The sequence below is a fragment of the Streptomyces sp. NBC_01017 genome, assembly GCF_045162795.1.
Lineage (GTDB): Bacteria > Actinomycetota > Actinomycetes > Streptomycetales > Streptomycetaceae > Streptomyces > Streptomyces machairae.
In genome coordinates this window covers 9,271,602-9,329,272 of the sequence record NZ_CP108683.1, presented here as the reverse complement: position 1 = coordinate 9,329,272, position 57,671 = coordinate 9,271,602, and the positions used below count along the sequence as shown (strand labels likewise).

The following is a 57,671-nucleotide window of genomic DNA, read 5'->3' as shown; positions in this document are numbered from 1 at the left end:
CTTCTGCGCCACCCGACTGGGCGGCGACTGGGGCCACGCTTTCGGCACACTGCCGGACACGGCGGACGTGGACGGGATTCTGGGGCGGGCGCTGCCGGGTGTTGTGGGATGAGGGCTGAAGGCTGAGGGCCGAGTACTGAGGTGCGGCCCGGGGGGCGGGCGGTGGCGCCGCAGGAGCGGCTGGGAGAGCGCGGGACTGACCGGCTGGGACGCCGGGCTCCGGGCTCCGGGCTCCGGGCTCCGGGAGTCTGACGGACGTGGGCCGACGGACAGGCGTGAGCCGCCCGGGCCTGTCGCCGGGCCGCCTCCTGCGCCGCCGCCGATGCAGCCATGGGCCGGGCTCCCCTACGGCCGTCACCCGGTCGTCCGTCCACCCCACAGTGGCCCGAAGCGTGCCCACTCATAGCCCCAGTTGTCGATGCGGTTGCACTCCAGGCGGCTGCGGAGGGCCCGGCCTGCGACGAAGGGGACGGACGCGGCGCAGAGGCCTGCGAGGCCGCCGACCAGGGTGGCTCGGGTGCGGGCCTCGGAGGGGGTGGCGGGCCGGGTGACCAGGCGGCCCTGTGGGTCCGTCCAGACGGTGACCGGCGTGCCGACACCGCTGCCGGGGCGGACGCGGGCCTGGCCGGTGTGCGGGGAACCGTCCCGCGCGCTCCAGCGGACCTGCGCCCACACGTACTCGCTGGTCGACGACGTGCCGGAGCGCGGGTCGGCCGTGCCCGGCGCCTGCTCGCTGAGCAGGGCCACGGCGGGCCGCCACTCGACGCGCTCCCGGGCCATTCCCTGCTCCACCGTGCGGGCCGTCGCCAGGCCGGCGAGCACTCCGCACAGGACAGTCAGTACCCAGGCGGCGAGGAGCACCCAGGACTCCACCGCGTCGGCCCGGCGTTTGAGCGGATTGCGCCGCCAGCGCCACAGCCACACCTTCGGACCACGGAACGCCATCGAGGGCTTCCTCCTCATGAGGGCACGAACGTGCCTGCCGGACCGGCCTCCATCCCATACGGGAGACGGGAGGCGGATGCTCACTGCACGTACCGGGATCGACCGTGGCACGGGTCACGCGGCCCCCGCGGGCGTCTTCCCGAAAGTGCCCGCAGCGCCCGTCGGAGGGCTATCATCGCCGCGCTGACCTGCGGCGTCACCCTTTCCAGAGGTGACTGTCAGTGCCGGGGTGCAGACTGGCCGGTACCTGAGACAAAGACGTCGCGGAGGTGGTCGGCATGACCGAGACAATGCTCGCCGTGGGCACGCGCAAGGGGCTGTTCATCGGGCGGAGGCGAGGTGGCGCCTGGGAGTTCGACGAGAGTCCCTACTTCAACGCCCAGGCCGTGTACTCGGTCGCCATCGACACCCGCGGCGAGCGTCCGCGACTTCTGGCGGGCGGCGACAGCGCCCACTGGGGCCCGTCGGTGTTCCACTCCGACGACCTGGGCCGCACCTGGACCGAACCGGCCCGGCCGGCCGTCAAGTTCCCCAAGGACACGGACGCCTCCCTGGAGCGCGTGTGGCAGCTGCACCCGGCGGCAGCGGAGCCCGACGTGGTGTACGCGGGCACGGAACCGGCGGCGCTGTACCGCTCGGAGGACCGCGGCGAGACCTTCGAGCTGGTCCGCCCGCTGTGGGAGCACCCGACCCGGTCGAAGTGGGTGCCGGGCGGCGGCGGTGAGGGCCTGCACACCGTGATCACCGACAAGCGCGATCCCCGGGCCGTGACGGTCGCCGTCTCGACGGCGGGGGTGTTCAAGACCGCCGACGGCGGTGCGAGCTGGGCGCCGTCCAACTCCGGTGTCTCCGCGGTGTTCCTGCCGGACCCGAACCCGGAGTTCGGCCAGTGCGTCCACAAGATCGCGCAGGACGCGGCGACGCCGGACCGGCTGTATCTGCAGAACCACTGGGGCGTCTACCGCAGCGACGACGCGGGCGCGAACTGGACGGACATCGGCGAGGGCCTGCCGTCCACGTTCGGCTTCTCCGTGGCCGCGCACCCCCACCGCGGCGACACGGCGTTCGTCTTCCCGATCAACGCCGACTCGGACCGCGTCCCGGCCGACCACCGCTGTCGCGTCTTCCGTACGGCGGACGCGGGCAAGACCTGGGAGCCGCTGTCGGCGGGACTGCCGCAGGACGACCACTACGGCACGGTGCTGCGCGACGCGATGTGCACGGACGACGCGGACCCGGCGGGCGTGTACTTCGGCAATCGCAACGGCGAGGTGTTCGCGTCGGCCGACGACGGCGACAGCTGGCAGCAGTTGGCTTCGCATCTGCCGGACGTGCTGTGCGTCCGGGCCGCGGTGGTCGGATGAGCCGTCGGGGCTTAGTGGCCGGCCTTGGCCACTGGTTGATCACCGCCGCCCGTGCGGCAGTAGGGTGACGCCCGTGGCACCACGACCCTTGCATGAAATCGTCGAAGCGGGCTGGGCGAAAGCCCTGGAACCCGTTGCCGAACGGATCGCCGGGATGGGCGACTTCCTGCGCGCGGAGATCGCCGCGGGACGCACCTATCTACCGGCCGGGCCGAACGTCCTGAGGGCCTTCCAGCAGCCCTTCGACGACGTACGGGTCCTGATCGTCGGGCAGGACCCGTATCCGACCCCAGGACATGCCGTGGGACATTCGTTCTCGGTGGCGCCCGACGTACGTCCGCTGCCCGGCAGCCTCCTCAACATCTACCGGGAGCTCAACACCGACCTGGGGCTGCCGCAGCCGTCGAACGGCGATCTGACGCCGTGGACCGAGCAGGGCGTACTGCTGCTCAACAGGGCGCTCACCACGGCCCCGCGCAAACCGGCCGCGCACCGCGGCAAGGGCTGGGAGGAGGTCACCGAGCAGGCCATCCGTGCGCTCGCCGGACGCGGCAAGCCGCTGGTCTCCATCCTCTGGGGCCGCGACGCCCGCAACCTCCGTCCCCTCCTCGGCAGACTCCCGTCACTGGAGTCCGCGCACCCCTCCCCCATGTCCGCCGACCGCGGCTTCTTCGGCTCGCGCCCGTTCAGCCGCGCCAACGGCCTGCTGATCGAACAGGGCGGACAGCCGGTGGACTGGCGCCTGCCGTGACCGGCCCGTCCGGGTTCCTCGCCGTCGACTCAGGAGGGTCCGGCCTGCGGGTCGTCGTGGGCACCGTCGGCCGTGGGGCGACGGCCCGGCGGGAGTCCCGCGAACCGGTTCGTACCGGGGACCGGGGCATCGACCCCGGGCACTTCCTGGAGCAACTCGTGCCCATGGTGCGGGCGCTGACGGCCGAGGCCGGTGTGGACCGGCTGGACGCGGCCGCCGTCGGCGCTGCCGGGATGGCCAGCCTGGGCGACGCCCTGCGTGCCGAACTGCCGGACGCGCTGGGACGGGAGTTCGGCATCGGGCGGGTCGCGCTCGCCGCGGACGCCGTCACCGCGTACGTCGGCGCCCTCGGGCCGCGGCCCGGTGCCGTCGTCGCCGCCGGTACGGGACTCATCGCGATCGGCACCGACCTGACGAACTGGCACCGTGCGGACGGCTGGGGGCATCTGCTCGGCGACTGCGGCAGCGGCGCCTGGATCGGACGGGCCGGGCTCGAGGCGGCGTTGCGCGCGTACGACGGGCGGCCCGGCGGGTCGGCCGGACTGCTGGCCCGCGCCGAGGAACTGTTCGGCCCGGTGCGGAACCTGCCCGGGAACCTGTATCCACGGCCGGACCGCCCTGCCGTCCTGGCCTCCTTCGCTCCCCAAGTGGCCGCCTGCGCCGACGGCGACCCGGTGGCCGCCGACATCCTGCGGGCCGCCGCACGGCACATGGCCGACTCCGCGGCCGCCGTCTGCCCCACGACGGGGGAGCCTCAAGTCGCACTCACCGGCGGTCTGTTCAAGATGGGCGCCCCTCTCGTCGTACCCCTGCAAGAGGAGTTGGCGAAGCGGCTGCCGACCGCGCGGACGGTGCCGGCCGCCGGGGATCCGCTCGACGGGTCCGTGCGCATCGCGACCGATCTCGCGACGGACGCGCTCACTCTGCCGAGTGACGAGGCGATGCTCTGCGTGGTGAACGGAAAGGGGGACTGATCCACCTAGGCCGCCCGGTTCCACTCTGCACGTCACTCAATCAGACAAAAGCGGACGGATACCGCTCACCTGCACCCTCCCCGAACAGGGGAGCCCAAGAAGCCAGTAACATGCGTCGCCATGAGCTCCCCCACTGGGCCCGCGTCCGGCCTGCCAGTACGAATGCCGCGACCTCGTCAGCCCGGGCGGCACCGCCGACCCGAGCCCTTGGCGGCTCCCGAGGGCGCGCCCGCGCTCGTCCTCGCGGTGCCGGGCACGCCTAGCGCCGCGACCCGCGGTCTCGCCGAGGAGGTCGTGAGCATCGCCCGCTCCGAGCTCCCCGGCCTCGACGCCCGGATCGGGTACGTCGACGGCGATGACGTGGAGTTCCCCACTCTCCAGTCCGTGCTCGTGCACGCGGCCGAGGAGCGCGCCGCCCGTTATGAGCAGGCGATCGCCGCAGGGGTGGAGGCCAAGGAGCCGGAGGGCCCCGTCGCCGTCGTAGTGCCGCTGCTCGCCGGCCCGGACAGCGCGCTGCTGCGCGTCATCCGCCAGGCCGTGATGGACAGCCGCGTCGCGGCCGACCTGACCGATGTGCTGGGCCCGCACCCGCTGCTCGCCGAGGCGCTGCACGTGCGCCTGTCCGAGGCCGGTCTGGCCCGCGCCGACCGTGCCCGCCTGTTCACCGTGGCCACGGCCGCGGACGGCATCATCCTCGCCTCCGTCGGCGGCGAGGAGGCCGTGCAGGCGGCCGGGATCACCGGCATGCTGCTTGCCGCGCGCCTGGCCGTGCCGGTGATGGCAGCGGCCCTGGACCAGGAGGGCTCGATCTCGGCGATCGCCGAGCAGCTGCGTTCCTCGGGCTCCCAGCAGCTGGCGCTGGCGCCGTACCTGATAGGGCCGGAGATCGACCCGAGCGTGGTCGCGGAGGCCGCCCATGAGGCGGGCTGCTCCGCCGCCGAGGCGCTCGGCCCGTACCCGGCGATCGGCAAGCTCGCCCTGTCGAAGTACACGTCGGCGCTGGGCATCGCCCCGCAGGCTGCGCAGGGCACGCCGGTCCGCTGACGCCGCCCGATGTGCAGGTGACCGCGCGTCTCGTGGGCGTCGCAGTCGTCATGCCGAAGGGCCCGCTCCACGTCCGGAGCGGGCCCTTCGGCATGCGGTCACACCCTGCCGACGTCCGGGCCGATGACCACGCAGGACGCCGCGGGCACCTCGATCGAGCCCTCGTAGCGCGGGAGCCCGCTGTCGGGGTCCAGGGCGAACCAGGTGACGTCACCGGAGCGCTCGTTCGCGACGTACAGGAACCCGTCCGCCTCGGTGAGCGCGCGCGGCCAGTGGCCGGCGCAGATCACCGTCCCGACGAGCCGTAGTTCCTCGCCCTCGACGGCGAACGTGGACAGCACGTCCTCGCCGCGGGTCGCGGTCCATACGAAGCGGCCGTCGGGCGAGGCGACGATGCCGGACGGATAGGCGTCGCCGGCCGGGCCGCCCGGCAGGACCGGCGTCTCCGTCATCGGCTTGAGCGTGCCGTCGTCGGCGTCCCAGTGGCAGACGGTGACGGTGGGGGTGAGTTCATTGACGACGTACGCGTACGGGCCGTGCGGGTGGAAGGCCAGGTGGCGCGGGCCCGAGCCCGGCCGCAGAGCGATCTCACGGTGCACGTCGAGCGCGCCGCCGGCCAGCGTGCACACCCGCACCGAGTCGGTTCCGAGGTCCACGCTGACGGCCCAGCGGCCGCTCGGGTCGGGTTGCACGTGGTGGGCGTGCGGGCCCTGCTGGCGTGGCGTGTGCGGGCCGGAGCCGGTGTGCTGGAGGACGGCGGACGGGGCGCCCGCGAGGGTGCCGTCGACGCGGACGGGCACGGCGGTGACGCTGCCGGAGCCGTAGTTGGCGGTCAGGACGTGGCCGGCGAAGAGGCTGAGGTGGGTGGGTCCGCCGGCGCCGACCGGGACCGGTGATCCGATGAGCTCCGGCTTGTCCCCGGTCACGCGGTACGCGGCCACCGCGCCCTCGGCCGTCTCGCTGACCGCGTAGAGCGTGTCGCCGCCCGGCGACAGGGCCAGGTACGCCGGGTCGGGCACGTCGTCCGCGCCTCCCAGGACGGTGAGCGCGCCGCTGCCCGCGGCCACGGACGCCGTCACGATCCCGGGGCCGCCGGCCGCCGTGAACGACCCGATGTAGGCCCGCCGTGCCCGCCTGCCACCCTCTGCCACCGCTGTCCCCTTCCGGTCGGGTGCCGTCCGGGCTGACGGTAGCAGCGGATCATCATCGGTCTAGACCAAGAGCCCGTTCAAAACGTCGGCGCGAGCGGTCGTCCCTCGCCCCTGGCCCCGGCTCTGGCCTCGGGGTGTTGCGGGTGGGCGGGCTGCCGCTGCACCGCCTCGCAGGTCCGGTGGCAGACGGGCGTGGCGTGGCGCTCCCCTGGAGGGCATGCAGGGGTACACCCCAGGAGGCTCACCCGCGGGCCGCTCCCGCGCGGCTCGCGGGCTCCTTGCGTCCGATGGCGCGGGGGTACCCGGAGGATCTCCTGATCCACCCTCCGGGTGGCCGACAAAGCGACTTTGCGGAGCGGGCGCGGCTCGCGCGGCCGGCGTGTGGATCGCGGAGGATCTCCCGCACGCCCGGCGTTCTCACGCTCCGACGAGCCGGGACCCGGACGGCGTGCGCAGGGGCTGGGACAGTTCGGCCAGGGCTCGTTCCAGGCCGTGCAGATGGGTCAGTGCGGGATCCGCCTCCGTCGGGTGCGTGAGGGGGGCGGTGACATCCGCACCGCCGGTCAGCGCCTCGACCGCGACCTCGACGCGCCAGCACGCCGCGGCCAGGCGGGCGTCGTGCGAGGCCTCGGGGTCGGCGGCGACGGCGGCAAGGCCGCGGATCTCGCGGGCGCAGTCGTCGAGCAGGGCCAGGACGTGGCGGGCGCGGCGCTTGCGGGCCGACATCGGGTTCAGCGGATGCACCAGCGGTGCGAGGGCAAGGCGTACCCGGCCGAGCAGCTGCTCCAGCTCGGCGAGCCGCGAGGACGGGTCGGCGCTTTCGTCCCCGGCCAGGCGTGCGGCGGCCTCGGCGGTGGCGGCGTGGACGCAGCGCAGGGCGCGCTGGATCCAGGCGTCATTGACGGCATGCGTGGTCACGGGCAGGACGAACAGCACGGCCAGCACGGCGCCGAGTGCCCCGACGCCGGTCTCGGCGAGCCGCAGCGCCAGCAGGGCGGGATCGAGGACGCCCAGCAGGCCGTAGAGCAGCTCGGCGAGCACCGTGACGCAGAGCATCATCCAGGTGTAGGAGACGGCGGCCGTGTAGAAGATGCCGAAGACGCAGACGGCTAGGAGCGCGGCCGTCGGGATCGTCTCGCCGTGCAGTGGGACGGCGACGAGCAGGCCGAGGCCGATGCCGATCACCGTGCCGAGGACCCGGCGGAAGCCGCGGACCATGGTCTCGCCGCGCGAGGTGGTGTTGACGAAGATCCACCAGGTGGCGCCCACGGCCCAGTACCAGCGGTGCCCGGACACCAGCTGGCCCACGACGAGCGCGAAGCCCGCGCCCGCGGTGGCCTGGATCGCCTGCCGTGTGGTCACGCGGGCCAGGCCGGTGCCGCCCGGAGGTGCGGGTACCGGCGCCGGGGGCAGACGGCGTTCGTAGCACCACAGCCCGAAGCGCACTGCGGACGCGGTGAGCAGGGAGAGCAGTACGGCGGCGTAGAGCTCGGGCAGCCGGTCCGGGGTCGCCTGCAGGAACTGCGCCACGAAGAAGGTCATGAACGCGAACACACCGAGGCTGTGCCCGCGCGGCCCCCAGCGGCGCGCGTACACGCCGGCGCCGACGACGGCGAGGAAGGTGAGGTCGCGGGCGACCGGCTGGTCGTGGAGCTCGGCAGCCGCCGCTAGGACGGGCAGGCCGACGAACGGCAGCAGAGCGGTGGTGACCGCCTGTCCGCGGACCGTGGCGTCGGTGACGGTGAACAGCGCGAGCAGCGCGGCGAGCCCGCCGGTGACGGCACCGACGAGGGAGTGACCGGCCAGTCCGCAGACGACGACCGCGAGCCCGATGCCGAGCACGGCCCGCACGGCGAAGCGCAGCCGCGCCCGCCCCGGGTCCGGCGCCACGAACACCCTCTTCAGCACTACGTCCCGCCCCTTTGCTCGGTGTACTCCGGCATGAAAAAGGCGCCGCGGGATCCGCAGCGCCATCGACGGGCCCATTGCAGCATCAAGGGGCAGTCTGGCTCAAGCGGCGCCTAGAATGCTGAGCCATTGGTACAGGTATTACGGTCCCCGTACGTCCATCGGCGAGCCAACGGACCAGGACGGACCAGGACGGTCCGTGGCGGACGCGGATGCGGACACGGGGCGAAGGAGGCAGGACGGCATGGCCGTGGACGAGCTCGACACCCGCATCCTGCGGCTGCTGCTGGAGCAGCCCCGCACCAGCGTGCGCGAGTACGCCCGCATCCTCGGCGTCGCGCGGGGCACGTTGCAGGCACGCCTCGACCGGCTGGAGCGGGACGGCGTGATCACCGGCACGGGGCCGGCGCTCTCTGCTGCCGCGCTCGGTCATCCGGTGCTGGCGTTCGTGCACATCGAGGTCACCCAGGGCCACCTCGACGACGTGGGCGACGAGCTCGCCGCCGTGCCGGAGATCGTCGAGGCGTTCTCGATCACGGGTGGGGGCGATCTGCTGACCCGGGTGGTGGCCCGCGACAACGCGCACCTGGAGGACGTGATCCAGAAGCTGATCAGCCTGCCCGGCGTGGTCCGCACCCGCAGCGAGGTCGCCCTGCGTGAGCGCGTCCCGCACCGGTTGCTGCCGCTGGTGGAGTCGATCGGGCGGGCGGCGGCCCGGAAATGACCTTTGACATCCTGGGTCCATGAGCGGTCTCGGCAGCACTTCGGTCATCTTCGATCTCGACGGAACACTCGTGGACAGCGAGCCCAATTACTACGAGGCGGGGCGGCAGGTTCTCGCCGAGCACGGGGTCACCGACTTCACGTGGTCGGATCACGAGCGTTACGTCGGTATCAGCACGCTGGAGACAGTCACGCTCTGGAAGCGGGAGTACGGCCTGCGGGCGTCCGTCGACGAGCTGCTCGCAGCCAAGAACCGCCGCTACCTGGATCTCGCCCGCACGTCCACGCGCGCATACCCCGAGATGCGCAAGTTCGTGGAGCTCCTGGCGACCGAGGGCGTCCCGCTGGCCGTCGCCTCGGGTTCGTCCCTGGAGGCCATCACGGCGATCCTGTCGGGCACGGGCCTGGACGCCCATCTGCGCACCGTCGTCTCCGCCGACGAGGTCGACCGCGGCAAGCCCGCCCCCGACGTCTTCCTGGAGGCGGCCCGCCGGCTCGGCGCGACACCGGCCGACTGCGTGGTCGTCGAGGACGCCGCCCCGGGCGCGGCCTCCGCTCACGCGGCCGGCATGCGCTGCATCGCCATCCCGTACGTGGCCACCCAGGCGGACGCCCCGGAGTTCGCGACGGCAGGTCTGCTGCTGCGGGGCGGGCAGGAGGAGTTCACGGCGCGGACGGCGTACGACTGGCTGCGCCGCACGAGGTAGGGCCCCGCCGACCGACGAGCCGAACGGCCGGAACCGCGACCGGAATTAAACCGCTCCAGACCCGTTGACCCTCGCCCGCCTCCTCCCTATCGTCTGGTCGACTGTTCGTACGACGTTCGCAATATCGAACACCCCATATCCTCACCCGCTGTCCCCACCCGGCGCCCCCACCCCCCTCATGGAGGAGCACACATGGCCCAGCCCCTCTCCAGACGATCCCTCCTCCAGGCCGCGGCCCTCGCCGCTGCGGTTCCCGCGATCAGCCACTCGGCAACCGGCCGGGCCTCCGCCGCTTCGGCCGCCCCGGCCGTCGTTCAGGAGGCGCAGTCCGTGGCCGTCACACCTTCCACCTGGACCGTCCAGCCCTTCGCCCTCGACGACGTGGCCCTCAGGCCCGGACTCTTCGCCGACAAGCGGCAGTTGATGCTGGACCACGCCCGCGGCTACGACGTGAACCGGCTGCTGCAGGTCTTCCGTGCCAACGCCGGCCTCTCCACCGGCGGTGCGGTGGCGCCCGGGGGCTGGGAGGGGCTCGACGGCGAGGCGAACGGCAATCTGCGCGGGCACTACACCGGGCACTTCCTGACCATGCTGTCGCAGGCGTACGCCGGCACCGGCGAGCAGGTGTTCGTCGAGAAGATCCGCACCATGGTCGGCGCGCTGACCGACGTGCGCGCGGCGCTGCGCAAGGACCCCGCGGTGCTGAGCGTGAGCGGGAGGTTCGGCACCGCCGCCGAGCACGTCCGCGGCTCCTACCAGTACGTCGATCTGCCCGCCGCCGTCCTCGGGGGTGCCTCCGCGATCACCCTGTCGGCCTGGGTGAAGCCCACCCACGACGCCAACTGGACGCGGGTGTTCGACTTCGGGAACAACAACACCCGGTACCTGTACCTGGCCGCCCGCAACGCCGCCGGCGTCCCGCGCTTCGCCATCACGACCAACGGGCCGGGCGGCGAGCAGGGCCTCGACGGGACCGCCGCGCTGCCCCTCGACCGGTGGAGCCACCTCGCGGTCACGATCGCGGGCGGCACCGGGACGCTGTACGTCAACGGCACCGCCGTGGCCCGCAACTCGGCGATGTCCCTCACCCCGGCCGCCCTCGGCACCCTCACCAACCACTGGCTGGGCCGCTCCAACTTCGCCACCGACCCGGTCTTCGCGGGCGCCTACGACGAGTTCAACATCTGGTCGCGCGCGCTCACCGCCGCCGAGATCACGCAGTTGCAGAGCAGCGGGGCCGCCGACGCCTCCGCCGGCCGCGGCAACCTGGCGTCGTACGCCTTCGACGAGACCTCCGGCGGGACGTTCGCCGATGCCTCCGGCCGCGGCCTCACCGCCACCCTGCGCCGCACCTGGGGCGGGCCCAGCCACCCCGGGTTCCTGGCGGCGTACCCGGAGACGCAGTTCATCGACCTGGAGACAAGGACCGCCAGCGACTACACGAAGGTGTGGGCGCCGTACTACACCGCGCACAAGATCCTCAGGGGTGTCCTGGACGCCTACCTCACCACCGACGACGCCCGGGCCCTCGACCTCGCGTCCGGCATGTGCGACTGGATGTACTCCCGGCTGTCCAATCTGCCCGAGGCCACCCTGCAGCGTATGTGGGGGCTGTTCTCCAGCGGCGAGTTCGGCGGCATCGTGGAGGCGATCTGCGACCTGCACGCGATCACCGGAAAGGCCGAACACCTCGCGCTGGCCCAGCTGTTCGACCTGGACCGGCTCATCGACAACTCCGCCGCGAACACCGACATCCTCGACGGGCTGCACGCCAACCAGCACATACCCATCTTCACCGGGTACCTGCGGCTGTACGACGCGACGGGCGAGGCCCGTTATCTCGACGCCGCCCGCAACTTCTGGGGCATGGTCGTCCCCCACCGTATGTACGGCATCGGCGGCACCAGCACCGCCGAGTTCTGGAAGGCACGCGACGTGATCGCGGGCACGATCAGCGACACGACCGCCGAGACGTGCTGTGCCTACAACATGCTGAAGCTGAGCCGGACGCTGTTCTTCCACGAGCAGCAGCCGAAGTACATGGACTACTACGAGCGTGCGCTCTACAACCAGGTCCTCGGCTCCAAGCAGGACACGGCAGACGCCGAGAAGCCGCTGGTCACGTACTTCATCGGACTGACGCCTGGACATGTGCGGGACTACACGCCCAAGCAGGGCACGACCTGCTGCGAGGGCTCCGGCATGGAGAGCGCCACCAAGTACCAGGACTCGGTGTACTTCAAGGCCGCCGACGGCAGCGCGCTGTACGTGAACCTCTACAGCCCGTCCCAACTGAACTGGTCCGAAAAGGGAGTGACGGTCACTCAGGCGACCGAGTTCCCGCGGGAGCAGGGCACCACGCTCACCATCGGCGGCGGCAGCGCGGCCTTCGCGCTGCGGCTGCGGGTGCCGTCGTGGGCGACCGCCGGCTTCCGGGTGACGGTCAACGGCAGCGCGGTGAGCGGCACTCCGGCACCGGGGAGCTACTTCACCGTGTCGCGGACGTGGCGCACCGGGGACACCGTGCGGATCTCGATGCCCTTCCGGCTCCGGGTGGAGAAGGCGCTCGACGACCCTGCGTTGCAGACGCTGTTCCACGGCCCCGTCAATCTCGTCGGCCGCAACTCCTCCACGAGCCATCTGCAGTTGGGCCTGTACCACAACGCGGGTCTGTCGGGCGATCTGCTGCCGTCGCTCGCGCCCGTGTCGGGCAAGCCGCTCCACCACACCCTCGCCGGAACCGAGTTCGCCCCCTTCTTCGAAGGCACCGAGGACCCGACCCACGCCTACTTCCGGCGCTCGGAACCCCGGGTGATCTTCGGCAACTCCGACTCCGGCGTCGCCAACCCCGCGAAGTCCGACGGCACCACGCTGCTGGACGAGATCTGGGCCGGGGCCCCGTTCGGCAGCAAGGGTGCGCTGGTCTCGCGCGTGCGCTCCACCGTGAACGCCTGGGTCAGCGCCGGTCTGCTGAGCCAGGCAGGCGGGCAGACGGTCGTCCGTACGGCCGAACAGGCGACGTACGCTTCCTGACCCGGCGGCCTGGTCCCCGCGCCGAGCGCTCGACTCCCGGCGCGGGGATGCTGGAGCCATGACGATCGACGTGTCGGCGGAGCGGGTGATCCCCTTCCCTCCCGAGCGGGTTGCCGCGTATGCCATGGACTGGCGCCACGACACCGACTGGACCCAGGGCATCCGCAGGGCGGAGCTGACCCGCGAGGCCGACGACGGCGGCTTCGGGGTCGGCGCCGAGGTCGAACGGACGGTTCACTTCCTCGGCCGGCACATCGACTACGTGCTGCGCGTGGCGTCGTACGACTTCCCCCGGCTGCTCGACATGGTGTCCGTGGCCGGCCCGGTGCCGATGCACGTCACCTATGCCTTCGAACCGCACGCGGACGGCACCCGCGCGCGTATCCGCGTCCGGGGCGGCCCGGGCGGCGTCTACCGGCCGGCGGCGCCGATCATGGCCCGCCATGTCCGCTCCAACATCGGCAAAGACCTGCGCGACCTGGAACGCAGGCTCACGGAACACACCGGGTAGCCGGCCGCCGGGCGCTTCGGCCGTCCGCTACGACTTGCGGCGAGGCTTCCCGCGCCGGGGACTCTTGGCGCCCTTCGTGCCCTTGGCGCCGCCGGAGCCGGTGCGGCCGCTTCGGCCCCCTGCCGCGGGCTGGCGCCGTGGGGTGCCGCCGGCCTCGGGGCGCTTACGCTTCGGCTGTTCCGTCGCGGCCGGGCCCTGGGACGTCGTACGGCCCCGGGTGCTGTTGACCGTGCGGCCGCGGACGACGCCGATGAAGTCCTCGACCAGGTCGGTGGTCGCCTCCTCCGGCCAGGACAGCGCGACGCTCGACTGGGGGGCGTCGACCAGCGGCCGGTAGGTGAGGTCCTTGCGGTGGTGGAGGCGGGCCAGCGACTGGGGCACGACAAGCAGGCCGACCCCCGCCGCCACCAGCTCGACGGCGTCCGCGGTGGTGGCGGGGCGCTCGAAGGCCGGCTGACCCGGCGGGTGCTCCCAGTCGAGGACGTCGTCGAGGGGGTGGAAGACGACCTCGTCGGCCAGGTCCTCGGCAGTCACCTCGTCGACCGCCGAGACGACGTGGTCCTTGGGGACGACGACGACCGTGGTCTCGGTGTAGAGGGGGATCGCGCTGAGGACCGTACGGTCGACCGGCAGCCGTACGAAACCGGCGTCGGCGCCGCCGTCCCGGAGCACGTCGGGGGCCTCGGCGGCGGTCACCGAGTGGAGGGTGAGGGGTACGTCGGGGAAGCGCTCGTTCCAGGTCCGCACCCACTTGGCGGGGGTCACGCCCGGGACGTAGGCGAGCCGGAACGTCGGGGGTACTTCCGAGCCTGTCACCAGGCCAGGTTACCGGCCGTGGTCAGCGGCGGTTCACCCAGTCGATACCCTGGGGACCATGACGTCGCACCAAAGCACCCAGACCATGAAGCCCGCGACCGCGGCCAAGAAGCTGGGTGTGTACCTCGAAGCCACCCCCGCCGAGTTCCGGGAGGGTGTCGTCACGCGCGCCGAGCTGAACGCGCTCCAGGCGGAGCCGCCCGCGTGGCTCCAGGAGCTGCGGGCTAACGGCCCGCACCCCCGTCCGGTCGTCGCGCAGAAGCTGGGCGTCTCCATTGCCGGGCTCGCCCGCGGCGGCGTCACGGAGGCCCTCACCACCGAGCAGATCGAGGCCGTGAAGCAGGAGCAGCCCGAGTGGCTGGTCAAGGAGCGCGCGACCCAGGCCGAGGTCCGCAAGGAGGCGGCCCGCCTGAAGCAGCGGGACGCGGAGCAGTCCTGACCTCACCGACGCCGGTGCCGGCACCTCCCTGCCGCTGCCGCCTCCCCATCGCCGTCGCCGTCGCCGTCGCCGTCGCCGGGTGAGGCGAGCCGCCCCCGTGGAGGCTTGCGGCCCGCCTCCGGCCGGCCGGGATCAGTCCGCGGCGGGCCGGTCCGGCAGCGCCTCCAGGAACGTCGCCGAGGGGACGAAGAAGAGGGTTCCGGTGACCGCCTCCGAGTAGTCGAGGATCGGGTCGGGGCCTGATTCCGGGCCGCCGAGGTACATCTTGCGCAGCATGGTCTCCGGTATCTCGGGGGTCCGCGCGTAGGCGATGAAGTAGGTGCCGAACTCTCCGTGCCCCGGCCTGCCGAACGGCATCGCGCCGCGCAGTATCTCCAGCTCCTCCCCGTCCGGGCCGGTGATCGTGTTCACGTCCTTGTGGGAGCCGGGCATGTCGAGTTCGATGTTGGTCAGCTTGGAGCGGCCTATCACCTTCTCCTGGGCCTCGACCGCGAGGGCTTCCCAGGCGTCGACGTCGTGCACGTACTTCTGGACCATGGCGTAGCTTCCGCCGCGGAACGCGGGGTCCTCGTCACCGACGATCGCCGCGTCGGCCGCCGCCTGGCCGACGGGGTTCTCGGTGCCGTCGACGAAGCCGAGGAGGTTGCGCGAGTCGAAGCAGGCGAAGGCCTGGACCTCGTCCTGGACGGTGACCGCGCCGCGCAGCCGCTTCATGATCTCGGCGGCCAGCGCGAAGCACACATCGGTGCGGGCGGCCCGGACGTGGAAGAGCAGATCACCGGGGGTCGACACGGCGCGGTGCCGCGTCCCCTCCAACTCCCTGAAGGCATGCAGCTCCTGGGGACGCGGGTCCCCGAACAGCCGGTCCCACGCGGCGGATCCCACTCCGGTGGCGCAGCACAGACCGCTGTCGGGACTCGGGAACCCGACGGCCCGTATGAGCCCTGCGAGACCGGCGAACAGATCGTGCACGGCGGGCTCGCCGCCCGGCTCGATCGTCACCACCAGGAAGACGGCGACGGGCGCCGGCGGACTGAGTACCGGTTGTGGCTGTGCATCGATCGACCGCATCGACGACGACGGCATGTTTCCCCTCTCTCACCCTCAAACCCCGCCAACTAACGATGCCCGGCCGAACCGGGAAAGATACCCGCCAAATTTCCGCACTCCTGGCGCGTGCGCGGGGTGTGGATGCCCGCCTCGCAGACGAAAACCCGAGTGCGCCCGCTCGCCCCGCTCTGGGACGATCCCGGGATGGTCCACCGTCTCGAACCCCTGGTCATCCGGCACGTCCACCGTCTCCCCTCCCCCGCGGGTCCCGCCGGGGAAGGCACCGTCGCGGCACGGCAGTTCGACGCCGCGCTCATGTCCGTGGGCTTCAAGCTGTCGGCGGAGCTGCTGGCGCGGCTGTCGGGGCTGTCCGAGGGCACGGTCGTCGACACCGCCGTGCGGACCCTGGGCACGGTCCGCGAGATGGTCGGCGACCATGTGCGGCACAACGTGTACTTCGCCGACTTCCCGGCCAACGTGCCGGACACGTACGACTTCTGGATGCGCTGCGTGGCCGAGGCGCTGGCCGACGACGCCGCACACCCCAGGGTTCTGGAGCAGCTGAGCGAGGGGCTCGTCAACCTCCTCACTCTGCCGTCGTACGGCCGCTACCAGCACACCTACACCGAGATGCTCGGCCACCACGAGGAGCTGATCGCCGCGGCGGGCGACCGTCTGACGGTCCTGCACCTCGGCGGCGACGCGGAGGCCGAAGTCGCCTCCCTGTACCTGGCGTTGGCGGGCAGCAGCACGCCGCTGGGCGAGGAGGACCTGCGCGATCTGCGCGTCCTCGCCGGGCACTGCGTCGACGCTCCGCAGCCCGAGACGATCCCCGTGCGGGAGAACCGTGCCGTCGTGAACGAGGCCCGGTTGAAGGCCGGTGCGGAGCTGCTGCTGGACACCGTCACCGATGTGCTGCGGCTGGCCTGCGCCCTGTCGGGCGGCGACGTGACGCTGCAGGCGCCGACCCGGTTCCGGGCGCTGTCCCGTCCGGTGCGCCGCGCGCTGCTCGCGGGCCTGGACGCGGTCGTCGCCGCGTCCCCGGCCAAGCTGGCCGACGTGCATGCGCACCGAGAGGCGTGGAAGCGGCTCGGCGAGCGGCTGCATCCGCACGAGTACCCGCGGTGGCCGCACGCCGCCGACGTGTTCGCGGTCGCCCGGCGCGAGAAGGAGGCTCGCTCCTTCGACAGCCGGGTCGAGGAGCTGCTCGGCATGAACGACATCACGGGCGCCGTGAAGCTGCTGAAGTCCGCGCCGGGCAAGCTGTTCCGCTCCCTGGACCGGCTCCTGAGGCTGGCCCTCGACCAGGACGAGCGCCTCGCCGTCGCGGACGCCGCCGAGGAGGTCGTGGGAGACGTGTCCGGCCGGGTGGTGCTGTCGGTGCGCGAACACCTCGCCAACCGCGCGCAGGACACCGGCGAGCGCCGGGTCTTCGTGAACCGGCTCGGCCGCGCCTGGGTCACCGAGGACGACCGTCCGCCCGTACTGCCGCCCGAGCGGGAGCGCCTGATTGCGGCGCTGGACGCCGAGATACGGCGGCGGCTGCCGGCCCCGGGCCATCTGCTGATCGACCCCGACGTCCTGGATGTCGCGCTGCCGCTCAGCGGCCGGGCGAGCGCGGCCGGGCTCGGCGTGCTGCCGCGTGGCTCGCTGTCGCCGGTGGACGGCGACCTGCTGCGGTTCTTCGTGTACTGGAAGGAGGCCGACCGGCGCACCGACTACGACCTGTCGGCGTTGATGCTGGACGCCGGGTACGCGACGGTCTGCTGGCTGGCGTACACCAACCTCAAGGACCTGGAGGGCGAGCACTCCGGTGACATCACCGAAGCACCCGACGGCGCCTCGGAGTTCATCGATCTGCGTCTGGGTGCCGTGCGCGGCGACTTCATCGTGCCGCAGGTGAACATCTTCGCCGGGGAGGGCTTCGAGGAGGTGGACGAGTCGTTCTTCGGGTTCATGCTGCGTGAGGCCGAGCAGCAGGGCCGCCCGTTCGAGCCGCGTACCGTGCGTATGAAGTCGGAGCTGCGCGGGCCGGGCCGGGTCGCGCTGCCGCTGGCGTTCCTGCGGGGGCCCGACGGCCGGTGGCATGCCAAGTGGCTGCATCTGTACCTGCGGGGGACGCCGGCCGCCAACCGGGTCGAGGAGAACCGGGTGTCGGTCGCGACGCTGCTGCGGGGCATCGTGGAGCGCGAGCAGCTGACGGTGCGCTATCTGACGGGCCTGATGGACGCCACGACCACGACCCTGTGGGACGGCGAGAAGGTCCCCGACGGTCCGGTCACCTACATCGGGCTCCGGCGTCCCGACGGGCTGCACCCGGACTCGCGCGTCCTGACCCCCGAAAACCTGCGCGACCTGATCCCCGCGTGACTGTTAGAGTCGGCCGTGGCGAGGCCATGAAGGGACTTCCTTCTCAACTCCTTCTTGAAATAGTCCTTTCGCTTTCCTCGCCACCCAACTCTTCCGTCAGCTGTCGTAGTCCACGGTCAGTGTCTCGGAGACCGGGTACGACTGGCAGGTCAGGACGTAGCCGGCGTCCACCTCGGCCGTCTCCAGCGCGAAGTTGCGGCGCATGTCCGCCTTGCCGTCGGTGACCAGCGCACGACAGGTGCCGCAGACGCCGCCCTTGCAGGCGAACGGCAGGTCGGGGCGGGTCCGTTGGGCGCCGTCGAGGATGGACCGCTCCCTCGACAGGGCGGCGGTGGTCGACCGGCCGTCGAGGGTGATCGTGACCTGGCTGACCGGCCCCTGCGGGCCGCTCTCCTCGTGGACCGCCTCCCGTACGGGCTCGTCGTCGGCGTAGAACAGCTCCTGATGCACCCGCTCGGTCGGGACCCCGAGGCCGGCCAGCACCCCCTGCGCATCCCGGACCATGCCGTGCGGGCCGCACAGCCACCAGTGGTCGGCGGTCTCCACGTCCACCAGCGCGTCGATGAGCGTCGAGAGCCGTTCGGCGTCGATACGCCCCGACAGCACCTCGGCCTCGCGCGGCTCCCGGGACAGCACATGGGCGAGCTGGAACCGGGCCGGGTACAGATCCTTCAGGTCCGCGAGCTCGTCGGCGAACATCACCGTGTCGGTACGGCGGTTGCCGTAGAGGAGGGTGACCGTCGAGCGGTCGTCGGCGGCCAGGACGGACTCCGCGATGGACATCATGGGCGTGATGCCGGACCCCGCCGCGATCAGCACGTGATGGCCGTGCGCGGTGAGGTCGGGGGTGAAGGCGCCGGTGGGGGCCATCACCTCGACGGTGTCGCCGGGGCGTACCTCGCTGACGAGCCAGGACGAGAACAGGCCGCCGGGCACGACCCGGACGCCGATGCGCGGAATCGACCCGACGGGCGAGCAGATCGAGTACGACCGCCGCTCGTCCCGCCCCTCGATCTCGCGCCGCAACGTCAGTGACTGCCCGGGCGCGAACGCGAACTCCTCGGCGAGCTCCGCCGGGATGTCGAACCCGACGGCGACCGCGTCCGCGCACAGGGGCGTCACGGCGGCGACGCGCAGGGCGTGGAAGGCCGGACGGCGGCGGGGGCGCGGGCGTACCGACGCAGCCGTCGGTTCTTCCCTCAGGCCATCCATTCAGATCTCCTTGACGTACTCGAACGGCTCGCGGCAGGCGCGGCAGCGCCACAGCGCCTTGCAGGACGTGGCGGCGAAGCGAGAGGTCTCCTCGGTGTTCGCCGAACCGCAGCGCGGGCACGTCACCGCGTGCCGGGTGGGTGACAGCACGAGGGCGACCGGACCTGCGCCGCGCGGGGCGGGGCCGGGCGGCGCGATGCCGTGTTCGGTGAGCTTGCGGCGGCCGGACGGGGTGATCCAGTCGCTGGTCCACGGCGGGTCGAGGACCGTGCGGATCTCCACGCGCTCGTACCCCGCCGCACGCAGGCGCGCCGCGACGTCCGCCCGCATCTCCGCCATCGCCGGGCACCCCGAGTAGGTCGGGGTCAGGCTGGCGACCACCGTGCCGTCCTCGGTCAGCTCGACGTCCCGCAGGACGCCCAGGTCGGCCAGGGTGAGCATGGGCAGCTCGGGGTCCGGCACCTGGTCGGCGATGTACCGGGCGCGCCGGGCGTCGAGCAGGGTGGTCACCATGTCGCCTCCGGGTGGGCCCGGGCGACGCCCTGCAACTCGGCGAGCAGCGGGGCGAGATGCTCGGTGTGCTCGCCGTCGCGGCCGGATCCGGGCAGCGGCCGGTACACCGGCATGGGCAGTCCGGCGGCCTGGGTGACCTGGCGCAGGACGGTCACGACCTCGTCGCGGACGTCGTACGCCGTGAACAACTCGCCGATGTAGGGGGCCGCTTGCTCCTGTGCGCGGCGCATCCGGCGGTGCGACTCCTCCGTACCGTCGCCCAGACGTACCGCCCACTCCGCCGCGTACTGCCGGTGGTAGGCCAGCTCCTTGACGCCCTTCGTGGCGATCGCCGCCAGGACGGGGTCCGGGTGCGACGCCAGCCGCTCGAAGTGCGCGAGGCGCCAGCTGGAGAGCATCAGCAGCCGGACGATCGAGAACGCGAAGTCGCCGTTGGGCAGTTCGGCCAGGCGTACGTTGCGGAAGTCGCCGGCGTCGCGGAAGTAGGCGTAGGAGTCCTCGTCGCGTCCGGTGCCGTCGGCCTGGCCGGCGCGGGAGTAGAGCAGGCGGGCCTGGCCGAGTAGGTCGAGGCCGATGTTGGCCAGGGCCACCTCCTCCTCCAGCTCGGGGGCGCGGGTGACCCACTCGCCCAGGCGCTGTGCCGCGACCAGGGCGTCGTCGGCCAACGCGACGCAGACGGCGGCCAGTTCACCGGCGTCGATGCCCTCGGGCACGGTGGTGTCGACGCCGTGCAGCGGGTCCTCGAAGCCGGTGCCGTAAGCCCAGCGGGTGTCGTCGTCGTGTCCCTCGGCGAGGGTCATGTAGACGTGGTCGTCACTCATGCCCTCTCCTTCAGATGTGCGGGACGTCGTCGGGGATGTCGTAGAACGTCGGGTGGCGGTAGACCTTGTCGGCGCTGGGCTCGAAGAACGGGTCCTTCTCGTCGCGGGTCGAGGCGGTGATGTGCTCGGACCGCACCACCCAGATGCTGACGCCCTCGTTGCGACGCGTGTACAGGTCACGCGCATGGGTGAGCGCCATCCGGTCGTCGGCGGCGTGCAGCGAGCCCACATGGACGTGGTTCAGTCCGCGCTTGCCGCGCACGAACACCTCGTACAGCGGCCAGCCCTGCTTGTCGGCGCTCATGCCGCCGCTCCCTTCTCCGCACGGGCGGCCTGCTTGGCCGCGTGGGCGGTGGCCGCCTCGCGGACCCAGGCGCCCTCGTCGTGGGCGCTTCTGCGCCGCTCCATACGCTGGTCGTTGCACGGCCCGTCGCCCTTGATGACCCGCATCAGCTCGTCCCAGTCGGGGGTGCCGAAGTCGTGGTGTCCGCGCTCGGCATTCCAGCGCAGCTCCGGGTCGGGCAGGGTCACGCCGAGCTTCTCGGCCTGCGGGACGGTCATGTCGACGAAGCGCCGGCGCAGTTCGTCGTTGCTGTGCCGCTTGATCTTCCAGGCCATCGACTGCGCGGAGTTCGGCGAGGAGTCGTCGGGCGGGCCGAACATCATCAGCGACGGCCACCACCAGCGGTTCACGGCGTCCTGCACCATCTCGCGCTGGGCGTCGGTGCCGCGCATCATCGTCATCAGCAGTTCGTAGCCCTGCCGCTGGTGGAAGGACTCCTCCTTGCAGATCCGCACCATCGCGCGCGCGTACGGCCCGTACGAACTCCGGCACAGCGGCACCTGGTTGCAGATCGCCGCGCCGTCCACGAACCAGCCGATCACGCCGATGTCGGCGAAGCTCATGGTCGGGTAGTTGAAGATCGACGAGTACTTCTGGCGGCCCTCGATGAGCCGGTCGGTCAGGTCCGCGCGGTCGGCGCCCAGGGTCTCCGCCGCCGAGTACAGGTACAGGCCGTGCCCCGCCTCGTCCTGGACCTTGGCGAAGAGGATCGCCTTGCGGCGCAGCGACGGGGCGCGCGTGATCCACTCGCCCTCGGGCTGCATGCCGATGATCTCCGAGTGGGCGTGCTGCGCGATCTGCCGGATCAGCGTCTTCCGGTAGCCGTCCGGCATCCAGTCACGCGGCTCGATCCGCTGGTCGCGCGAGATCGTCGCATCGAAGTGCTCCTGGAGCGGCTCTTCGGGGGGCGCCTCGGCGGAGTGTGCAGTCGTCATCGATTCCCGCTTCCCAACCGACCATTCGTTCGGTATCCAGTGTGACCTGTTTCCGCCAGGGGAGCAAGACCCTTCCGGCGCGTGAAAACGGCCCAGGACACCCCCGCGGGGTACCTGGGCCGTATCAGTGCCGGTCGCAGACCGTCACACGTTGGGCACCTTCAGCTTGTCCCAGCTGACCTTGCCGGGGATGCCGTCGGCGTCCTTGCCCTTGAAGCCGAGCTTCTGCTGCCAGGCGGCGTAGGAGCGGCGGTCGGCCTCGGTCCACTCGGGGCTCGGGCCCTCCTCGTAGCGGCCGCATCCCTCGGCGACCAGGCGGCGGCCCATGGCGGTGATGACCGGGGACTTCTGGCCGACGTGGAAGAAGCCGCTGCCCGGGAACGGCTCCAGCTTCGGCTTGGGCGCCGGCTTCGGGTCCGGGTCCGGGTCGGGCTTTCCTCCGCCGCCCTTCAGCCGCTCCGCGATGCGCCCCCGCATGCCGTCCATCGTGAACCCGCGCGGGTCGGTCTTGCCGGGCTGCCACTCCTTGTGGCCGATGACCGAGCGCTCGCTCCAGCCGTGGTGGCGGCAGATCGCGGCCGAGACCTTCTCGATGGCCTCCTTCTGCGCCTCGGGCCAGGGGTCCTTGCCGTCGCCGAGGTTGATGCACTCGAAGCCGTAGAAGTGCGCGTTGCCGTCGGTGTCGGCCTCGTTGTCGTGCGGCAGCTTCGACTCGTTGATCACGGCGCGCAGGACGTCGCTGTCGCCGAGGCCGGCGTGGTTGGCGCGGCCGTTGCCGACGAGGTGGATCTCGCCCTTCTTGTCGATCACGCCGTGGCAGAGCGGGCCGGGCAGACCGGAGTAGCCGTTGTAGCAGATGCTGACCGAGGCATCGGTGCCCTTGGTGACGGTGTGGTGGATCATCACGCCGTTCACCGGCCCCCAGGGGCCCTTGCTGTTGCGGTTGTGGGTGCGCCAGCTGCGGACCTCGTGGACCTTGAGGCCCTCCGCACGCAGTATCTCGACCATCTTTGACGCGCTCAGGGGCTTGGCCATTACTCGTCTCCTTCCGCCGCGGCCTCTGCTTCCGCCGTGGTCTGCGACCTCCCGCCGGACGGGTCCTCCGCCCGCTGCTCCTCGCGGCGCGCCTGCTCCTCGGCCGCGAGCGTCGCCTCGTCGGCGGCCGGGATGCTGCTGGCCAGCGGGTTGAAGGCGAGGCGCAGATCGACGGTGCCGCCCTCGCCCTTGACCAGGGCCAGCGGCGCGAACCCGCGGACGATGCCGGAGGGGCCCTGGAGCAGCGGTCGCCGGGCCGCGTCGGTGGGCCATTCGACGCCGCCGGTGGCGGTGCGGGCGGGGATGATCCAGTGGTCGCCGGTGCGGTAGGTCGTGCCCTTGGCGAAGTACACCTCGACACCGTCCTCCAGCGGCAGCCACTCCCCCTCCGACACGGGGACCGCACCGCCCTTCAGGGCAGTCGTACGGCCCTTGCGCCTGGGTCCCCCGTGGTGGTCCCAGCGGCGCAGGAACGGGTTGAGGTGGGGCAGCCGCCCGACGGCCGGGTCGGGCTCGGCGGACAGGCGGACCCGGCGGCCCGGCAGGTCCAGCTCCTCGACCCGCAGCAGGGGCAGCGGTTCGAGACGGGAGGCGTACGCCGTGTCCGTGAGCTCCACGTGGTCGCCGACGTCCAGGTCCAGCTTGTCGTCGTGACCGAGGGAAGCCAACTGCACCCAGGTGCCGTCGAGTTCGTCGACCGGGAACACCACCGAACCGTTCTCGCGGGACCACTTGAAGGTGGCGTCCTTCGCCTCGCCGCCCGCGTGCACCTCGACGCGGTACAGCTGGTTCTCCTGGCCGCGATAGCGGGCATCCGGCTTGACCAGGCAGGGGTCCTCGTCGGCGTGGTCGGGCCGCTCGCTGCGGGCGGCGAGCCGTGCGGTGGGCGAGGCCTGCTTCTGCGCCCACTTGTCGAAGGCGGCCCGCACGACCTCCTTGGACGGGTCGGTCTCCTCGATGTCGAGGGCGGCCAGGGACAGCGGCAGCACCTGCCAGACGACCTTGACGCGGGCCGCGGTGTCCGGCATCGCCGCGCCGAGCGCGACCTCACGCAGGGCGGGGTCCTCGGCGGCGGAGACGCTGCGCTCCCAGACCTGGAGGTAGACCACGAACGGCGTCTGGGCCGGCGAGGGCAGCCGGTCGCCGGGCTTCTCCGGGTCGCGGAAGCCGTCGGGCTGGTCCCAGTAGGTCCAGTACCCGGGCGGCGCGGGGGTGTCCTGCTCCTCGGCGTCGTCGTCCGGGACCGGCACGCCGGACGCCGGGCGGGTCGCGTCCAGCAGGATGCCGTCGACGTAGTAGCGGCCGCCGTGGATGAGGAGCGTGTCGATGTCGTGCTTGCCGCCCACGTAGTCGATCTTGAAGCCCGCGGCGTCGCGCGGCCCGCCGTGCCGGCCGATCAGGTCGGCGGCGAGGGTGCGGGCCTGGTGGAGCTGGATCGCGGTCTGCTCGTTGATGTCGGCGTCGAGCTGGACGCGGCCCTGCTGGGCGACGACCGCCGAGTAACGCCGCTCCGGGCGGAACGTGAGGCGGGAGAGATCAGCGTGCATGAAGGGGGTCCCCCTGGTTCAGGAAAGTGCGGGTAGGGCTTACGGCGGCGGCGCGCGCGTCGCCATGCATGTCCGGAGTCACGCCACGGGTCATGTCTCGCCTCACGTCACGAAGAAGATCCCGGCGTCGGTGCCCGCCGGGGTGTACTCCGCGAGCCGCGCCCTGAGGCCGTCCTCGCGCTGCGGCCGGTACAGGTCGTGGAAGGCGCCCATCTCGGCGCCGTCGTCCGAGCCGCGCCGGATCTCCTGCGCGCACCGGTCGGCGAGGAGCCCGTACCAGGGCGTCCCGTAGCGCTCGGAGGTGAACAACGGCCGTACCCGACCGGCCTGTTCGGGCCCGGCAAGGTCGGGCTGGCAGCGGTAGCGGCGCGGGGTGCGCGACCCGGCGGGCACGGACGAGTACCGCAGGCAGCCGATGCCGCGCCGGGCCACATGGAGCCTGCCCGTGAAGATCGAGTTCTCGGCGATCTGCACGGCGTGCGTGAAGATCTCGCCGATCACGGTGGTGCGGTGCAGATGCAGCACCGCATGCGCGTGGCGGCAGTCCGGCGCGGACAGGGCCTCGCGGCCGGGCCCTGTGGCGTCGAGGATGCTGTCCCGCAGGTGGATGTCGACGGGGTCCTCGCTCACCTCGTCGCCGATCACCTCGATGGTGCCGAGGATGCTGTGCTCGATCTGGAGGCACGCGGTGGTGCGCTCCAGGACGACGCTGGGCTCCTCCGGCGAGTGCGGATCGCACTCCGGCTCCAGCGACCAGCCGGGTACGAGCGTGGAGTGCCGTACGACGACCGCGCCCATGGGGCCGGTGACGTTGATGCCGCGTCCGGCGACCAGCAGGCCGTCGAGCACGATGCGCGGACGCTCGTGCGGGGCGCAGTCCTCGGACACCGCACGGATGTTGAGGGCGTCCGGGCGGTTGCTGTACCAGTCGAGGAGCCGTATCACCGGCCGGGTGCCCTCGGCCGCGCGGACCTCCAGGCGGTCGCCGGGGTCGAGGTCGAAGTCCAGCTGCTCCTGGTAGGCGCCGCTGTGCGTGATCTCGATGACGCCGGCGGGGCCGGTCCGGTCGGCACGGCGGTCGTGCTGCCAGGCCCGGTAGGCGTCCATGATCTGCCGGTACGGCTGTCCGGGGCCGACCCGGTAGACCTCGGCGTCGGGACGCGGCTCGCGGTCCGGGCGGTCGTACTCGCCGCCGCCCATGTCGGCGGCGGACGCGTAGTGGTAGTCCACCCACACGCCCTGCCGGGGCGCCGACCTGGACCCGAAGGCGATCCGCCCGAGCTCCGGGTCGACGGCCACCTGCCCCCGCTTGGGCCGGTAGCGCCAGTCGGACAGGTCGGCGACCACGATGTCGGACGGCGGTACCGGCTGGTCCTCGCCGTCGCGCCGGATGACGAGGCTCTTGCCGGGGCCGTAGTAGTCGGCGAGCCGGTCGTGGAGCTGACGCGGGGTGATGAACGCCGGGACGTTGTCGACGGTCGCGATGTGGGTGGGCGACGGCTCCGGGAAGGGCTTGGTGACGAGCGGGGTGTCGTTGCCCAGGATCGAGAAGGTGTACAGGTTGCGGGCGCGGTCGATGCAGTACGCCGGGGACTGCGTCAGCGAGTGCGCCTTCAGCCGCCAGACGAAGAGGGCGACCCCGGCCGGAGTCCAACCCCCCTGCCGGTGCCGTGAGTTGGCGCGGCGGACGTCGACCGTGCGCGCCGTCGCACCGAAGGGGCCGCCCGCGAGGTCGAGGGCCGCGTTGTCGCGCAGGTCGACGAGACGCCCGCGCTCGCCGCGGTGGACGCCTGTGTCGCCGTGGAGCTTCACGGGCTGGGTGTGGGAGATCTGCCGGGACAGCTCCACGGCGCGGGCGGGCCAGCCGGTGACGCGCTCGGAGAGTTCTTCCAGGAGGTGGAGGGTGCCCTTGCGGCGGCGGTTGGCGACCGTCGCGGCCACGTCGGCGCGCGGCGCGACCGCCTCGGCGAGCGCGGCGCGGCCACCGTCGTGCAGGCCGGTCGTGAGAACCCGTTCGTAGCCGGGCAGGGTGCGATAGCCGACCAGGTCGCCGAGGTACGGCAGCACCCAGGGCGCCGCCGTCTCCACGAACAGGTCCTCGTAGCCCTGCTCGACGCCGTCGCGCACCCGGTCGATCTGCTCGGCGATCACCGCCAGCAGCGCCCGCAGCGCCTCGCCCTCCTCGGTGTCGCGCAGCAGGTGCCATCGGGGCAGCAGGGCGGCGAGCCCGTCCGGCTCCCTGGACGTGGTCGCCGGGGTCGTCGTCTCGAACTGGACGTCCGGGGACATCACTTGACCTCCGTCAGAATCAGGGTGTCCGCGGCCTTCGGCGACAGCAGCGCGAGCTGGGCCGGGCGGATACCGCGGAAGACGAACACCGAACGGCCCTTCGCCAGGCGCCGGGTGTCGGTGATGTCGGGGTTGAGGCGCAGGAGTTCGGCGAGCGGGACGGCGTACTTGGCGCAGATCTCCGACAGCGTCTCGCCGTTCTCGGCGCGGACCGTGTGAATCTTCTCGTCGTACGTCGCAGGGTGCGCCGGGACCGATGCCCTGGGCGGTCCGGGCTCGGTGAGGATCTCGGTGAGCTCCTCGGGAGTGGCGGACGCGGGGACGCCGGTGAAGACGTCCACGTCGACGTAGTCGACGCCGGGCACGGAGTGGGCGGCGGCCAGGACGTCCGAGAGGCGGGCCGGTCGGCCCAACTCCCGCCCTTCGTAGCCGAGTCGGCCGAGCAGGACCTGGCGCAGGCGCGGCTCCACGACCTGCCAGGCGTGGTCGGGGGCCACCTTCACCTTGGCGGCGAGGAGCAGCAGGACCAGCTCGCGTACGTCCACCCGGACCGGGAGGCTGCCGTCCCCGTACTCGGTCAGGGCGCCGCGCAGGGCCCTGAGCGTGTCCGAGTCGCCGTCGATCGGCACGTCGTCCGTGCCCGCGACCGTCACGTGCAGCACGCGCCGCCGCCCGTCGAAGAGTTCGCGTGCCGACGCCCGGCCGATGCCGGCGCGGGAGCGGGCGAAGTCCTCGTAGTCGGACGCGGAGACCAGGCGGTCCAGCGCGGAGACGGCGAGCGGGATCGTACGTCGGGTCAGGCCGGGTCCGTCCGCGTCCGCGCCGCCCTTCGCCGGACGCGGGTTGGTCACCTGGGTGACGCCGAGCGGCCGGGTGAGGGGCTGGCTGATGCGGTCGGCGGCGACGTTGGCGGCCTTGCCGGTGCCGAAGCGGTAGCGGGCCCGGATGTTCTCGTGGCCGGACGGCAGCCGGGCACCGTTGACGCCGTCGCCGAAGGTCACCGTCGTACGGCCGTCGGAGGTGGAGCCGGTGATGTGGACCCTCCCCCAGCCTCCGGCCGGGGGGACCCCCATCTCGCTTCGCTCGCCCGGGCCGCGCCCGGCGAGGCTGTCGACCTCGTGCCAGAGGACGCCGTCGACCCGGACCTCCAGCACCGGGGTGGCGCCGAGGGGGTTGTCGTCGGCGAGCCAGGTCAGCGGGGACTGCCAGAGCGCGAAGGTCTGGTTCACGCGGTCGGAGTCACCGCTTCCGATGGCCTCCTCGCGGCTCTCGCCGTGGGTGGCCTCGACGACGTTGCCGAGGATCCTCACGGTCTCGCGGCGGTAGCGGTGAGCGAGGTCGGCGGTCAGGGTCAGCCGGGTGTGGACGTGGTCGCCGGGCAGTTGCGGGTCGACGGCCGGGTCCGCGGCGGCGACGGTGACCACCTCGGTGGCCTGCACGCCCGCCGTGCCGGGGATGTCGCTGCGCTCGCCGGTCACGACGAGCGTGCGTCCGGCCCTCAACCCGTCGTAGAGCTGGGCGAGTTCGATCTCGTTGCCGTGGACGTCCTCGCCGAGTGGCTCGTCCGCGAGGCGGAGCGGCTCGCCGGCCGCGTGGACGGTGGTGTCGCGGATGTGGGAGAGCAGGACGTCGAACTCGTCCAACCACGGTGCGGCGAGGGTGAGTTCGGTGCCGCGGCCGGTGATGCCGTAGTTGGTGTACGCGGCCGTACGCGCCGCGACGACCTGGGTGGTGACGAACGCGAGCCCGGTGTCGCCGGGTACGCCGTCCTGGGTGCCCTTGGCGGGGCGCTGGATCGCGACCCAGCTGCCGACCGTGATGCCGGTGTGGACCGTGTCCAGCTGAAGGACGCGGCGGTTGAGGGGCTCGGGCTTGCTGGCGATCACGACCTCGACGTTGGGCTCGGTGGTGCCCACCGTGTACTTGAGGCTGACCTCGTACTCGCCGTGGGTGAACTGCTCGTTCGTGTTCGGCCGCAGGGCGATCTGCTCGGACGTGCCGTTGTGGACGCCGACGTGGACCAGGCCCTCGTCGTCGGGCCGGGACACGAAGAGCGTGCGCTCGGGCAGGCCCGAGTGGAGGCGGGCCGTGACGCCGGGCTCCTGGGAGTCGGCGGGCCGCCGGTTGAGCCAGTTGAGATCGCGGTCCTGGCCGGAGCGCACGGACAGCTCGACCTGGCCCGTGCCGAGGGGGAACCTGACCGGCTGGACGGCCGGCAGGTTCTCGGCACGCTGGTCGGAGCTGCTGCCCTCGACGTACTGGAACTCCGCCCGGACCGGCGTCCGGCCCGCCGTGTCGTACACGACCCGCATGCTCGCCAGCACTGCGCCCGTGAGCGGCCAGTCGGCGGTGCGGATGACCCGGCCGCGGTCGTCCTGGACGGGCTTGAGCGGGGCCGTCGCGCCGAAGGGGGCGGCCGTGACGCGCATGGCGAGCAGTTCGCGAAGGAGCTGCGGGTTGCCGGGGGCGGCGGCCGTCCGCCAGGCCGGGTAGAGGGTGCCGAGTCCGGGGTTCAGGGCGGAGAGCAGCCGCGCGGTGTCGCTGCCGGGGCGCTGGATGCCGGTGCCGCCGCCCCGGGGGGCGGGGGTCGCTGTGCGCAGGGCGGGCAGGACGGCGCCCAGGGTTCGCAGCGCGGCGGCGCGGGGGTCCACGCTGCTCTTCAGGGTCGGCGTACGCTCGCCTTCGGCCGGCTGGGCGGGCGCCAACTCCATGGCCCGCTCGCCCAGTTCGGCGAGCACGGCCTCCAGCTGCTCGAACCAGGCGGCCACGTCCTCGTAGGGCTCGGCCAGCACCTGTGCCTCGCCGAGCCGTGCGACGGGCTCGGCGAGGCGGGCCGCGAGGCGCTCGGGTGTCGTGATGCCGTCCAGGTCGTCCCGCAGCGGAGCGAGGACTTGGTCCTCGAAGTCCTCGATCAGCCGGCTGACCGGCCGGGGGTTGGGGACCTCGGGTGTGGGCGGCTCGTCGCCCGGCTCACCCGGGGTCGGCGGTGCTGCCGTCCAGCGCCGTACCTCGTCGACGAGTTCCTTCAGGGTCGGCGGGGCCGACTTCGGCAGGGAGATCGCCGTGATCTCGTCGTCCCGGTCGACGCGCGCCTTGGCGACCGGGAGCAACTTGCGCTCGCCGCCCGCCTGTTCACCGAAGACGAAGAGCAACTGGTCGCCGGTCCGGAGGGAGTTCGCCGTGCCTTCGACGAACAGCTCCGAGCGGCGCTCCAGGTCCTCGGGTGTGACGAGGGAGGGGCGCCGGCGGCGTACCTTCAGCTCGTTCCAGTCCCAGCGGGCCGTCAGGTCCCGGCTCGTCTCGAAGGTGAGGGACTGCTCGTCGGCCGAGGCGGGCACGCTGTGGCTGCGGGCGCCGCGCGGGATCAGCACGGGCAGGGCCTCGGCGCGCGGGTCGCGTTCCAGGGTGTACGCCAGGTGGGTGGCGGCGGCGACGCCGGGGCGCGGGCGGTGGCCGACGAGGCGGCCGAGCAGGACCAGGGAGCGGTGCTCGTTGGCCGTGCGGATGTAGGCCTCGTCCGCGATGCGCTCGGAGTGGAAGGTGAGCAGGTCACCGAGGACTGCGGTGGCATCCAGCAGGCCGATCGCCGGGTCGTCCGGGGTGCGCACGGTGAGGCCTCCCCCGGCCTCCGGCCGACGGGACCCCCATTTCGCTTCGCTCAGCGCCGGGTACGCCGGTGAGGCGAGGCGGTCGAGCAGGGCGGACAGGAAGGAGCCGTACTCGCCGACGCGGTAGTCGAGGGCGGTGCGGCCGGGCGGGTTGTGCACGGGGGCCGGGGCGAGGCGCTCGTCGGGGCCGCCGCGGCAGGCACCGCCGCAGGTGCACTCGTCCGTGAGCGTGCCCTCGGTCATCCTGTTCTCGCTCATCGGGCACCTCCCAGGGAAATCGCCAGCCGGCCGTTCTCCGGCCGGTCCGGGTCGTTGTCGCAGATGGCGATCTCCAGCGGGCCGAGCCGCAGCACGCCGTCCTCCTTCTCTCCTCGGTCCGGCTCGAACAGCCGTTGCAGCCGGGTGACCTGGACGCTCTCCACGCCGGACACGGCCGCCGCGACGGCGACCAGGCGGCTCAGCCGCACCGGTTCGCCGAAGGTCAGCGCGTCCGGGTGGAAGAAGCCCCGCACACCGCGGCCGAGCACGCGGTACAGCTCGGCCAGGATCTGCCCGTGCTGGTGGCCCGGCTTCGCGCACACGGTCAGCTCGATGTCCAGCGGGACCAGGCGCGCGGCGCCGACGACGACGTCGTGGCCGATGCGCCGGTACGGCTCCAGGGACTGGGCGACCGAGGCGAGCAGCTCGGCCGACGGTGCGCCGGTGCCGTAGGCGTCGACGGCGACATGCGCCTCCTGGACGCTGCCGGTCCAGCGCAGCTCCGCCGCCGCGCGCTGGACGCCGGGCAGGGCGGTGGCGAGGGCCGCGTAGTCCTCGGCGGTGACCGCGCGCAGCCGGGTGCGGCGCAGGTCGAGGGGGGCCAACTGGCGTACCTGCTCGACGGGTTCGGGTTCCGTGCCGCCGACGGCCGGCAGCGGGTTGCGCACCACGGCGGCGGGCGGCGGCTCGCAGTCGGCCTGGACGACGAGGTGGTTGATGGCCTCCGCGCCGACGTTGCCGGCCTTGCCGCCGCCGAGACGGTAGCGCAGGGCGAGCCGGGATCCGGGCGTCGGCCTCGCGCCGTGCCGTCCGTCACCGAAGCGCAGGCCGAGGCGGCCGTCGTCCTCCAGCTCACCGACGAAGTGCCGGTCACGGGGGCCGCTGTCCAGCAGGTCGCGGCGCGGCTGCCACACGGCACCCCCGTCATCGTGGCCGCCCTCGTGGGCGCGTACGGCGGGCAGGGCGTGACGCGGATTCTGCGCGAGCGCGTCGGTCGCGGAGCCTCGCAGCACCGTCTCGTCGGGGTGCAGGCCGGTCGCATAGGTGGGGCCCCAGCTGTGTGCGATCTCCCAGGCGATGTGCCCGTCGAGCACGGTGCCGGCGCGGGCACGTGCCGTGAGGACCTCGACGCGACGCACCTTGGCGTCGAGCAACTGATCGCTGCGGTACAGGAGTTCGCGCAGGGCGCGGACGGGGTGGCGGTGGAGTTCGATGTGCTCCAGGATGCTCAGGCCGAAGATCACCGTGAGTTCGTTGATCTCGCGCTCGGAGAGTCCGTCCCGGTCGCGGGCGCTGCGCCACAGCTCGACCAGGCGCTGCCGGACCCGTTCCGGGATCGCCGCGATCCGCTCGGCCTGCCCGGCTGCGACGGTGGCCGGCTCGGGGAACGGCACCGTCTGCGCGATGGGCGCGCGACCGAGGACGGGACGGAAGCGGGGCTGGATCCCCGGGTAGACGGACTGGGCGAGGAGGGTCCGCAGGGAGGCCGCCTGGGCGTACGCCGTGCCGGGCACGACGCGTTCGTGGCGCTGGCCGGCGCGTTCCAGGCCGAGTCCGGCGCGGTTGGTGGCGGACTCGCCGACAACCTCGAAGAGCTCGCGGATGTCGTCGGGGGTGAGGGCGTCACCGGATTCCGCGCGGTCCGTGAGGGAGTTGATGAGCCGGGCGGGGGCGTTGCCCTCGTCGCGGTCGTAGCAGCCGAAGGCGGGCAGGTCGCAGGGGGCGACTTCGGCGGGGACCTGCGGGACGGTGAACGTCTCGGGGAGCCCGTGCAGGGTGCGGCCGTGGTCGACGAGGACGACGTTGCCGCGCGCGAGGGCCACGTCCTCGACGGGCAGACAGTCACGGCCGCCGCGGGTGGTGAGGCAGAGCGGGAAGCGCAGGGCGTCCGCGGCAGCCCAGGTCACCTCCAGCACCGGCTGGTCCTCGATGCGGTCCACGGCCGGGGTGACGGACGTCAGGCGGACGGCCTGGCGATGGCTCGGGTCGGCGTCGCCCGGGGTGCCGGTGCGCGGGCCCTTGACCTCTTCCAGGACGAGCACGTCGCCGGGCCTCAGGTCGAGTCGGCGCTCCCGGCAGGTCTCCGGGTCCACCCACGCGTCGCGCAGGGTCGCGGAGGTGGCGCCCTTGGGCAGGGTGCACACCTCGCCGCCCCAGCTCCACAGGCGGATCGCGTTGTGCGCGACGCGCAGTTCCAGCGGGTCGGCGGTGACGACCGGTTCGAAGACCTCCACCGAGCCGCGCTCGTCGAGGTCGCCGAGGTCGGTCTCGTCGATGACCGTGCCGGGCTCGGGCCGGTCGTGCGGGTCGAGGGTGCGGACATCGACGGAGGCGAAGCGGTAGGTGCCCGGCGCGAGGGTGTGGTCACCGGCGGTCTCGACGGCGACGTACGCCCGCGCCGCACACCCGTCGTGCATCGCGTAGTCGATGAGCCGGACGTGCCGCCGTACGGAGACGCGGCGGCGCGCGGTGTCGAGATAGGCCTCGGTGGCGACGGCGTCCTGCTGGTAGCTGATCTGGTCGCCGGTGTACGCGAGCAGTTCGACGAGGGTCACGCCCAGGTCGGCGGGGTTGCGCTCGACCCAGTCCGGTGTGGTGAGCGCGAGCCGGTCCAGGAGCAGCTTGCGGATGGTGTCGTAGTCGCGGGCGGTGTAGTCGACGACGGGAGCTGCCGGAAAGTCCTGGGCGTGCTGCTCGTCCTCCTTGCAGTCGAAGGGAGTCGGGCAGTCGGGCCGGAACGCGAAGGTCGCGCTGTGGTAGCGCTGGTCGAAGCCGCGGTACGGCTCCGTGCCGGGCCGTCCGTACGGGTCGGTCTCGACGAGGGAGAGCCGGTAGCGGGAGGTGTCGCCGGCCCGGTCGAGGGTGACGTAGAGCCGGTCGTCGAGCTCGGGGTCCTCCTCGCGCTCCACACTGACGTCCACGGCGGTGATGCCGGTGATACGGCGGCCGCCGTCGATGCGGACGTTCTCGGGGCCGAGGCCGTGCGGGGCCTTGCCGAGGAAGGTGACGGTGAGCAGCAGGCCGTCGTCGCCGACCTCGACGGCGTCGATGCCGCCCAGCTGGGCGGCGCGTACCTTCGACCGGCGGGAGGTGGTCGTGGTCGTCCCGGTCATGCCGTGGCCCTCCCTTCGAAGACGTCGTCGCGTCGGGCGCCGTCGGCGCGTATCGCGTACGACAGGTACACGCGGACGACGTTGTCCTCGCTGACCACGTCGAGGGCCTCCACGTCGATGAGGTCGCCGAGCCAGCGCTGGAGCGAGGCCTGGACGGAGAGTTCGAGGGTGCTGATGAGTTCCGGGCTGGTCGGGGCGAAGACCAGATCGAGGAGCCCGCAGCCGAAGTCGGGGCGCATGACGCGCTCGCCGGGGCTGGTGAACAGCAGTTGCTCGATGAGGTCGTGGACGTGCTCGCCGCGCGTGGCGTGCGCGGTACGGCCCCGGCGGTCGGCGCGGAAGGGGAAGGCGACGTCGGAACGGGGCCTGGTTCCCCGGCTGGTGGGACTCATCGGACAGTGACCTTTCGCTGCGCGACCTGGACGACGGGCGGTCCCTGCGGCACGAAGGCCGCCGAGAAGCACTGGGCCGCGGAGGTGTCGAGCAGCACGGGCGCGCCGTCGACGGTGATACCGGAGCCGTCGGCGGTCCAGCGGACCGTCACGCACGGCGAGGGCACCCGGTTCACGGTGTGCGGGCAGCCGGTCACCACGTAGCTGTGCGCGGCGGTGGCAGCGGCGGCGCCCGCGAGGCGTACGCCGCCGGAGGATGTGGTGGCGGGCGCGACGCGGCCGCCGTGCGGACAGCCGATCACGGCACCGGCGTCGAGCAGAGTCCCGGGCATGGTTCGTGGTCCCCCGTATTCCTTCGTCGCTTTCATGGCTCTCGTCGCGTGCATCGCGGTCATCGCGGTCATCGCTGCGATCTCTGTCATCGCTGTCATCGCTTGGAGAGCACGGTCAACTGACCTTCGTTGATGGTCACTTCGTTGCCGCGCAGCAGGATCTCGGCGCCTGCGCCGGTCGAGATGACCACGGCCTCCTTGGTGATGCGGATGTACGCGCCGCCCTGGGCCTGGAGGAGAATCCCCTGCTCCGCACCGGGCGTGTCGTTCATGACGAGCTTGTGCGCCTGCGGCGTCTGTACGACCACGGGCTTGTTGGGCGAGCCGGCCTGGAGCTCGCGGCGCGCGTCGGGCGGGAGCTCGTCCGCGGCCCCGTACCAACACCCGGTCCAGACGGGGAAGCTGGGATCGCCCTGCTCGAACTCCACCCACACGCCCGCCCCCGGCGGCGGCACCACGAACTGCCCCGACTGGGGCCCGGTGAACGGCAGACAGGGCAGCGCCCACGTCGACGGCTCGTCGCCGAGGACGTCCGGGACCTCGACGGTGATACGGCCGATGCGCAGCGGGTCGTCGTTGCTGACGACCCGGCCGCGGAACTTGCCGAGGTAGCGATTGCTGGGTGCCGCCATGGTGGAGGTGCTCCTGGTCGATGGGACTGACTGTGTGGATGTGGGTGGGTATTCGGGGTGTGTGCGGCTTACGGTCGGACGTAGTCGCTGCGGGCTTCGAGTCCCTCTCTGGAGAGGGTGAAGTTCTGCTGGTACGAGCCCGGACGCAGGTTGTGCGTCACGGACTTGACGTAGTAGTCGCCGTCGTACGCCCGTCCCGCGCCGCGTACTCCGACGAGCTGGCGGGGCTGGAGGATGTAGCCGTGCCGGTTGACGTCGAGCGAGCCGGAGCCGGAGACGACGTCGGCGGACACGGCGGCGCGGGCGAGGAGTTCGGCCTCGGCCTGCTCGCGCTGCTGCTTGGCGGTGCCGGAGAGCGTCCTGCGCTTGAGGGCCGGGGTGGGCCGCTTGCCCAGGGGCGGGCGCAGCGGGCTGATCGACGGCTGCGGAAGCAGGGCGGACTGCCGGGTCTCGGGGTTCTGCCAGCGGGCCTGCGGCTCTTCCCGGGCCGTCCCGTCGTACGCGAACGTCAGCTGGTCGACGGTCGAGTTGGCGTCCATGTTGACGTTGAGGGCGTGCTGACGGATGCCCAGGCGGACCTCCGGCCCCCAACGGGCCGATGATTGGCCGGGGTTGGGCCCAGGCTCCAGGTAGAAGGTGTACCCATTGGCACGGGCCAGCTCGGTGACGTACTGGAGGTCGGTGCCGGTCTGGTAGTGCACGCGGAGGTCCTGGTGCGGGGGCTGGGCGACCTTCTCGGTGTAGACGTCGGGCCGGATGCCGTAGTCGGAGTAGCGGCGCAGGATGTTCAGCACGCGCTCGGACGGCGGGAGATTCGGATACCGGGCGGTGCGTTCCTCCAGGTCCATGAGCAGCGTCAGGTCCTCCCCCGTCACGGTGAGGGTGGAGTGGCCGGGCCGGTTGCTGGCGCCGACCTCGTGGCGGACGACGAGCCCGTCGAAGAGGACGTCCGGGGTGCCCTTGACGCTGACGGTGACGATGATCCGGGTCTTGGGATCGAAGAACCCCTCGGGCAGCAGCCGTCGGCTGATGATCCCGTTCTTGGTGAGGTCGAAGGCGATCTGAAAACCGCTGCGCTCCCCCGCCGTGGCGGTGATCTGCGCGGACAGCAGGGCCTCGGTCACCTCGGCCGGGACGGGCCGGGCGAGCTTCGGCCCCATGAGGAGCGTGATGTGAACGGGGCCCTGCCCCACGGGCAGATCAAACACGCCGGTCTCCCCTGCCGCCGGGGAACCCGCCGGCCAGCGGGATGTCGATGACGCGCCCGGCCTCGGCGGTCAACTCGCGTGGATCCAGTACGGGATTGGCGTCGGCGATCTGCCACCACTGGCCGACGTCACCGAAGTAGTGCTGCGCGAGCAGGTCAGGCCGCTCGCCGGCGCCGACAGTGTGGGGCTGGGTCAGGTCACTCTCGGGGGTCGGGTCCAGCTGGGGCAGCAAGCGGCGCTTGGTGTAGCGGACTTCGGTGCCGTCGGGACGACGATGGATGCCGATCTCCGCGTCGTGGTAGCGGCTGGTGCGTGGATAGGGGTGTGCGCCCGGTATGGCGTCCAGGGCGTTCTCGTACGGCTCGATCTCAGCCATGGTTGTCCTCCTCAGCCCCTTCCGAACGCAACGTTGGTTCCGATTCCGGTGCCGATCACGCCTCCGCCTCCGCCGAGCCCCATCGAGCCGAGGCTGCCGCCGCGTGCGGCTGCGGCGAGCCGCTCCTTCTGCGCGAGGTGGGCCATGTACAGGTCGGCGCCTCGGTGGCCGGCGGGGAGATCGCTGACGGTGAGGATCTTCATGCCGATGCTGAGGGAGGCGCGAATGGGGTTGAGGTTCACGTCGAAAGCGGACTCGTTGACGGACAACTCGGTGAGCCGGACCGGCATCACCCTCTTGCTCCCCCAGGTGAACAGGGTGAGCGGCATCTCGATCGGGCTGATCTCGATGGCGCCCTTCTGGGACAGCTTCATCGCTGCGCGGAGCTGGGCGGTGGTCGGCTGCACCAGCATTTCGAGTGTGGCGAGCTGCGGGTGAATGCCGTCGGGCGCCGCGATCTCGAACTGGTCGGTGGCGTCGATCTCGGCAGTGAACTTCCAGGTCTCCTGGGCGGGGCCCTTGAGCCGGAGAGCCTCGTTGCGGTCCCCGCTCCCGGCACCACCACTGCCGCTGTCGCCGCTGTCCCCGGCGGACTGGGGGGAGACGCTGCGCTCCAGGGTGTCGGGGTTGAACTGCAGGACGATGATCCGCTGGGGGGTGCCGGTGTCGGGGTTGACTACGACGATGCCGGAGCGGATGGGTTTGGGGATGTCGGCGTAGCGGGTCACAGGCGCTCCTCTAGACGTTCCCGCAGTTGTGTGTAGTCGTGCTGCGGGAACAGGTCGGGAAAGCGGCGCAGCATCGCCTTGACGCTCTCGACGACGTGGTGAAGGTCGTCGTTCAGCAAGGACAGGTCAGTGAAGAGGTACTGCCATCCATAGGCGCCTTTGGTAACGGCCAGCGCTTCGAGGTAGCCGAGATAGTCCAGGTCCATCCGCTGAGCGCCGAGGCGTGCGTCCCACACCCAGATCTCCAACGGGGCGGTGTTCTGCTCAAGCCGGACCAGCCCGAAAAGCCCGGTACCGGAGCGGGGGTGACCGTCGATCTGCCGGAACTGCGCCAGGAATTCCCGCTCGTCCGGTGTCGAGCCTTCCCAGGCCAGCGGCGGGGCAGGTTCGAAGATCGCGCGGTAGAACTGCGGAACCCTGAATTCTCCCGTGAGTTCCTGCGCGGCTTCATTGCCACGCCAGTGGGCGGCGATCCTGCGGAAGCGGGGAGCCTGCTCGGCGATGGCGGGGTCGACTATGACGTGCTCCAGTTCCGGGAGGAGGGCGGCCGCCTCCATGGCTTCCGCGGCGAGCTGCTCAGCTGATGCGCCTTTCGGCCCCTCGGCCTCGCTCTCCACTGCCAACTCCTGGTGCGAGACTTCGATCTGCGGGCAGTCGCCGAGTTCTTCCAGAGCTGCCAGGAGCAACTGTTCGTGGCGGGTCGGGGATTCGATGATCCATCCCTCGGGGGGCGTCATGGCTCATACCTCGTCTTCCAGGGTGATGCGACCCTCTTTGATGCCGTTGAAGATGTTCGCGAGACGGCGTTCCTTGCCGGGGAGCCGACCGCCGCGCCTCTTGCTCTTCTCGTGCCGCACAACGGCCCGTGCAATGTCCAGGCGGCTGTGGAACGGACGCGCCTTGACGAGAACGTCGACGAACTCGTCCGTCTCGCGGAGCATGCGCCGAATCTTGTCGGGAGAGGCACTGTTGAGGTGGAGCCTACGTTCCTTCGACGGCGGATCCGGGTCCTTGCTGAAGGGCTGCGTCCGAGGGCTCTCGTCCTTCTCCCAAGTCCGCTTCTGCCGGTTCTCCCAATAGGTGCCCCATGCCGATTCAATGAAGTTCGGGAAGCCCTCGGGCACGGGGGGACCGTGGTAGGTGACTCTCGATCGGTACCAGATCATCTGTTCCTGGCCCGTGTGAACGAGGTGGAGGGCGTCCTTGGCGTACTGCTCGACTCCGTGCAGGAAGGGGATGTTGACCCCCGGACCGCTGGCGGGTACGAGGTTCTTGCCTCTGGCCGGGCCGCCGATGGCGTCGGGCAGCAAGTGCATCTTCACCCAGTAATCACTGGAATCGTCGTTCAGGTCGTTGTCCTGGATGTACTGCCAGCCAACGGGCTGGTCGTCCGGTGCGGTGTTGGCCGGTGTTCCCTTGCTCCTCTTGTTCAAGTACTCGGCGGTGAACGGATCAGCGGGTGTGGACGCGTTCGGGAAGGGCGGTATCTGCGCATCCGGCAGCGGTACCGGATGGGGGCGCAGCCGCAAATGACCGGCCAAGACGTCCAGTTCCTTGCGCAGCAAGGCGTACGTCGGCTGCCACTTGCTGCGCAGCCTCGCCTGCTCCTCCCGCATCACCTTCGCCGGCAGCTTGTCCTGGAGTGCCTCCGCTCGCCGGTAGCTGGCCTCAGCCGCCCTGATCGCGTTCTGCTGCGCCGCCCGGTCGGTGGAGTCCTCGACCTTGCCAAGCTCCCGCTTCCACTCGCCCAGAAAACCGGGCACCCCGATGGGCGTGCTGTGCACGTAAAGGTCCGCCCGTGGCCCCTTGCCGTGGAACATCAGGGTGTGGATCTCGTCGGTGTCGTCCCGGAACCGTGCCCTGGGCAACGTGAGATCGCGCGTCGATCGTTCGTCACGGCGCTCCTGGTTGTTCCTCTCCCGCCTGCGGGAACGGCTGTCACCCAGGCGATCCCGACGACGACGCCACACGTTTCGCAGGCGGCGCAAGCGGTCGTTCAGGCGGCCACCGAGCCTGCGACGGGCCTTGCCGTACAACTTGCGCCCCGCCCGACGTGCCCTGTTCATTGCCGACTTGACGGTCTGACGGGCACGCCGGACCCGGCCGGGGCGGCGGTCACGGGTTCGCCGGGATGCATCGTCGTCCCGGTGCTTGTCGTCACGCCTGTCATCGTCCGGGCGTCGCCCGTCCTTGCGGAGGTTTACCGGGTCGCGTTCGTCCTTCCGGGCCGTACCAGGACGGCGCCGGTCAGGTCTCAGCGTGTCGCGGGCCGATCCTCGGCGCTCGGGGCGTGCTGTCCGCTCGCGCTTGTCGTCGTCGCGTGCGCGGCGTTCGGCATCCCGCGCCCGTTTCCTGGCCGCGTTCACCTCGCGGCCCTCCTCGCGGCGCTCGTCGTCGTCGCGGCGCTTCTTCGGGCGGGTGGTCTGGGAGGGTCGCGGCTTCTTCTCCGGGGAGGAACGCTTGCCGGGGCGGGGCTTGGACGGTGGGCGGGACGTCTTGTCCGGTGAGGGCTTGCGCGGGGCCGGGCGGTCGTCCCGCTTGTCCCGGGCGGAGGGCTCGTCGTCCTTGCGGTCGTCGTCCTTCGGCTTCGCATCCTTCGACTTGTTCGGCGCGGGCGGCTGCCCCGGCGCGTCCGGCTCCCCCGGCTTGTCCTTCTTGGTGCGGATGTTCTTCAGCATGCCGCCGAGCCGTTCGGCGACCTTGCCCATGAACCGGCCCACGCCCTCGATCAGGAACGTGTAGACCAGCTCCAGCAGCGCCACGACGCCGGCCGCGACCGCCTTCGCGAACGGCAGCGCGCCGTTTCCGCTCTTGACGGACTTGAGGAAGTCCATGAAGAGGCCGAACGCGGCGAGGATCTCGCTCAGGGCGCCCCACGCCGTTTGGATGGCGTCGATGATCGCCATGACCCAGCCGGCGCCGGGGATGAGCTTGGCGACGACCTTCTCGACGACCATCACTCCGATGATGACGGGGAGTTGGGGCAACGCCTCGTCCCACGCCATCTGGGCCATCTGGTCCACCGTGACGCCGCCGTCGAGCAGCGCCTGGAAGTCCTCCATCGGGATTCCGATGATCTCCTGGATCTTCTGGTTGAACCAGGCTCTGACCGCGGTCTTGATCTCGTTGAAGAGGTGTTCCTTGGCGCCGGTCTCGGCGGCGGCGCCCGCCTTGCTGATCCAGTCGCCGGGGTCGGAGACGATGTCGTTGAAGATGGCCGCCCACTCGCCGAGAGCAGCGACGGCGGCGGCACCGAACTCCAGCGCGCCGACGGTGACGGACTCGGCGACGTCGACGGCCGCCAGCAGCCCGGTCTCCAGGACGTCGAGGCCGGCGAGCAGCGCCCCGCACAGCCCGTCGAGCAGCTTCCCGGCGACCTCCTTGAGGGCGTCGGCGAACTCGTTGACCTTCTGTACGGCCCAGTCGCGCGCACCGTCGATGGTCCGGCGCCACTTGTCGCGCATCGCCGGGTAGTCGGCGAGGAGTTCGTCGCCGAGGGCGATCAGGGCGTCGGCGAAGGTGTTGATCTGATCGATGACCCAGTTGCGGGCGTCGTCGATGAGCTTGAAGACCTGCTGCTTGAACTTGTCGATGACGTCGGTGACGATCTGCCGGGCCTTCTCGAAGATGCCCTTGATCGCGTTCTTGAGGCCCTCGAAGAACTCCTTCAGCTTCTCGATGGCCTCTTCGAGCCAGTTGTCGGCGTCGTCCTTGCCCTCGTTCTGCTTCTTCTCCGCGTCCTGCTCGGCGTTGGTCTGTTCGGTCTCGATCTTCTTGTTGTCGTCCTCGGTGCGCTTGTCGACGTCCTTGTCGGTGTCCTCTTCCTTCTTCGTGATGTCCTTGCGGACCTGGTCGTACTTCTTGCCCTTCTTGCCGTCGATCTCCGAGACCTTGTCGTCCTGCTCCTTGCGCCACTGGTCGCGGGAGTCGGAGATGTCGGAGCGGCCCTTGTCACGGGCGTCGGCCTGCTTCTTGCCGCTTGCGTCGACCTCGCGCTTGAGGTCCTCGTCGTACTGCTTGCGGTCGTCCGTGGACTTCTTGTCCTTGGCCTGGCGTTCCTGGCCCATCTGTTGCCGGCCCTGGGCGAAGCCTGCCTGGATCTGGGGGCCACGGTCGTGTTCGGCCACGGCGGAGGCGGACTCGATGGGCACGCCGCCGGACACCGAGCGCGGGCCGCTCGCCTTCGCGCCGCCCTTCCCGCCGGCGACCTTGCCGGTCAGGGTCTCCTTGGGGACGTCCGGATAGAGCTGGTCCTCACCCATCGGCAGCCCGGCGTCGGCGCGGCCCGACCGGTGCAGCTCGTTCTTCCGCTCGTCGAGCTTGTGGCCCTGTTCGTCCGTGCGCTGCGGATCGGAGTCGTTCTCCAGCGGTAGCCGCGGGGCGTCGCCCACGCGGGTGTTCTGGAGGCCGTCGTCCTTGGTCGGGAGGCCGAGGATGGAGTCGATCAGGTCGTCGAGCGGCAGGATCTCCTTCAGCAGCTTGCCGAACAGCTGGGCGCCGATGGTGAGGGCGATGTCCCACCAGCTCGGCTCCGGGACGTTCGCGCCCGGCACCTCGCCTTCCGGCTTCTGCTCGCCGGTGATCTCGGGTGTCCTGCCCGCCGCGGCCTCGGTGCGGGCGACCTTCGCGTTGGTGTAGGTGCCGGGGGCCGCGGGGGTCGGGCCGCCGGGGACGGTGCGCGGTGAACCGGACGGCCGTTGCGTGGTCGGCGGCGCCTTGCGCAGCGCGGTGCGCTCCTTGTCGACGGAACGGCCGACGGCGGAGTCGACGCCCTTGAGGGTCTCCAGGGCCTGGTGGGGCTTGAGCGAGCCGGCTGTGGCCAGGCCCGACTCGGGTGTGGCGTTGGAGACGTCCGGGGCCGGGGCCTCCTTCTTCGGCTTCGCACCGCCGCCGGGTGCGGTGCGGCCGCCGGCACCACGGCCACCGGACCGAACGGGTGCGGGTGCGGAAGCCGTACGGCCGCCGCCTCCGCCGCTCTTGCGGGCGGTCTTTGCGGCCTGCCGTGCCGCCTGCCGCTTGCTGCCCGTGGGCCTGGCACGTGAGCCGGTCGAGCTTCCCGAGCCACCGCCGGATGCCGGCGCTTCGGTTGCCTTCGGGGCGTTGGTCCTCGCCTCCGGTCCGGCGGCCACGGGGGAAGGACCGTTGCCCGGAGCCAGTTTCGGCGCGGCGGCAGGTCCTGGCGTGGAGACCTTGTCGGGGCCGGTGACGGGGCCGGGGGAGGTGGCGTTGCCGTTGCCTTCGGTCACGTTCTCGTTGCCGGGACCTGGCGTGTTCGATGCGGGCTCCGCAGGGCCCTTTCCATCCTCTGTACCGCTCTCGGCCTGGCCCGTGCCCTCGCCCGCCTTCTGCTGCGGACCGTTTCCGGATCCTGAGCCGGTCTGAGTCCCGCCCTTGTCCGATGAGCCCGCTTCCGCGGAAGTCTTGCCTGCCCCTTCGCTGCGGCTCCCCCCATCTGACGCACCCTTGGCATTACCCGACGGCGCACCCGCTGTCTGGGCACGAGCGTCCTCGCCTGCTTTGTCCAGTTGCCCGGGGGCAGTGGTCTCCCCGGTTCCGGGAGCGGTTTCACCGGCAGTGGCATCGGCCCCGCGTGCCGCCTCGTCACGGCGTCGGGCCTCGGCGTCCTCGCGCTGCTCCTCAGCCCCGTTCTTGTCCCAGTCCCCTCCGGACGGACTCGTCGCGGGCGTCCCCGCGGAATCGCGACCCGGCAAAGCCGTGACGCCGCTCCCGCCGTCCTCATCGGATCCGAGGTCCTGTTCGGCCGACGTGGCACTCAGTAGATCCTGAAGCGCCTGATCCTCGGAGTCGTCGTCCTCTCTACGTGAGTCTGTGTCCAGGGAGACACCGGATTCGATCTCCTCAACGGCCGTGTCCGGGATCGGTTCGACACCGGAGGTCGTCGGGCCGCCGAGCGGCTGCCCGCCCTTCCTCCTCCGCTTCTCGAATGGAGCCAGGTTCTTCGGGTCGTCCGTCGGGGCGGCGCGATCGATGTCGGCAGCGGGGGCTCCGCGGCGCTCCTCCTCGTCGGCGTCCGGTTCCTCGGTCGAGCCGTCGTCCGCGGACTCCGGTTCCAGACCCAGAGGTTCGTCGTCGGTGCCTTCCTCGTTTTCCGGGTCACCGATACGGCGGGTCGGCTGGGCCTCGCCGCCGGTCCTGGCCTTCTCGCCCGGCTCCGCCCCACTCCGGTCCACCGGCGACGTCTTGACGGTCTGCCGACCGTCGGCGCCGGCCTGCCGTTCCTCCTGCTCACCGGCCTGCTTCTCCGGTTCCGGCGCGGCCTCGTCCCGAGCCCCGTCCGTTTCCTCCTGCGCCTGCTCCTCGTCGCGCTGGTCCTGCTGCTTCTGCTCCTTCTGGTTGTCCGCCGCGTCCTTGCGTTCGTCGTCGGTGTCCTTCTGGGCACCCTGGCCGGCGGTGTTCCGCTCCTGCCGGTGGTCCTGGGAGCGTTCCTGCTGCCGGCCGGCCGACTCCTCCCGGTCCCCGGCAGCGTCTTGCCGGCCGGACGCCGCGCCCTCCGGGTCACCGTTCTTGTCCTTGGCGTCCTGGTCCTGCCGGTCGCCGGACGCGCTGTCGTCCTGGTTCTGCCGGCCGCCGGGAGCCGGCCGGCCGTCGTCCTCCTGCCGGCCGCGCCCCGGCCCGGGGGCGTCCGCACGCTCGTCCCCCTCCTGCCGTTCCTCGGCCGAGGCCCGCTCGCGCTCCTCCTCGACCTCCTCGACGGCACCCGGCACGGCCAGCGGGGCCGCGGCGGCATCCGACGGCAGTGGCCCGGCCTGCTCCGTCTCCTCGACAGCCACCACCAGCCGGTCGATCACCGGTGTGGGCAGCCGCAGTTCCAGCCGGTCGAGCACGATGTCCTGCACCTGGGGCGCCATCCGTGCCAACTGCAGCCGGACCCGCCCGGACCGGTCCTCAGGGTCACCGCGCAGGGAGCGCAGGAGCGTGTTGGCCATGCGGTCGACGACGGTCGCCGGATCCAGTTGCTCCATACGGCGCTGGTCGGCATCGACCGTGGCGTACCTCAGCCAACCGGGCGTGGCCTGCCCCTGCTCGACGTCCACCTGCTCGGCGGCCGTCGGCTCCGGCTGCTCCACGAGGTCCCGCGCCGCCGCCTCCGCCTCCCGCTCGATAGCCTGCTGCGGCAGACTCACCGCCCCCAACTCCCGCCCCGCACGCAGCGCCCCGAGACCGTGCGGGTTCTGCACGGTGTGCAAGAGCTCGTGGGCGAGAAGGCGGCGCCCCTCGTCCGTGCCCGGCTTGAAGGCGCCCTCGCGGAAGAAGACGTCCTGGCCCACGGCCACCGCGTCCGCGCCGAGCAACTCGGTCAGCTGCCCGGCATCACGGCCGGTGTGCAGCCGCACGCGGCTCAGGTCGTGTCCGAGCCGTTCCTCCAACTCCCGCCGTACACCGGGGTCGAGAGGCTGCCCGGCGCCGCTGACGATGTCCTTCGGCTCGGGCGTACGGGACTTGGCTGCGCGCTCCTTGCGCTTGCGGCGGCGCTGTTCGGCGGCCTGCTCGGCGTGGGCGTCCTGGGACGGGGAGGTCACCGGGTCACCTCCCCGTGGCCGCTGAGGCCTTCATGCACCGCGCGGGCGAGTTCCTGACCGAGACGGCGGGCGGACAGACCGGCGGGCAGGGGCGGCAGGCCGGACAGCGCTTCGAGGGTCAGGGCGCCGTCCGCAGCCAGCGGCACGCCGTGGGCGTGGACCAGGCGGGTCAGTTCGCGTTCGAAGGCGTCCGACACCCGCTCCGGGTCCACGCGGAAGCCGGTCAGGGCGAGCTCGCCGATCTCGACCCGGATCTCGCGGGGAGCCTCGCTACGAGGGTTGCCGTTCACACCCATCCCCGCACCTCCCCCGGGGTCAGCGACCGCTCCAGCTTCTGGTACTCCGTGCGAGCCGCCGCCAGCATGTGCCGCATCTGCAGGCGGTCGCCCTCCTCGGCCGCGAGGAAGGCGCCGGACAGTGCGATGTTGCGGATCGAGCCGCCCGCGACGGTGAGTTGGGCGAGGAGCCCCGGGTCGATGTCCTTGACCGGGGCCCGGGACGGGAGCACACGGCGCCAGATCTCGGCGCGCTCGTGCTCGGCAGGGAAGGGGAAGTCGACGACGAAGCGGATGCGGCGCAGGAAGGCGGTGTCGAGGGCCTTCTTCATGTTGGTGGTGAGGATGGCGAGGCCGCGGTAGGCCTCCATCCGCATCAGCAGGTAGCTGACCTCCAGGTTGGCGTACCGGTCGTGGCTGTCCTTGACCTCGCTGCGCTTGCCGAACAGGGCGTCGGCCTCGTCGAACAGCAGCAGCGCGCCGCCGCGTTCGGCGGCGTCGAAGACGCGGCGGAGGTTCTTCTCGGTCTCGCCGATGTACTTGCTGACCACCTGGGAGAGGTCGACGATGAACAGGTCGAGGCCGAGTTCCTTCGCCATCACCTCGGCGGCCAGCGTCTTGCCCGTGCCGGAGCCGCCGGCGAACATCGCCGTGACGCCGAGGCCGCGGCGCAGGGTGCCGGCGAAGCCCCACTCCTGATGGACGGTGGGCCGCTGCCGTACGTGCGCGACGATCTCGCGCAGCACGCCGGTCTGCCGCTCGTGCAGGACCAGGTCGTCCCAGCCCGCCCCCGGTTCGATACGGCGGCCCAGCTCGTCCATGCCGATCCGGGCCTCCTCCATGCCCGCCCGCCAGGCGAGTTCGGCGGCGTCGAGGGTGTCCTCGTAGGGGAGCCGGCGGCGTACGGTCGCGGCGGCGGACCGGATGACGTGCGGGGGCAGCTGGAACTGGGCGACCAGGGAGCGCAGTTCGCCGTCGTCGAGGTCGGCGACGGGGTGGAACGCCTGGGCCCAGAGTTCGGTCTGCTCGTCGTCGTCGAGGCGGGGCACCGCCACCCGTGCGCCGTGCGGACGGTCCGTGCGCAGGGGGTCCTCGCTGGAGACGACGACCGGTACGGCGGCTCCGGCCAGGAACGCCTCGGTCGCCGCCCGCTGGTCGCGGTCCAGCTCGCCGACCTCGACGAGCAGCGCGGAGGGCAGCAGGATCGCCTCGCGCTGCCAGAGCCGGGCGAGCCCGTCGCGCTCGGCGGGGTCGGCCGGGATGTCCTCGGCACCCATCGCGTACAGCCCGAGCCCGGACCGGGCGGCCGCCGCGGCGGCGATGTCGGCACGGCTGCGCAGATCACCGCCGGTCACCTCGACGAGCAGCGGCGCGTCGGGGTTCGCGCCCGTCGTCCAGCCCTCGGCGACCCTGCTCGCGGCGACGTCGTACGACGGCGGCAGCTGTTCCGGCGCCGGGGTGCGGCGCAGGCGGCCGTGCAGGCGGGCGTCGAGGTAGGGCGAGCCCAGCAGGAAGTGCAGGATGCGCTCGTCGAGCCGTAGCCGGGACGTCGTCAGCCGGGACTCGTCGTCGAGCTCGACGATCCGCCAGCGCCGCAGCGGCGCGACGGGCGTGAGTGCGCTCCAGTGCGGTTCGGCGAGGGCGGCCAGGGCGAGCGAGAAGGTCGGGTACGCCCGCTGCGGGTCGCCGCAGGCCGCGGCGCAGCGGGCGGCAGTCGTGGGGTCCAGTTCGTCGGCGGCGGCGAGGAGGATCAGGTCGCGTTCGAAGGGGGTGAGGCCGAAGCAGGTGAGGAGGGCGTCGAGGGGGGCGGTGCCGGGGGCGGCCAGGGGGACCGGGCTCGTCGCCGGGGTGGCGTCCGCGTCCGGCGCCTGTCCGGCGCCGGCGGCGTGGGCGTCGATCCGGGACAGGACACGCCTGATCTCCTCGATCAGCTTCGCGCCCACGTCGGGTCCGCCTGCCGCGCCCGCAATGCCCGAAGCAGCAGCCGTGCCCGCCTCGTTCGTCCCCATGTGCTCACCTGCCCCCGTCGTCCCCATCTCTTGTCAGCCCTCCGTACCCTTCCGGGGCTCCGGCTGCGGCGGCTTGCTCGCCCGGGCGGTCTTGCGGGCCCGTGCCGGAGCCTTGGCGACGGTCTTGGCCGGGGCCTTCGTGGTCTTCTTGGCCGCATCACTCACGGGCAGCCCGGGTTCCGCCGACTCTGCCTTGTCAACAGCGGCCGGTGCCGCAGTGGTTGACGGAGCCTCAACCCTCGACTCGCCCCCCGGAGGGACCGGCGCCCCCGGCGCCCCGAACGGCAGCACCCGTACGTCCGTCCGCTCCACCGGCTTCGCCGGCACCGGCGTCTGCCGTCCGTCGATGAGGACCAGGGCCGCCTGGTAGACGACCGACAGGGAGTACGGCGTCTGGTGGAGCATCCCCCACAGCTTCGACGTCTCGTCGATGTCCATCACCGTGGGTGTGAACCGCACTCGCTGGGCCGCCTCCGCGAGGTCGCTGCCCACCAGGTGCGGAAGGTGGCCGGTCTCCTCGATGACGTCCTTCGGCAGGATCGGTATCTCGTGCAGGGTCCGCACCACGGAGCCGATCAGCCGCTGCCCGACCAGGGTCGTCTCGTCGCCGTACGCGGTGATGAGGTAGTGCAGGTCCAGCGCGGCGGCCGGCCGCTTCACGAGCGTGCCGTCGGAGGCCCGGGTCGGCAGGTCGTTGTTGCGCATCGACGTGTTGGGGGTGACCTGGTAGAGGAACACGTTGATGGTCGGGTGGTCCGGCGCCTCCGCCGGCGGCTTGCGCGGCTCGACCTTCACGGCCTCGTCGAACTCCGAGCCCACATGGGACGCGAGCAGCAGGGAGAGGGCCTGGGTGACATGGGCGATGGCGAGTGCGTTGCTCATGAAGTCGGTTCCTCGGTTCCTCGGTCCGTCATGTCACTCCCGCCCCCGCGCCAGGTAGTCGGCCAGGCTCAGGGCCGCCCCCGGTCGCTCCGTCGACGACGGCGTGCGCTGCCGTGTGCCCTGGGACGGCGACTGTCCGGCCGTCACTTCCAGCCGCCCGATCTGCACCTGCACCACCTGTTCGGGGGCCCGCGAGGGGCGCCGGGCGGCGGCCTGCCGTACGGCGTCACGTGCTGCCGCCGTGTCCGCGGCGCTGGGCCGCAGGGCCCCGGTTCCGGCGGTGGGGGATGCGGCGTCCGTGCCCGGGGGGACGGGCACGGACGCCGCGGTCCGGGATGCGCCCCGCTCCGGGCGCCCACGGCCCGCCGCCCGCTGAACGGCGTCCGGCGCGGGCCGGGGGCCGGACGCGACCGGCGCGACGGGACGCAGCAGCGGCGCCTCGGGCAGAGTTCGCGGGGCGGGTCGCGGTGCCGGGTCGGCCGGGGCGCGTTCGGTGCGTACGACCGTCCGCTCCCGTTCCGTGTACAGCCGCGCGGCGGGCGTCGCCGGGGACGGCCTGTCCCCCGGCCGTACGGCGGACGGCGTGGTGGCGGGCCACAGCAGGTCGGAGCCGTCGTCCGGTTCCGGTGCGGTGGCCCGTACCGCCTCGACCCGCTCGAACGGGCCGGGCAGGCGGGGACGTACCCGCACCACACCGGGGCGCGGACCGACGGCTGCCGGGGCGTGCCGGGCGATCAGCCGGTCGAGGAAGTCGGGAACCGGCGCCCCGTCCGCGTCAGACATCCGCACACAGCTCCAGGTAGTAGCGGCGCCGCAGCGGGCTGAGCGCCATGATTTCCGGCTCGCTCCAGCCGTACGACGTGGCGAGCAGGTGGACGTCGAGCAGCAGATCCCTTGCCCAGGCGTCCAGTTCGGTCCACAGGTAGGAGGCGATGTCCAGCTCGGCCCGGGTGGCCTCGCCGCACTCGGGACAGGCGATGTTGAGCGTCACGTCGGCGCCGGGGTCGGCGGACTCGACGGCCTCGGCGATCCGGCGCTGGACCGGGACCGGGAGGTCCTCGGCGGGTACGGCCGCCCCGGCGTGCTCCGCCGAGACGAGGCACCGGGCGAGGAGGGCGGCGCGTGGGTCCGCCGCCCGGGCCGCCGCCGTCAGGTCAGCGGTCCCGGGCAGCCGGAACTCCACGTCCCAGCCGTCCTGTTGGACGCGCACCACGGAGCCACCGGACCCGATCCGACCGCTCAGCGAGTGCGCGAACTCCCCGGCGTCCAGGTCGAACTCCATGTCCTCCCCGCATGCCGCGCAGCCCAGCCGCACCTGCATCCGCTCCCCGAACAGGGCGCGGCGCAGCGCGAACAGGTCGGCCTCGCGCTCCCCCACCGGCAGCACCGGCAGGGTCGCGGCGTCGACGTCCGGGCGCGCCGTGCGGTGCAGCAGCAGGGCGCGCCCCGTCGACGCCTCGTCGAGGCCCGCCTCCCAGGTGGCCAGCAGCTCGGCCGCCCCCGTGATCGCCATGTCTTCCCCCCTCACCTACCCGCTGGTCAAGCGGGGTTGAGGAACGACGGCTCCTCAGGCTCGGGCACCTCGTAGTCCCGCTCCCAGCCCTCGCACTCGAGCTTGAGCGACTGGATGGCCACCGCGTTGGCGTTGGCGTCCAGCTCGCCGAGGACCTGGTACTCGCTCGGCCAGGTCCGGTACAGCTTGTGCGAGACGGCGACCTGGCCGGCCTCGTTGAGGACCTGGATGACTATGTCCTTGCGGAAGTCGGCGAGGGACACCTCGGAGCCGAGACCCGCGCCGACCTGCCAGACCTTGTTGGCCCAGCGGTCGAACTCGGGGTCGTGGGTGACCCCGCGCTCCAGGGTGATGCCCTCGAACTCGGAGCGGCCCGGCGACTTGCGCGGGGAGGAGGGGTCGCCGCCGTGGCGGTGCTTGACGACCTCCGTCGTCCGCTTCAGCGGACTGATCTTGCTGATGCCGGCGACCGTCCGGCCGTCCCACAGGACGAGGAACTTGAAGTTCTTGTAGGGGTCGAAGCGATGCGCGTTGACCGTGAACTCAGCCATCGGATTCCTTCAGTTCTCCACGATTCCCCGCGCCTAGAGCGCGAACTGCCCGGACGTCTGCTGGATTTTGACGATCACGAACTCCGCCGGCCGGACCGGTGCGATGCCGACGAGGACGTTGACGATGCCGTTCTCGATGTCCTCGGTCGTCGTCGTGTCGCTGTCGCACTTGACGAAGTACGCCTCGCGCGGGGTGCCGCCCTTGAAGGCGCCCTGGCGGAAGAGGGTGTGCAGGTACGAGGAGGCGGCGAGCCGGATCTGCTGCCACAGGTTCTCGTCGTTGGGCTCGAACACCACCCACTGCAGGCCGCGCTGCAGGCTCTCCTCCACATGGAGGGCGAGCCGGCGCACCGGTACGTACTTCCACTCGCTGTCGAGCGCGTCGGAGCCCTCCAGCGTGCGCGCGCCCCAGACGACCGGGCCGGTCACCGGGAAGGTGCGCAGGCAGTTGACGCCGAGCGGGTTGAGCAGCCCGGTCTCGCGGTCGGTCAGGTTGACGGTGAGCGAGTGCACACCGGCGAGCCGCGCCTCGGTGCCGGCCGGGGCCTTCCACACGCCGCGCTCGGAGTCGGTGCGGGCGATGACGCCGGCGACCGCGCCGGACGGCGGGAAGGAGCGCAGCCGGCCCGTGAGCGGGTCGGTGAGCTGGAGGTGCGGGAAGTACAGGCCCGCGTGGTTGCCGCGCACGGCGTCGAAGGCGGCGAGCCCGGCGCGTGCGGTGTCGACGCTGACCCAGGTGCTCGGCGCGTCGACCAGCAGGAAGATCCGCCGCTCGGCGCACAGCCGCTGGGCGGCCGAGATGACGGTGAGGGCGTCCTCGGTCTTCTCGTACGCCGCGAGCTCCGGCAGCGCCAGCAGGTTGACGTCGGCGACGCCGCGCAGCGCCTGGATGCCGCTCTTGTCGCCCTCGGAGCCGATGAGGTCGCGCGGGCCGGGTGCCTCGCCGTCCTCGCCGCCCTCCAGCGGGAAGACCGGCGGGTTGACGGAGGCCTCCAGGCCCAGGTCGTTGGCGCACTCGCCGAGGAAGCGGACGACGTCCTCGGGGTCGGTGGAACCGGCGACGACCTGGATACGGCGGCCGAAGGCGGTGACCTCGGCGCCCGCGAAGGCGTGCTTGCCGGGGGCGTCGGGCAGGGCGCGCAGCTTGCGCTCGAGGAGCAGCGCCAACTCGGCGACGCTGCACGGGGCTTCGCCGTCGCAGTCGGGGTCGTGGAGCGTGAACTCGCGCTCCACCTCGCCGATCTTGACCGTCAGGTCGACCGCGAGGTTCGGCAGCTCGTGGCCGAACGGCTTGGAGACGGTGCCGGAGGGATCGGGACGGCCCTCGCCGACGACCTCGACTCGGATCAGCTTCGAGCCCGCGTTGATCACGGTCTGCGCATAGCGACCGTTCGCAGCGTCCATGGACAGGCCGGTGAAGCTCTCACGGGCCTCGCCCTTGGCGTCGTAGACGCGCAGGTTGAAGGTCTCGTCGGGGCACGGGGTGTCGTGGTCGACGGCGACCCGCAGACCGTTGCCCCAGACGCCGGGCTCCTTGGCGTGCACTTCGAGGACGGGGCCCTCGCTGTGGCCCTCGGTGGACTTGAGACTGGCACAGGCGGCCTTGCCGCTGCCGGCCTTGGCGACACGGACGATCACCGCGACGGTGCCGCCGTTGCCGAAGAACTGGTGGACCGCGTAGCCGACGGCGCTCCGGGCGCTCAGGCCGCCGAAGCGGCGCTCGAACTCCGTGAAGCTGGTGACGCGTACCGGCTCGTTCAGCGGACCGCGCCGGGTGTGGCCCACGAAGGCGGTCACGGACGTGGTCAGGGTCGAGATCGTGCGGGTGCTGCTGGGAAGCTCTTCGACGTAGACGCCGGGATACGTCGGCCTGGCGGCGCTCACCGCGCTCATCGGCATTCCCCCTCCTACTCCCTGTCTTGGGCACCGGACAAATGCACCAAGAGGTGGCGGAGGGAGGCATTCCCTTTCCGGCACGCGAAGACGCCCCCCACACGAGCGACGCTACGACGCACACCGCATTCAGTTCCCCCGTCTGCACCCCGGACTTGTCGGTCGCCGGGGCCAAGCAACGCGCTTGTGACTCCTGATGCTCAAGTGCTCAATCCACCTTGCGGTGTTGGAAGTTGACGGAACAAGGTGCCTTCAGGCCAGCCCGGCAGGGGGTTTGGTGAAGACCCCCTCCCGGCATCCGCACATCGTGCCTGCGCGCCCCGGCCAGGTGGTTCACGGAACCTGCACAGCGATGTCGCCACGGAGCACCCCGAGGGCTCTTGCCGGGACGGAAGCCCTTCATCCACCTCGTTCGACTGGTCGCACGCACATTCGACCTCCCCGAGTCGTACACAACACGCCTTGGCCGGTTTTCCGGGGGTGGATCCCCCAGCCATGTCTTGACATGGGCCTGAAACGATTCTTAGCTTGACCGAGTATTTAGATGTGTGAAACGAGTTCATACATGCGAACTGAGGGAGACATAGAGTTCCAAGGAGTGCTGTTCTTTCCGGTCACGCCGTTCGGCGCGGACGGATCGCTGGACGAGGAACGGCTCGCCCGGCACATCGAGTCCGGGGTCGCCGCGGGAGCGGGCGGCGTGTTCGTCGCCTGCGGCCCCGGCGAGTTCCACGCGCTGACGCCGGACGAGATCGAACAGGCCACACGGGTCGCCGTGCAGACGACCGCCGGCCGGGTCCCCGTCCTGGCCGCGGCGGTCGGCCCGCCCCCGATGGCGCGCGACCAGGCCGCCCGCATCGAACGCGCCGGCGCCGACGGCCTCCTGTTGCGCGACGGAGCGGTCGCGGTGCCCACCGGCCCGGGTCTCGGCGTCGCACTCGACCACGACGCCCTGGACCGGCGGCACGGGCTGTACGTGGACTGCGGGATGCGCTCCCGCGACGACACCGGCTACATGCGGCGGATCCGGCCGGAGTACGAAGGTCGGCTGCCCCGTTGGTGAAGCAGTGCCCACTCTCGCGCGAACGCCGCTACCGTGATCGACCGGCTTCCGCGCGGGAGAAGGAGTGACGGTGGGCGCAGACGGGTCGACGGCCGTGTTGGTCACCGGAGGCAGCGGGTTCGTCGGCAGCCATCTGGTCGAACGGCTGCTGGAGCGCGGCTACCGGGTCCACGCCACGGTACGCAGTACGGCCGCCTCGGCGAAGGTGCGACCCCTGCGGGAGATGCAGGAGGCACATCCGGGCCGCCTCCAGCTGTTCGAGGCGGACTTGTTGGCCGAGGGCTCCTTCGACGAGGCGATGACCGGCTGCCGGGTGGTGTTCCATGTGGCGTCGCCGTTCCTCATGCCGGAGAAGATCAAGGACGGCCGCAGGGACGTCGTCGACCCGGCTCTGCTCGGCACCCGCAATGTGCTGGCGGCCATCGAGCGGACACCCACGGTGGAGAAGTTGGTCCTCACCTCGACCGTGGGTGCGGTCTTCGGCGACTACGCCGACGTACTGGCCATGGACGACGCGGTGCTGTCGGAGCGCTGCTTCAACACCACCAGCACGGTGGAGAACAACCCGTACCACTACGCGAAGACGGTCGCGGAACGCGCGGCTTGGGACGCGGAGGCCGCCCAGGGCCGCTGGCGGATGGTGTCGGTCAACCCCGGCCTGGTCCTGGGCCCCTCCCTCACCCCGGCCTCCGAGTCGGGCAGCCTCTTCCTGCTGGAGGAGTTGTTCAAGGGCTACTTCTTCTACGGCGCACCCGACTTCAGCTTCACCACGGTGGACGTGCGCGAGGTGGCCGACGCGCACATCGCGGCGGCCGAGAACCCGGACGCGCAGGGCCGTTACATCCTCGCCGCCCCGACCATGACGTCCTCCCACGAGATGTCCCGCATGATCCGGGCCCGCCATCCCCGTGACCTGCGCCTCCCGCGCACCGCGCTTCCGCACTGGCCGGTTCGCGTCCTGGGTCCGGCGTTCGGGCTGAGCCAGGACTACATCCGCAAGCACCTCGGCATCCGGTTCCGGGTGGACAACAGCCGCAGCGTGAACGAACTGGGCATCACCTACCGTCCGATCGAGGAGACGGTCCTCGATCATTACGAAGCGTGGCGAAGTCAGCGCACCGCGAAGTGAATCCGGGCTCTTTCTCACTCAGAGCGTCGAAGGTCACAAAAACGTATCGGACATTTCACATGTCAATCTTCACGCGGGGCTCACAAGTTGGTTAGGTTACGCATCGGACCGCACGACGACCTCCGGCGAACCCCGCCGGGACGCGCGGCCTCCGCCGAGTCCGGTGCGCGCCCGCAAGGGTCCACTGGAGCCGGGGACCCAACCGAACTTGGGGTGAATCGGCCCAACCGCCCTTCGGGGCAAGGGCCGTAGGGCACACCTTCCGGAGACGACCGCCCGAACCCGTCAGCTAACTCGGTAGGCGGAGTACGGAAGGAGTACGTCACCCATGGCGCCGGAACGCACCGCGCGTCCGGGGGCTCTGAGCCTCCCTGGCATGCGCAATTCCGCACTCGCGTCGGCAGCCCTCACCTCTGTGGCCCTGCTCGCCCAGACGGCCAACGCAGCCCCTTCGGCCGCGGACGAGGGACCGAGCCGCGAGGAGGTCAGCCGGCGGGTCAGCTCCCTCTACGACCAGGCCGAGTCCGACACGGGGACCTTCAACGCCACCCGCGCGGCGACGACGGGGCCGCGAGCGCGTGCCGACCGGCCCACGGACGCCGCGCGCCGGCCCGCCGCCGCGCCCCGTGACGACGAGAGCAGGCACAGCGACCCCGCGCTCGACACCATCACGCGGCAGTGGTTCGACGCCGCCCGCGCGAAGGTGGGTCCGACCGTTCCGGCAGTGCTGCCGAGCGACCGGATGCCCGACCGCCCCGCCGGGACGCGGCCCGCGCGCCCGGCGAACGGCCCCGGTCAGGCACGGGAGTCGTCCGGCCGTGCCGCCCTGGAGCTGCCGGCCGCGCCGGTCGCCGAGTTGACGTCCGGTGCGGGCACCCGGACGGCTGCCGTGGCGGAGCTGACCGCCGGGCCCGTCGCCGCGCTGCCGGCGACTCCGGAGGCACCGCAGAAGGCGACGGCCGGAAACGCCCTCGCCCTGCCCGCCCCGGCCGCCGAACCCGCGGCCGAGCCGCAGCAGCGGTCCGCGCTGCGCACGACCAAGGAGCAGAACCAGCGCAAGCTCGACCGGGCACGCGCGTTGCTGTCCGCGTACAGCGCGCGGCAGAGCGCCCCGCTCGCGGCGATCGAGGCGGCACCGGTCACCGACACCTGGGGTGCTACGCGGACCCAGGTACAGCCCTCGGCCGATGAACAGTGGCAGGCACTGCAGGCACAGGGTCCCGCCGACCTCACCACGGTCCCAGCCGGCACGACGGCCTGGGCCGCGCCGACGCCCTGGCCCACCACGCCGGACCCGCTGACCGACCCACTCCCGGCGGTCACCACACCGGACCCGCTCACCGACCCACTCCCGGCAGTCACCGCGAGCCCGGCCATCGCCACGGCCCAGACCGCAATCCCAGGTCCGGCAACCACCGCTGCCGGCCCGGCCCTCGACACGAACCCGCTCCTCGACCCGAGCGCCGCCCTCACATCAACGGGCCCGCAGGACACCCGGGCCCTGCGCGCCCTGGACTTCGCCCGCGCCCAGATCGGCAAGCCCTGCGTCTGGGGCACGACGGGCCCGGAGGCCTACGACGGGCCCGGCCTCACCCAGGCCGCCTGGAAGGCCGCCGGCATCGCTCTCCCCCGCACCGCACCGGAGCAGGCGACCGCCGGCCGAGGCATCGCCATCACCTACGCCGAGCCCGGCGACCTGGTCCTGTTCCACGTCGGCCACGTGGGCATCTGCTCCGGAACCGGCACGATGATCCACGCCCCCGGCCCGGGAGCCTCCATACGCGAGGAGTCGATCTACTACGCCGGGGAGTCGGCGATCCACAGCGTGATCCGACCCGCCTGAGCCGCCGTTGGCCCGTGTCCACCAGCACCTGGACATCGGGTAGGGCGACCGGATCCGCCAGGCGCTGAGGACGGTGGCGTAGGCGGGGTTCGCGGCGCCCGCCTCACCCCCGCCCTTCGGACGCCCGGCGGTCCGGCCTGCGCTGGGCCAGCCACAGGGCGACCGCCTCCGCGATCGGCTGCCCGGTCTCCAGCTCGACGAAGCCGAACTGGCCGCTCTGGTTGCACTCCAGGAACCACCAGATGCCGTCCTCGTCCTCGGCGAAGTCGAAGGCCGCGTACGCCAGTCCGGCGAGGGTGACGTACGCGTGCACCGCCTTGCCGATGCGGTCGGGAACCGGGACCGGCTCCCAGGGGTGCCCGGTGTCGCCGTAGCGTCCGTCGACCTGGCCGGGTTCCGCGGTCTTCCGGGCGGCGAACATCCGGCTGCCGACGGCGGTCAGCCGGATGTCGGCCCGCTTGGAGACGTACCGCTGGAGCAGCGCGGGGCCGGCCGCGACGGCGGAGAAGTCCGCGTCGGGGCCGACGAGGGTGGTGGGGAGGGTCAGCGCGGGGGCGCCGGGCGGTGGCCCCGAGGCGGACTTCACCACCACGTCCCGGTACTCCTCGGCGAACTCCCGTGCCAGCCGGGGGGAGGTGGTGAAGACCGTCGGCGGTACGGCGAAGCCGCTGAGGTGGGCGACCCTCAACTGCCAGGTTTTCAGGCGGGCCTGGTCGGCGTTGCGCGGATGGTTCATCCACCGTGCGGCGGCGGAGTGGAGCATCCCGTACAGCGCCTGCCGGGTCTCGGCGGTCAGCCACTCCGAGGGGTGGGCGGCGTGTGCGGCCGGTTCGCCGGGCCTGCGCACCCATATGGAGCGCAGGCCCCGCATGCTGAGCACATGTCCGTTGACGGACAGGTGGCCGTCGAAGTCGCCGTGGGCGTAGTCGGCGGACAGCACGGCCTTGCCCGGCAGGTCGGCGGGGTCCAGCCGCATCACGGGCGTCCCCGTCCCGTGCAGCATGGCCACCACCATGTCGGCGGTCACGTCCTCCTCGGACGTCAGGATCAGTACGGTCATGCGCGCACGATCGTCAGTCGTCGAAGTGGGTCGCGGAGCCCGCGGTCGACGTCGTCGTGCCGACCGCGAGCAGGAGGTCCGGGTCACTGACGGCGGGGCGTCCGTCGGGCAGCACGTTCAGCTGCCGGGCCGGGTCGAAGTGATACGGCGTCACCGCGAGCGAGATCCCCTTGGGAAAGGCGTACTTGAGGGTGAACGGTTGCACTTTAAACCTCCATGGCGTGTTGTTTGAATTACCGTCACTTACGCGCCGCTTGCGTAAGGAATTCATCACTTTCCGCCACATCGGCGTGAACGTAGTCACACCCTTCACAGGAAACCCAAAGGCCTCTGAACCCGTCAGGCCTTCGGCGTACCCGCTCGCAGTTCGCGCAGCAACCGCGGTGCCGCCTCGACGAGTTGATCCAGCTGGTGGTCGAGCAGCGGGATGAACTCGTCGAGCGAGTCGGCGAGGGACTCCGGGATCTCCAGCAGGTAGCGGTAGCCGCTCTCGGCGTCCGGATCGTCGACGCCGATGTCCGACTCGGCGGAGAACGCTTCCTGAGACATCCCCACCACCAGGCTGCACACCATCTCGCGGCCGTCCTCGAGAGTGAGAGTCACAGCCAGGACCTGCGTCCCCGGAATGGCGCCGTACTTGGCGAACTCCCGCCAGGTGACGTCCGGTTGGTGCTCCAGGAACAGTTCGTATCCCAGTTTCCGCAGCCGCTTTGCGGCACTCCACTGGGCAATGGGCAAACGCTGGGCGTCGCGATCGGCCGTGTCCACGGGCCGATCATAGGAG

47 protein-coding genes and 1 riboswitch (1 of these 48 only partly in view) are annotated in these 57,671 nt (G+C 71.8%); of the genes, 14 read left to right on the top strand and 33 right to left on the bottom strand.

Annotated features, from left to right (window positions below):
• Positions 1-112: the end of a DNA alkylation response protein gene (locus OG331_RS42720; RefSeq protein ID WP_406207261.1), read on the top strand. It extends 1,586 nt beyond the left edge of the window; 112 of the gene's 1,698 nt are visible here — the last part of the coding sequence; its start codon lies beyond the left edge, outside the window; it ends in the stop codon at positions 110-112.
• Between the two features lie 242 nt (positions 113-354).
• Here OG331_RS42720 and OG331_RS42715 read toward each other — a convergent pair whose 3' ends face one another.
• Positions 355-945: a hypothetical protein gene (locus tag OG331_RS42715; protein WP_406207258.1), complete on the bottom strand. Its 591-nt coding sequence runs from the start codon at positions 943-945 to the stop codon at positions 355-357.
• Positions 946-1,223: 278 nt separating this feature from the next.
• On the opposite strand from OG331_RS42715, the gene OG331_RS42710 reads away from it, so the two are divergent.
• The 4 genes from OG331_RS42710 to OG331_RS42695 all read left to right on the top strand — a co-directional run bounded on the left by OG331_RS42710 (position 1,224) and on the right by OG331_RS42695 (position 5,078).
• Positions 1,224-2,309 (top strand): WD40/YVTN/BNR-like repeat-containing protein, encoded by a 1,086-nt coding sequence (locus OG331_RS42710; protein WP_406207255.1) that lies wholly within the window; start codon positions 1,224-1,226, stop codon positions 2,307-2,309.
• 73 nt (positions 2,310-2,382) lie between these two features.
• Positions 2,383-3,060: a uracil-DNA glycosylase gene (locus OG331_RS42705; protein WP_406207252.1), complete on the top strand. Its 678-nt coding sequence runs from the start codon at positions 2,383-2,385 to the stop codon at positions 3,058-3,060.
• Positions 3,057-4,034 carry an N-acetylglucosamine kinase gene (locus tag OG331_RS42700; protein ID WP_406207249.1) on the top strand — a complete coding sequence of 326 codons (978 nt, stop codon included), beginning with the start codon at positions 3,057-3,059 and terminating at the stop codon, positions 4,032-4,034. The genes OG331_RS42705 and OG331_RS42700 overlap by 4 nt, the downstream gene beginning before the upstream one ends.
• Before the next feature lie 120 nt (positions 4,035-4,154).
• On the top strand, positions 4,155-5,078 hold the full coding sequence (locus tag OG331_RS42695; protein ID WP_406207246.1) for a sirohydrochlorin chelatase: 924 nt from the start codon (positions 4,155-4,157) through the stop codon (positions 5,076-5,078).
• Positions 5,079-5,176: 98 nt separating this feature from the next.
• On the opposite strand, the gene OG331_RS42690 is transcribed toward OG331_RS42695, so the two are convergent.
• Both OG331_RS42690 and OG331_RS42685 read right to left on the bottom strand, forming a co-directional pair.
• A complete protein-coding gene (locus tag OG331_RS42690) occupies positions 5,177-6,229 on the bottom strand; it encodes a lactonase family protein (RefSeq protein WP_406207243.1) in 1,053 nt (350 codons plus the stop codon).
• A 417-nt stretch (positions 6,230-6,646) separates the two neighbouring features.
• On the bottom strand, positions 6,647-8,137 hold the full coding sequence (locus OG331_RS42685) for an FUSC family protein (RefSeq protein ID WP_406207240.1): 1,491 nt from the start codon (positions 8,135-8,137) through the stop codon (positions 6,647-6,649).
• A gap of 244 nt (positions 8,138-8,381) precedes the next feature.
• On the opposite strand from OG331_RS42685, the gene OG331_RS42680 reads away from it, so the two are divergent.
• The 4 genes from OG331_RS42680 to OG331_RS42665 all read left to right on the top strand — a co-directional run bounded on the left by OG331_RS42680 (position 8,382) and on the right by OG331_RS42665 (position 13,111).
• Entirely contained in the window at positions 8,382-8,861 is a 480-nt protein-coding gene (locus OG331_RS42680) for an Lrp/AsnC family transcriptional regulator (RefSeq protein WP_328429426.1), read from the top strand.
• Positions 8,862-8,880: 19 nt separating this feature from the next.
• Positions 8,881-9,567 (top strand): HAD family hydrolase, encoded by a 687-nt coding sequence (locus OG331_RS42675; RefSeq protein WP_406207236.1) that lies wholly within the window; start codon positions 8,881-8,883, stop codon positions 9,565-9,567.
• 192 nt (positions 9,568-9,759) lie between these two features.
• Positions 9,760-12,600 (top strand): beta-L-arabinofuranosidase domain-containing protein, encoded by a 2,841-nt coding sequence (locus tag OG331_RS42670; RefSeq protein WP_406207233.1) that lies wholly within the window; start codon positions 9,760-9,762, stop codon positions 12,598-12,600.
• Between the two features lie 58 nt (positions 12,601-12,658).
• Positions 12,659-13,111, top strand: coding sequence for an SRPBCC family protein (locus tag OG331_RS42665; RefSeq protein ID WP_406207230.1), 453 nt, complete (start codon positions 12,659-12,661; stop codon positions 13,109-13,111).
• Positions 13,112-13,138: 27 nt separating this feature from the next.
• Here OG331_RS42665 and OG331_RS42660 read toward each other — a convergent pair whose 3' ends face one another.
• Positions 13,139-13,927 carry a LysR substrate-binding domain-containing protein gene (locus tag OG331_RS42660; RefSeq protein WP_406207224.1) on the bottom strand — a complete coding sequence of 263 codons (789 nt, stop codon included), beginning with the start codon at positions 13,925-13,927 and terminating at the stop codon, positions 13,139-13,141.
• A gap of 58 nt (positions 13,928-13,985) precedes the next feature.
• On the opposite strand from OG331_RS42660, the gene OG331_RS42655 reads away from it, so the two are divergent.
• Positions 13,986-14,366, top strand: a complete 381-nt coding sequence (locus OG331_RS42655) for a DUF5997 family protein (RefSeq protein ID WP_406207221.1) — start codon at positions 13,986-13,988, stop codon at positions 14,364-14,366.
• 132 nt (positions 14,367-14,498) lie between these two features.
• Here OG331_RS42655 and OG331_RS42650 read toward each other — a convergent pair whose 3' ends face one another.
• Positions 14,499-15,452, bottom strand: coding sequence for a Dyp-type peroxidase (locus tag OG331_RS42650; RefSeq protein WP_406207219.1), 954 nt, complete (start codon positions 15,450-15,452; stop codon positions 14,499-14,501).
• A gap of 168 nt (positions 15,453-15,620) precedes the next feature.
• On the opposite strand from OG331_RS42650, the gene OG331_RS42645 reads away from it, so the two are divergent.
• Positions 15,621-17,786, top strand: a complete 2,166-nt coding sequence (locus tag OG331_RS42645; protein ID WP_406207216.1) for a hypothetical protein — start codon at positions 15,621-15,623, stop codon at positions 17,784-17,786.
• A gap of 96 nt (positions 17,787-17,882) precedes the next feature.
• On the opposite strand, the gene paaE is transcribed toward OG331_RS42645, so the two are convergent.
• From paaE to OG331_RS42520, 25 genes are all read right to left on the bottom strand, one after another.
• Entirely contained in the window at positions 17,883-18,998 is a 1,116-nt protein-coding gene (paaE, locus tag OG331_RS42640) for a 1,2-phenylacetyl-CoA epoxidase subunit PaaE (RefSeq protein WP_406207213.1), read from the bottom strand.
• A complete protein-coding gene (paaD, locus tag OG331_RS42635) occupies positions 18,999-19,511 on the bottom strand; it encodes a 1,2-phenylacetyl-CoA epoxidase subunit PaaD (RefSeq protein WP_406207210.1) in 513 nt (170 codons plus the stop codon).
• Positions 19,505-20,332 (bottom strand): 1,2-phenylacetyl-CoA epoxidase subunit PaaC, encoded by an 828-nt coding sequence (paaC, locus tag OG331_RS42630; protein ID WP_406207207.1) that lies wholly within the window; start codon positions 20,330-20,332, stop codon positions 19,505-19,507. The genes paaD and paaC overlap by 7 nt, the downstream gene beginning before the upstream one ends.
• Positions 20,333-20,342: 10 nt before the next feature.
• Entirely contained in the window at positions 20,343-20,636 is a 294-nt protein-coding gene (gene paaB / locus OG331_RS42625; RefSeq protein ID WP_328429416.1) for a 1,2-phenylacetyl-CoA epoxidase subunit PaaB, read from the bottom strand.
• On the bottom strand, positions 20,633-21,610 hold the full coding sequence (gene paaA / locus OG331_RS42620) for a 1,2-phenylacetyl-CoA epoxidase subunit PaaA (RefSeq protein WP_406207203.1): 978 nt from the start codon (positions 21,608-21,610) through the stop codon (positions 20,633-20,635). Before paaA ends, paaB begins: the two co-directional genes overlap by 4 nt.
• Positions 21,611-21,754: 144 nt before the next feature.
• Positions 21,755-22,645 carry a peptidoglycan-binding protein gene (locus OG331_RS42615; RefSeq protein WP_406207200.1) on the bottom strand — a complete coding sequence of 297 codons (891 nt, stop codon included), beginning with the start codon at positions 22,643-22,645 and terminating at the stop codon, positions 21,755-21,757.
• A complete protein-coding gene (locus OG331_RS42610) occupies positions 22,645-24,192 on the bottom strand; it encodes a DUF6519 domain-containing protein (protein WP_406207198.1) in 1,548 nt (515 codons plus the stop codon). Before OG331_RS42610 ends, OG331_RS42615 begins: the two co-directional genes overlap by 1 nt.
• Positions 24,193-24,294: 102 nt before the next feature.
• The gene (locus tag OG331_RS42605; protein WP_406207195.1) at positions 24,295-26,481 is read right to left on the bottom strand and encodes a hypothetical protein; all 2,187 of its coding nucleotides are present in this window, start codon (positions 26,479-26,481) and stop codon (positions 24,295-24,297) included.
• Entirely contained in the window at positions 26,481-30,347 is a 3,867-nt protein-coding gene (locus tag OG331_RS42600) for a putative baseplate assembly protein (RefSeq protein WP_406207192.1), read from the bottom strand. The genes OG331_RS42605 and OG331_RS42600 overlap by 1 nt, the downstream gene beginning before the upstream one ends.
• Positions 30,344-33,460, bottom strand: a complete 3,117-nt coding sequence (locus tag OG331_RS42595) for a putative baseplate assembly protein (RefSeq protein ID WP_406207189.1) — start codon at positions 33,458-33,460, stop codon at positions 30,344-30,346. The genes OG331_RS42600 and OG331_RS42595 overlap by 4 nt, the downstream gene beginning before the upstream one ends.
• Complete coding sequence (locus tag OG331_RS42590; protein ID WP_406207186.1) at positions 33,457-33,852, bottom strand: GPW/gp25 family protein; 396 nt, start codon at positions 33,850-33,852, stop codon at positions 33,457-33,459. Before OG331_RS42590 ends, OG331_RS42595 begins: the two co-directional genes overlap by 4 nt.
• Complete coding sequence (locus tag OG331_RS42585; protein WP_362379799.1) at positions 33,849-34,184, bottom strand: hypothetical protein; 336 nt, start codon at positions 34,182-34,184, stop codon at positions 33,849-33,851. The genes OG331_RS42590 and OG331_RS42585 overlap by 4 nt, the downstream gene beginning before the upstream one ends.
• Before the next feature lie 95 nt (positions 34,185-34,279).
• On the bottom strand, positions 34,280-34,816 hold the full coding sequence (locus OG331_RS42580) for a phage baseplate assembly protein V (protein ID WP_328429409.1): 537 nt from the start codon (positions 34,814-34,816) through the stop codon (positions 34,280-34,282).
• Between the two features lie 68 nt (positions 34,817-34,884).
• Positions 34,885-36,024 (bottom strand): hypothetical protein, encoded by a 1,140-nt coding sequence (locus OG331_RS42575; protein WP_406207183.1) that lies wholly within the window; start codon positions 36,022-36,024, stop codon positions 34,885-34,887.
• The gene (locus OG331_RS42570) at positions 36,017-36,400 is read right to left on the bottom strand and encodes a hypothetical protein (protein WP_406207181.1); all 384 of its coding nucleotides are present in this window, start codon (positions 36,398-36,400) and stop codon (positions 36,017-36,019) included. The genes OG331_RS42575 and OG331_RS42570 overlap by 8 nt, the downstream gene beginning before the upstream one ends.
• Before the next feature lie 11 nt (positions 36,401-36,411).
• Positions 36,412-37,128: a hypothetical protein gene (locus OG331_RS42565; protein WP_363031882.1), complete on the bottom strand. Its 717-nt coding sequence runs from the start codon at positions 37,126-37,128 to the stop codon at positions 36,412-36,414.
• Entirely contained in the window at positions 37,125-37,865 is a 741-nt protein-coding gene (locus OG331_RS42560; RefSeq protein WP_406207178.1) for a hypothetical protein, read from the bottom strand. Before OG331_RS42560 ends, OG331_RS42565 begins: the two co-directional genes overlap by 4 nt.
• Positions 37,866-37,868: 3 nt before the next feature.
• Complete coding sequence (locus OG331_RS42555) at positions 37,869-44,669, bottom strand: DUF4157 domain-containing protein (RefSeq protein ID WP_406207175.1); 6,801 nt, start codon at positions 44,667-44,669, stop codon at positions 37,869-37,871.
• Entirely contained in the window at positions 44,666-44,965 is a 300-nt protein-coding gene (locus OG331_RS42550; protein ID WP_406207172.1) for a hypothetical protein, read from the bottom strand. The genes OG331_RS42555 and OG331_RS42550 overlap by 4 nt, the downstream gene beginning before the upstream one ends.
• Positions 44,956-46,953 carry an ATP-binding protein gene (locus OG331_RS42545; RefSeq protein WP_406207169.1) on the bottom strand — a complete coding sequence of 666 codons (1,998 nt, stop codon included), beginning with the start codon at positions 46,951-46,953 and terminating at the stop codon, positions 44,956-44,958. The genes OG331_RS42550 and OG331_RS42545 overlap by 10 nt, the downstream gene beginning before the upstream one ends.
• A 33-nt stretch (positions 46,954-46,986) precedes the next feature.
• Positions 46,987-47,835, bottom strand: a complete 849-nt coding sequence (locus tag OG331_RS42540) for a DUF4255 domain-containing protein (RefSeq protein ID WP_406207166.1) — start codon at positions 47,833-47,835, stop codon at positions 46,987-46,989.
• A 33-nt stretch (positions 47,836-47,868) separates the two neighbouring features.
• Positions 47,869-48,618, bottom strand: a complete 750-nt coding sequence (locus OG331_RS42535) for a hypothetical protein (RefSeq protein WP_406207164.1) — start codon at positions 48,616-48,618, stop codon at positions 47,869-47,871.
• Positions 48,611-49,348 carry a hypothetical protein gene (locus tag OG331_RS42530; RefSeq protein ID WP_406207161.1) on the bottom strand — a complete coding sequence of 246 codons (738 nt, stop codon included), beginning with the start codon at positions 49,346-49,348 and terminating at the stop codon, positions 48,611-48,613. The genes OG331_RS42535 and OG331_RS42530 overlap by 8 nt, the downstream gene beginning before the upstream one ends.
• A gap of 26 nt (positions 49,349-49,374) precedes the next feature.
• A complete protein-coding gene (locus OG331_RS42525; protein ID WP_004003113.1) occupies positions 49,375-49,899 on the bottom strand; it encodes a phage tail protein in 525 nt (174 codons plus the stop codon).
• Between the two features lie 33 nt (positions 49,900-49,932).
• The gene (locus tag OG331_RS42520; RefSeq protein WP_406207158.1) at positions 49,933-51,798 is read right to left on the bottom strand and encodes a phage tail sheath subtilisin-like domain-containing protein; all 1,866 of its coding nucleotides are present in this window, start codon (positions 51,796-51,798) and stop codon (positions 49,933-49,935) included.
• 559 nt (positions 51,799-52,357) lie between these two features.
• Here OG331_RS42520 and OG331_RS42515 point away from each other — a divergent pair.
• From OG331_RS42515 to OG331_RS42505, 3 genes are all read left to right on the top strand, one after another.
• The gene (locus tag OG331_RS42515) at positions 52,358-52,855 is read left to right on the top strand and encodes a dihydrodipicolinate synthase family protein (protein ID WP_406207155.1); all 498 of its coding nucleotides are present in this window, start codon (positions 52,358-52,360) and stop codon (positions 52,853-52,855) included.
• A 70-nt stretch (positions 52,856-52,925) separates the two neighbouring features.
• Positions 52,926-53,984 (top strand): NAD-dependent epimerase/dehydratase family protein, encoded by a 1,059-nt coding sequence (locus OG331_RS42510; RefSeq protein ID WP_406207152.1) that lies wholly within the window; start codon positions 52,926-52,928, stop codon positions 53,982-53,984.
• 142 nt (positions 53,985-54,126) lie between these two features.
• Positions 54,127-54,304, top strand: a riboswitch (cyclic di-AMP (ydaO/yuaA leader).
• Positions 54,305-54,360: 56 nt separating this feature from the next.
• The gene (locus tag OG331_RS42505) at positions 54,361-55,827 is read left to right on the top strand and encodes a C40 family peptidase (protein ID WP_406207149.1); all 1,467 of its coding nucleotides are present in this window, start codon (positions 54,361-54,363) and stop codon (positions 55,825-55,827) included.
• 103 nt (positions 55,828-55,930) lie between these two features.
• Here the strand turns inward: OG331_RS42505 and tgmB are convergent, their stop codons facing one another.
• From tgmB to OG331_RS42490, 3 genes are all read right to left on the bottom strand, one after another.
• Complete coding sequence (tgmB, locus tag OG331_RS42500) at positions 55,931-56,887, bottom strand: ATP-grasp ribosomal peptide maturase (RefSeq protein WP_406207146.1); 957 nt, start codon at positions 56,885-56,887, stop codon at positions 55,931-55,933.
• 13 nt (positions 56,888-56,900) lie between these two features.
• Positions 56,901-57,092, bottom strand: a complete 192-nt coding sequence (gene tgmA, locus OG331_RS42495; RefSeq protein ID WP_328883330.1) for a putative ATP-grasp-modified RiPP — start codon at positions 57,090-57,092, stop codon at positions 56,901-56,903.
• Between the two features lie 134 nt (positions 57,093-57,226).
• Entirely contained in the window at positions 57,227-57,655 is a 429-nt protein-coding gene (locus OG331_RS42490) for a hypothetical protein (RefSeq protein WP_406207143.1), read from the bottom strand.
• Between the last annotated feature and the right edge of the window lie 16 nt (positions 57,656-57,671).

Bases quoted from the DNA above. Each gene is read 5' to 3' on its own strand.
- OG331_RS42715 (WP_406207258.1), bottom strand. From the start codon at position 945: ATGGCGTTCCGTGGTCCGAAGGTGTGGCTGTGGCGCTGGCGGCGCAAT.
- OG331_RS42710 (WP_406207255.1), top strand. From the start codon at position 1,224: ATGACCGAGACAATGCTCGCCGTGGGCACGCGCAAGGGGCTGTTCATC.
- OG331_RS42695 (WP_406207246.1), top strand. From the start codon at position 4,155: ATGAGCTCCCCCACTGGGCCCGCGTCCGGCCTGCCAGTACGAATGCCG.
- OG331_RS42680 (WP_328429426.1), top strand. From the start codon at position 8,382: ATGGCCGTGGACGAGCTCGACACCCGCATCCTGCGGCTGCTGCTGGAG.
- OG331_RS42675 (WP_406207236.1), top strand. From the start codon at position 8,881: ATGAGCGGTCTCGGCAGCACTTCGGTCATCTTCGATCTCGACGGAACA.
- OG331_RS42670 (WP_406207233.1), top strand. From the start codon at position 9,760: ATGGCCCAGCCCCTCTCCAGACGATCCCTCCTCCAGGCCGCGGCCCTC.
- OG331_RS42665 (WP_406207230.1), top strand. From the start codon at position 12,659: ATGACGATCGACGTGTCGGCGGAGCGGGTGATCCCCTTCCCTCCCGAG.
- OG331_RS42655 (WP_406207221.1), top strand. From the start codon at position 13,986: ATGACGTCGCACCAAAGCACCCAGACCATGAAGCCCGCGACCGCGGCC.
- OG331_RS42650 (WP_406207219.1), bottom strand. From the start codon at position 15,452: ATGCCGTCGTCGTCGATGCGGTCGATCGATGCACAGCCACAACCGGTA.
- OG331_RS42645 (WP_406207216.1), top strand. From the start codon at position 15,621: ATGGTCCACCGTCTCGAACCCCTGGTCATCCGGCACGTCCACCGTCTC.
- paaE (WP_406207213.1), bottom strand. From the start codon at position 18,998: ATGGATGGCCTGAGGGAAGAACCGACGGCTGCGTCGGTACGCCCGCGC.
- paaD (WP_406207210.1), bottom strand. From the start codon at position 19,511: ATGGTGACCACCCTGCTCGACGCCCGGCGCGCCCGGTACATCGCCGAC.
- paaC (WP_406207207.1), bottom strand. From the start codon at position 20,332: ATGAGTGACGACCACGTCTACATGACCCTCGCCGAGGGACACGACGAC.
- paaB (WP_328429416.1), bottom strand. From the start codon at position 20,636: ATGAGCGCCGACAAGCAGGGCTGGCCGCTGTACGAGGTGTTCGTGCGC.
- paaA (WP_406207203.1), bottom strand. From the start codon at position 21,610: ATGACGACTGCACACTCCGCCGAGGCGCCCCCCGAAGAGCCGCTCCAG.
- OG331_RS42615 (WP_406207200.1), bottom strand. From the start codon at position 22,645: ATGGCCAAGCCCCTGAGCGCGTCAAAGATGGTCGAGATACTGCGTGCG.
- OG331_RS42610 (WP_406207198.1), bottom strand. From the start codon at position 24,192: ATGCACGCTGATCTCTCCCGCCTCACGTTCCGCCCGGAGCGGCGTTAC.
- OG331_RS42605 (WP_406207195.1), bottom strand. From the start codon at position 26,481: ATGTCCCCGGACGTCCAGTTCGAGACGACGACCCCGGCGACCACGTCC.
- OG331_RS42600 (WP_406207192.1), bottom strand. From the start codon at position 30,347: ATGAGCGAGAACAGGATGACCGAGGGCACGCTCACGGACGAGTGCACC.
- OG331_RS42595 (WP_406207189.1), bottom strand. From the start codon at position 33,460: ATGACCGGGACGACCACGACCACCTCCCGCCGGTCGAAGGTACGCGCC.
- OG331_RS42590 (WP_406207186.1), bottom strand. From the start codon at position 33,852: ATGAGTCCCACCAGCCGGGGAACCAGGCCCCGTTCCGACGTCGCCTTC.
- OG331_RS42585 (WP_362379799.1), bottom strand. From the start codon at position 34,184: ATGCCCGGGACTCTGCTCGACGCCGGTGCCGTGATCGGCTGTCCGCAC.
- OG331_RS42580 (WP_328429409.1), bottom strand. From the start codon at position 34,816: ATGGCGGCACCCAGCAATCGCTACCTCGGCAAGTTCCGCGGCCGGGTC.
- OG331_RS42570 (WP_406207181.1), bottom strand. From the start codon at position 36,400: ATGGCTGAGATCGAGCCGTACGAGAACGCCCTGGACGCCATACCGGGC.
- OG331_RS42560 (WP_406207178.1), bottom strand. From the start codon at position 37,865: ATGACGCCCCCCGAGGGATGGATCATCGAATCCCCGACCCGCCACGAA.
- OG331_RS42550 (WP_406207172.1), bottom strand. From the start codon at position 44,965: ATGGGTGTGAACGGCAACCCTCGTAGCGAGGCTCCCCGCGAGATCCGG.
- OG331_RS42545 (WP_406207169.1), bottom strand. From the start codon at position 46,953: ATGGGGACGAACGAGGCGGGCACGGCTGCTGCTTCGGGCATTGCGGGC.
- OG331_RS42540 (WP_406207166.1), bottom strand. From the start codon at position 47,835: ATGAGCAACGCACTCGCCATCGCCCATGTCACCCAGGCCCTCTCCCTG.
- OG331_RS42535 (WP_406207164.1), bottom strand. From the start codon at position 48,618: ATGTCTGACGCGGACGGGGCGCCGGTTCCCGACTTCCTCGACCGGCTG.
- OG331_RS42530 (WP_406207161.1), bottom strand. From the start codon at position 49,348: ATGGCGATCACGGGGGCGGCCGAGCTGCTGGCCACCTGGGAGGCGGGC.
- OG331_RS42525 (WP_004003113.1), bottom strand. From the start codon at position 49,899: ATGGCTGAGTTCACGGTCAACGCGCATCGCTTCGACCCCTACAAGAAC.
- OG331_RS42520 (WP_406207158.1), bottom strand. From the start codon at position 51,798: ATGCCGATGAGCGCGGTGAGCGCCGCCAGGCCGACGTATCCCGGCGTC.
- OG331_RS42515 (WP_406207155.1), top strand. From the start codon at position 52,358: ATGCGAACTGAGGGAGACATAGAGTTCCAAGGAGTGCTGTTCTTTCCG.
- OG331_RS42505 (WP_406207149.1), top strand. From the start codon at position 54,361: ATGCGCAATTCCGCACTCGCGTCGGCAGCCCTCACCTCTGTGGCCCTG.
- tgmB (WP_406207146.1), bottom strand. From the start codon at position 56,887: ATGACCGTACTGATCCTGACGTCCGAGGAGGACGTGACCGCCGACATG.